Below are 57,671 nucleotides of genomic sequence, written 5' to 3'. Positions count from 1 at the left end.
TTGATGCTGTCATTTTTTGAAGTATAACTTCTAGCTAAATTGGTGTAAACATATGCGCTTAAAGAAGTATTGCCAAGTGTTTTTGAAATTTCAAATGCTTTTTGATAATAAAGCAATGATGAATCGACATTGGTTTCTAAATAAAGTGTACCAATATTATTAAGTATTTGAGCTAACCTGAGTGAATCATTTTCTTTAACTTGATAATTATACACATTTTTAAAATGCTTTAAGGCTTTTTCTTTGTCGTTCAAACGCGCATAAATAATAGATAGGTTGTTTTCAGTTTTGGAAGCTTCCTCACTATTATTGGTTTCATTGTAAATATTGTATGCTTTTTGATAGTAATCTAATGTAACATCTAAGACGTCTTTTGAAGAATACATTTGACCTATCGTAAAATAAATAGGTGCTAAGTGGAGATTCGGATTTTCAGATTTTTTAGCTTCACTTTCAGCCAGTTCTAAATAAGTGATAGCACGTTCCCAATCTGTATCCTTGAGTTGAAAAGCTATCTGCTGACTTAATACTATCTTTTTTTTAGGGCTGTCAGTAAGGTTCAGACTGTCAATTAATTTATCAACTGGAGATTGACAGTAACTTAAACTGCTAATTAATAGGATTATGAGACGTATATATTTTAGCATATAATGTATTACTGTGTTAAAGATAGGTAATTTTATTTCAGATTTTAAAGTACAATTTGATGATTAGATGTTTGGTTGTAGAATCATTTTTCAAAGCCACATAGCGAACCTCTGTTCAATCCATATCCTGAGTTATGAGCAATGACTAAGAAAGATTGGGAAGAAATTACGGAAGATACCTTTAGAAAAGTGTTTAAAAAATCGGCAGTTAAACGCACAAAATTTGAAGGTTTACAGCGGAATATTAAGTTTTTGAAATAATTGATTTAGTAGAATTCCTTTTGACAAGAGCGGTTTCGAGTTCTATGATTTTGGGATGTATTTCTTTTCCTTTTTTTGCAGCTCTTAACTCTTTATATAATTGCTTAAAAGCCATTTTTCCCATTTGATAACCAGGTTGATCAATTGTCGAAAGTGTAGGTGTTATTGCTGAAGACATAAACCAATTACTAAAACCAACAATAGAAATGTCTTCAGGTATTTTTACGCCTCGTTTATTAAATTCTGTTATCGCTCCAATAGCTACCATATCTGTGTTGATGAAAATACCATCAACATCATTGTGATCTTTTAACAATTGTGCAGCATTTGTTTTTCCTTCTTCAAAACTCATATCACTACAATCACAAATGTAGACAAGAGAAGGATCATAAGGTAAATTATTATCTATTAAAGCTTTTTTATACCCAAGAAAACGATCTATTGAATTTTGTGGTAATAACGGACCTCTAAAATGAGCGATGCGTTTACAACCTGTGTCAATAAGATGTTGAGTCGCAATGTAAGCTGCTTTACGGTCGTCGATAATAATTTTAGAACAATTTACAATTTTTGCAATTTTGTCAAACATGACAATAGGCTTATCTTGATCAATAACATCAGTTATATGTTTAAAATCAGATGTTTCATTGGCAAGTGATATTAATATCCCATCAACGTGTTTACTGAGCAATAAATCAATTTGCTTTTTCTCAAGTGTGTAGGATTCATTAGACTGTAATGTTATAACGAGATACCCTTTTTTTTCTGCTTGAGCAATTATTCCTTTTATCACTGAAGAGAAAAAATGATGCACAATTTCAGGAATAATTAAACCAATGGTTTTCGATTCTTTAGTTCTTAAGTTAACAGCAAATGAATTAGGCCTGTAATTTAATTGTGCCGCTGTTTCTCGAACTAATTTTCTTGTTTTTTTGCTAACGTCGGGATAGTCTTTTAAAGCTTTAGAAACTGTAGTTACAGAAATGTCTAAAATTTCTGCAATTTCTTTTAAGGTTATAGGTTTCAAAATGGATAAATTTTGATACAAAATAGTAAAAAAAAGTCAAATCGAAAACGTTTTCGGTAAATCGAAAACGTTTTCGATTATTATTTTATCTTTTTTTGGCCTAATAAATATAGATTAGCCAATAATAAACCAAAATAATTGTCAAATTATTAAAAATAGACTAAAAATGATCACAACTAAAAAATGTTACAGTTTATTGCTTCTATTAATGATGTCTATATCTACCGTTATGGCACAGTCAGATATATCAGGTAAGATATCTGATGAAGCAGGTATGCCTTTGGCAGGAGTTAATATTGTTCTTGATGGAACCACACAGGGTAGCGTTTCAGATTTTGATGGGAATTACACCATTTCAAATGTTGAAAATGGAACATATGTTTTGAATGCTACTTATTTAGGGTATTCAAAATTCACTAAAAATGTTACAGTAGATGGTGAAAACATCACTGTAAATATTACAATGACTGAAGATGCAGAGTCTCTGGATCAAATCATTATTACAGGTGTAACTAATCCAAAATCTAGAATAGAATCTAGTGTGTCTGTAACCACAATGCGACCAAAAGTTATCGAGCAATCTGCTCCTAGAACAACTGCAGAGATTTTTAGAACAATACCAGGTATTCGTTCGGAGTCTTCTGGTGGAGAAGGGAATTCTAATATTGCAGTTAGAGGTGTACCTGTATCTTCTGGAGGATCAAAATATGTACAACTTCAAGAAGATGGTTTACCAGTTTTGTTATTTGGAGATATGTCATTTGCTACCGCAGATATATTTACAAGATATGATGCTAATATTGGAAGAATAGAAGCAATTAGAGGTGGTTCTGCATCTACTTTATCTTCAAATTCACCAGGTGCAATTATAAACTTAATCAGCAAAACAGGGAAAACTGAAGGTGGTTCAATTGCAACATCCTTTGGATTAGATTATGGAAATTTTAGAACAGATTTTGACTATGGCGCTCCTATTGCTGAAGGACTTTATTTTCATATGGGTGGTTTCTATAGAGTTGGTGAAGGTATTAGAGATGCTGGCTACACAGCAAATAATGGTGGACAATTCAAATTTAATTTAACCAAAGAGTTTGAAAAAGGTCATGTAAGAATTTTTGCTAAGTATTTAAATGATAAAGCCATTGCATATTTACCAAACCCAATTCAAGTAACAGGTACAAACGCAGATCCGGATTTTGAAAATATTCCTAATTTTGATGCTAATAATCAAACATTACATACACCGTATTTAGACCAGAATGTTGGTTTGGGTGCTAGTGGTGAATTAAGACGGTCTAATGTAAGTGATGGGATGAATCCAATCTCAACTTCTTTTGGCGTACAAGCTTCATTCGACTTAGGAGATAATTTTAAGATTACAAACAATGGAAGATTCTCATCTAATAAAGGTGGGTTTAACTCTCCATTTCCTGCAAGTGTTTCTACAGCAAGCGATTTTTTAGCTGGTGATTTTGCTACTAATAATGGTTATGATTCATTAGTTTACGCAAATGGTGATGGTGCCGTAAGTGGTTCATCCTTATTAACACCTGTTGTGTTGTTTGATACACAATTAAATAACTTTAATAACTTTATGAATGACATTCGTTTATCGAAAAAGTTTGATAAATTAGATGTTACTGTTGGTTATTTTAAAGGCATTCAAAATGTATCTATGTCTTGGCTCTGGAACTCTTATTTATTAGAAGCTTCTGGTGAAGACGCAAGATTAATTGACGCGCTTGATGCTGGAGGAACGCCTCTTTCTGTGAATGGTCTTGTAGGCTATGGTGCTGCATTTTTTGGTAACTGTTGCCAACGTAGTTATGATACAAGATATAATACTTCAGCACCTTATTTAGCACTTGCTTTTGAAGCATCAGATAAATTAAATATTGATGCGAGTATTCGTTTCGATAAAGGTCAAGTTGATGGGTCATTTGCTGGACCAGCTACATCAGTATATGATGTCAATAATGACGGAGAAATCTCTTTACCAGAACAAACAGTTCAGTCTATAGATCTAACCAATGCCACAACGGTTAATTATGATTACGATTATGTGTCTTTTTCATTAGGTGCAAATTATTTACTCAAAGAAAATGAAGCTGTATTCGCTCGTTATAGTAGAGGTGGTGCTGCAAAAGCAGATCGAATTTTATTTGCAGGTTTAGATTATACCAATAGTGATCGTATTAACGCCTTAGATTTTATTAATCAAGCTGAAATAGGTTACAAAAGAGGATTTGAAAAAGGATCGCTTTATGCAACATTATTCTTTGCTAAAACTATAGAAGAAGGTGGTTTTGAGGCGACTTCTAACAGTATAATCGAAAATGATTATAAGTCAGTTGGTATTGAAATAGAAGGATCTTATAGATTTAGTGAAGATTTTAATGTTCGAGGTGGTTTAACATTTACAGATGCAGAAATTGATTCTGGAGATAACGCAGGAAACAAACCTAGAAGACAACCTGATTTTATATATAATTTCATTCCAACGTATAACTTCGGAAAAACAAATAAAAATGCATTTGGCTTAAGCTTTATTGGTCAAAGTAAAGCCTACGCTCAAGATTCAAATGAGTTAGTGTTACCAGGATTTGTAATCATAAACAGCTTTATAAATATCGGAATAACTGACAATCTTAATGCAAACCTATCAGCTAATAACTTATTTGATTCATTAGGAATAACTGAATCGGAAGAAGGAAGTATTATTGAAGGTCAAACAAATTATTTGAGAGTTAGACCTGTACCAGGACGTTCTATTTCTTTAGGTTTAAATTATAGTTTTTAAATAAATTTTAAGTGTTAGTAAAATTTATTGAGTTTTTTAGATTGATTTGAGTTAGAGAGTCAATGCCCTTAATAGCATTGACTCTTTTTCTAAAAATTAAAGAGTACATTAGATAAGTTAATTCAATACGAGATGGGAACCTTTCTAAATAAACCAAAATTAAGTTTCTGGCAAATTCTAAATATGAATGTTGGATTTTTTGGCATTCAATATAGTTTTGGATTACAACAAAGTGCCGTAACGCCAATTTATGATTTCTTAGGAGCTAGCCCAGATCAAATACCGTTACTTCATTTAGCTGGTCCAGTTACTGGCTTATTGGTTCAGCCTATTGTTGGAGCTTTAAGTGATAAAACATGGAGTCCAAAATTTGGAAGGCGTAAACCCTTTTTCTTAATAGGAGCAATTTTATGCAGTTTGGCACTATTAGCGTTTCCATTTAGTAGTTCTTTATGGATGGCTGCAGGTTTATTGTGGATTTTAGATGCAGGAAACAATACAGCAATGGAACCCTATCGAGCATTAATTGCAGATAAACTAGACGAGGCGCAACAGCCTTTAGGTTTTCAAATGCAAAGTTTTTTTACAGGCTTAGGTCAGGTATTAGCTAACGTGTCATTATTTGTTTTCCCGTTAATTTTTATTGGAACAACAGGAGCTTTACCAACTTGGGTTTATGCTTCTTTTTTTTTAGGAGCAGTATGCTCCATAGGAACTATATTGTGGAGTATTAGTAAAACTAAAGAGATCCCTCCAACAGAAGAAGAATTAGCTAAACTTAGAAGCGAAAAAAGAAGTGTTTTAGGGCCTCTAATTGAAATATTTTCAGCTATAAAGGACATGCCAAAAGTAATGTGGCAATTAGCCTTAGTCTACCTTTTTCAATGGTATGCACTATTTTGTTATTGGCAAAACTCATCAAAGAGTGTGGCGCTTTCAGTATGGAATGTCACGCCAAGCAGTAACCCTGAAGTCTATAGTGAGGCAGTTAGTTGGACAGGTTTAGTAAATGGCTGGTACAATGTTGTAACATTTTTAGTTGCTTTTGCCTTAGTAGGTTTTGCAAAAAAATACAGTCCCAAAAAAGTACATGCTTTTTGTTTAATTATTGCAGCATTAGGTTTTTTAACATTCCCTCATATTGAAAATAAAAACATTTTATTTTTCGCAATAACAGGTTTTGGTATTGGTTGGGCGAGTATGATGGGCATCCCTTACTTAATGGTAGTGTCTAATATCCCTAAAGAACGATATGGAGTTTACATGGGAATAATTAACATGATGATTGTGATTCCTATGATCTTACAAACACTAACTTTTGGATACATTCTAAAGAATTTTTTAGATAATGATCCTCGTCAAGCCATTACATTTGCTGGAGTGTTATTGCTTATTGCTACAGTTTGCACCTTATTAATGACAACAAAAAAACAGTTGTCAGTAACTCCTAAGAGTTAAAGAAAAATCAATCAAATATTTTTAAACAGATAAATTAGAGATTATTTATGATGAATTATATTCCCGATGCTTACAGAAAGAAATTTGTGAATGGTATTCGACATCCATATTTATACTTATGGGATTCATGGTCTTATGTTGAAAATAACATAATACATTTATATTGTTTGGCTATTTCACGTCATAAGCCCAATGGAGAATTGCTTGAACCCACTAATCGTAATGATTTTCCTTTTCATATAAGACATTTCACCTCATTAGATGATGGATTAAGTTGGGAAGATCAAGGTTGTTTTTTAAAACCAGAAGACGTCTCAAAGCATAATTATCGAACTATTTGGAGTGGAAGTGTTGAGCCGATGCCTAATGGTGAAAAATTAGTTGCTTTTACAGGTCTTGAAGCATTAGATTCAACCCATAATTTCAGACAAAATATAGCTATCGGAACATCAAAAGAAGGTTACACGGTTGATACTATTCAAAATCATATCATATCTTCACCTACTAGAGATTGGAAGACTATTACAGGAAAAGGATATTATCTAGATTCAGTAGAAAATTTGGGAAGTAATTTGGGTGAAAAAGATGGGCCAATTATGTCTTGGAGAGATCCCTTTATTTTTTATGATAAAGATGGTGAATTAAATATTTTTTGGGCAGCTAAAATTAGCCCTAGAACTGGTGCATTGGCAAGAGCTACCTTAAAATATAATGATGTGTTTTTTGATATAGCAGAATTACATCCTCCGGTTACCGTACCCGATATAGCCGATTTTACTCAGTTAGAAGTTCCTAAAATAATTTACGATGCAGACAAAGGACGTTATTATATGGTAATCGCTAGCTGCAACCGTTTACATGAAAATCAACCAGACTCAGAAATCAAAAAGGAAGTGAGAGTATATACTTCTAAAGATATTAATGGTCCATGGGAATCCTTAGGAGAAAAACTATTGGGTGAAAAAAATATGTTTGGTCTCACCATACTAAAATCAGATTTTAAAAATAACCGTTTACTCTGTATAGCGCCTTATACCGAAGCTGCAGATCCTGATTTAATGCTCACGTTTGCGCCTGTGTTTTATATTTATTTAGACGAACTAAGAGTCGAATTTTTGAAGGAACTAAAAACAAATGACTAATACTTAGAATTTAAAAAGTATGAAAAAATTAAATATAGTATGTTTTGGGGAAGTACTTTGGGATGTGTTTCCTTCACATAAAACAATTGGAGGAGCACCTTTAAATGTTGCTATAAGGCTTCAATCATTAGATAATAAAGTTGCTATTATTAGTAAAGTTGGAAAAGATGAATTAGGAGATTCATTACTTGAGTTTATTAATGAAAAAGGAGTCAATTCTGATAACGTTCAAATCGATTCAGAATTAAAAACTGGTAAGGTAAATGTAGTTATTAATGAATCGGGTTCTGCGTCCTATGAAATTATGTTTCCTAGTGCTTGGGACGATATTGAAATTACAGATTCAAATACATCTTTAGTAGCATCTTCTGACGCTTTTGTTTATGGAAGTTTAATAGGAAGAAATAAGACTTCTAAACAAACTTTGTTGCATTTACTTAAGTCTGCAACTTACAAAATTTTTGATGTCAATTTAAGACATCCATTTTATAATTATGAACTTTTAATAGAACTCATGCGTCATGCTGATTTTATTAAATTCAATGATGAAGAATTACATGAAATTTGTACATATTTAGACTCTAAATCAAATTCAATTGAGCAAAACATAGCTTATATTTCTAAGAAAACAAATACCTCTCATATATGTGTGACCAAAGGCGAAAAAGGAGCTGTAATGTTATATGATAGTCAGTTATTTGAAAATAATGGTTATCGGGTAGATGTTGTAGATACTGTTGGGGCTGGAGATTCTTTTTTAGCCACTTTAATCAATTATTTATTAAAAAATGAGCATCCACAAAAAGCTATTGATCAAGCTTGTGCTGTAGGTGCGATTGTAGCCCAAAAAGAAGGAGCTAATCCTATAATCAATCGGGAAGATATTGATGCATTGCTTACCTCTAATTAATTATTTAAACAAAACAACGAAGTTTTTTTAAACTAAAAGCATTCATTTGAGTATTTTGGATAGTCATTAATGATTAAACTTTTTCGTATAGACCTTTCTCATAAAACACGTACATTTGTAATTCGGTTTGTCAACAAATTATAACTACAAATTGATTAATTCACGCAGTATATGAGCAAGCAAAGTAAACGCAGAGAAGCTTTAGTTTATCACGCAAAACCAACACCTGGAAAAATTCAGGTGGTTCCAACAAAAAAATATGCCACGCAAAGAGATTTATCTTTAGCCTATTCACCTGGTGTCGCCGAACCTTGTCTCGAAATAGAAAAAGACAAAAACAATGCTTACAAATATACAGCTAAAGGAAATTTAGTTGCAGTGATTTCTAACGGAACAGCCGTTTTAGGCCTCGGAAATATTGGTCCCGAAGCCTCAAAACCGGTTATGGAAGGAAAAGGTTTGCTCTTTAAAATCTTTGCCGATATTGATGTGTTTGATATTGAAGTAGATACTGAAGACATTGAAACGTTTATTCAAACCGTAAAAAATATTGCCCCAACGTTTGGTGGTATTAACCTTGAAGATATCAAAGCACCTGAAGCTTTCGAAATTGAGCGTCGTTTAAAAGAAGAATTAGATATTCCAGTCATGCACGATGACCAACACGGAACTGCCATTATTTCGGCAGCCGCCTTATTGAATGCTTTAGAGCTTGCTGGAAAAAAAATAGAAGCGGTGAAAATTGTGATAAGTGGCGCTGGTGCTGCTGCCATTTCGTGCTCTCGATTATATCAAGCCTGTGGTGCAGAACGTAGCAACATGGTTATGTTAGACAGTAAAGGTGTGATAAGGGATGATCGAGAACAACTTAGTACTGAGAAAGCCGAATTTGCCACACACCGAAAAATAGATACTTTAGAAGAAGCCATGAAAGATGCCGATGTTTTTATTGGTTTATCAATGGCAGATATTGTAGAGCCTGAGATGCTAAAATCAATGGCAAAAGATCCCATAGTGTTTGCAATGGCAAATCCTAATCCAGAGATAAATTACCAGTTGGCATTAGACACACGAGATGATATTATTATGGCAACGGGTCGTAGTGACCACCCTAATCAAGTGAATAATGTTCTTGGGTTTCCATTTATTTTTAGAGGCGCTTTAGATGTTAGAGCAACAAAAATTAATGAAGCGATGAAAATGGCTGCAGTTCGGGCTTTGGCAGATTTAGCAAAAGAGCCTGTCCCAGAACAGGTGAATATTGCTTATGGTGAAACACGGTTGACTTTTGGTAGAGACTATATCATTCCAAAACCTTTTGATCCAAGATTAATTGCCGAAGTACCACCAGCAGTAGCAAAAGCTGCTATGGAAAGCGGTGTAGCTAAAGAGCCCATAGAAGATTGGGAAAAATATAAAGACGAATTATTAGAGCGATTAGGGTCTGATAATAAAATTGTTAGACTCTTATTAAATCGTGCGAAACTGAATCCTAAACGTGTTGTTTTTGCCGAAGCCGATCAATTGGATGTCTTAAAGGCAGCCCAGATTGCACATGATGAAGGTATTGCAATTCCTATTCTGTTAGGGCGAAGAGATAAGATTTTAAATCTGATGGAAGAGATTGAATTTGAAGCCGATTTAGAAATTATTGATCCTAAAACCGATGAAGAAGAAGCGCGAAAAAATGCCTATGCTAAAGTGTATTGGGAACAACGTAAACGAAAAGGGGTTACCTTATATTCTGCAGAAAAATTATTACGCGAACGTAATTACTATGCGGCTATGATGGTAAATCAGGGCGATGCAGATGCTTTGATTTCTGGGTATTCTAGAAGTTACCCTTCGGTGGTAAAACCCATGTTAGAGCTTATTGGTTTAGCTCCAGGATCAACAAGAGTGGCTACTACTAACGTAATGATGACGCAACGTGGCCCTATGTTTTTAAGTGATACTTCTATCAATATAAATCCTTCAGCTGCCGACTTGACAAAAATTGCTCAAATGACAGCTGGTGTGGTTAAAATGTTTGGTATGGAGCCTGTTATGGCGATGATTTCATATTCAAACTTCGGGTCATCAAAAAACCAAACAGCTATAAAAGTTAGAGAAGCGGTAGAATACCTACATAAAAGACATCCTAATTTAGTAGTTGATGGCGAATTGCAAACCGATTTTGCCCTTAACAAAGAAATGTTACAAGATATATTTCCGTTTTCTAAATTAGCAGGACGCAAGGTTAATACACTTATATTTCCAAATTTAGAATCGGCAAATATTACTTACAAACTCCTTAAAGAATTAAATAAAGCCGACTCCATTGGGCCTATTATGATGGGAATGAAAAAACCAATTCATATCCTTCAATTAGGCGCTAGTGTCGATGAAATTGTAAATATGACCGCTATAGCTGTCATTGATGCTCAGCAGAAAGATAAAATGAAGAGCTAAAAGGCGTACTGTTTTAGACGTCTAATCGCCTTTGTAATGTAAATAATTTTATTACATTTGAGTTTTTAACTTAAGCGGGTAAATGATTACGCATATTCAAGGAAAATTGGTAGAAAAGAATCCAACAGATGTAGTTATAGATTGCAATGGTGTTGGATATCTTTTAAATATTTCATTACATACGTTTTCTCAAATTCCTGATAAGGAAGCGCTTAAGCTTTATTCTCATCTCATTGTTCGTGAAGATTCTCATACCTTATTTGGCTTCTCATCGATAGCCGAACGGGAAATTTTCAAACTTTTAATTTCGGTTAGTGGTATTGGTGCTAATACAGCGCGAACCATGTTGTCTTCCTTAACACCACAACAGGTTAAAGAAGGGATTGCGCATGGAGACGTCGCATTAATTCAATCTATCAAAGGAATTGGAGCTAAAACAGCTGCGCGTGTCATACTCGATTTGAAGGATAAAGTGCTAAAAGTATACGATATTGACGAAGTTTCTGTTAATAAAAACAATACCAACAAAGATGAAGCGTTATCTGCTTTAGAAGTTTTAGGATTTGCTAAAAAACAATCCGAACGAGTTGTAGACAAAATTGTGTCCCAGCAACCAGACGCAACAGTAGAAACAATTATTAAAGAAGCTTTAAAAAATTTATAAAATTTGATTTCAACTAACTTTACTTTATCAAAATCATACCGCCTCATATTTTTCCTTGCTATTGTATTGGTTAGTGGCCTTGGCTTTGCCCAAGATAGCACGAGTACAACCTTTTCTTTAGGAAAACTTTCAATACCAAATCCGCAGAGTATTGTTTCAAAATATACGTATGATCCTATTACCGATCGGTATATCTATACAGAAACAGTTGGGAATTTTAATATCAATTATCCTTTAATTTTAACACCTGCCGAATATCAAAAGCTCGTCCTTGCCGAAAGACAACGTATGTATTACAAGCAGAAAATTGATGCTGCTGCAGGACAAAAAGACGGTACCGAAGACGAACAAAGAAATCTTTTGCCCGAATTTTATGTCAATTCTGGGTTTTTTGAAACCATTTTTGGAGGTAATACGATTGAAGTGATTCCTCAGGGTTCTGCCGAAGTCGATCTAGGTGTTTTATTTACCAAACAGGATAACCCCACTTTTTCTCCTAGAAACCGAAGTAATTTTACGTTCGATTTTGATCAACGTATTAGTGTAAGTTTATTAGGTAAGGTTGGTACACGACTTCAGGTGACAGCCAACTATGATACCGAATCTACTTTCGATTTTCAAAATTTGGTAAAACTAGAATATACTCCTACTGAAGATGATATCGTACGAAAAATAGAAGTAGGTAATGTGAGCATGCCACTAAATAGTTCGTTAATTACAGGTGCTCAAAGTTTATTTGGTGTAAAAACCGAATTGCAATTTGGTAAAACAAGGGTGACAGCCATTTTTTCTGAACAACAATCACAATCACAATCTGTTGTCGCTCAAGGTGGAGGAACTGTTGAAGAGTTTGAGTTTTTTGCCAGAGATTATGATGAAAACAGACACTATTTCTTAGCGCAATACTTTAGAGATACTTATGACCAATCGATGCTGCGTTATCCATACATCGCCAATAATATTCAAATTACCCGAATTGAAGTTTGGGTAACTAATAGAAGTAACCAAACCGACAATGTTAGAAATATTGTGGCACTTCAGGATATTGGAGAGTTTAATACCATCGGAATTAATGGCGGTGTTGCTCCTGGCGGATTCATAAATCCTGCCGGTTCACAGTTTCCAGATAATAATAACAACGCTTTCGATCCTAATGATATTGGTCAAGGAGGTTCGTTTTTGTCACCAGCAATTAGAGATATAACCACTGCAGAACAAGGGATATTAACGCCAGCCAACGAAGGTTTTGACTTCGGAAAACTTGAAAATGCAAGAAAATTAGAACAAGGAAGAGACTATACATTGAGTCAGCAATTAGGATATATTTCCTTAAACCAAAGACTGCTTAATGATGAGATTTTAGCCGTTGCCTTTCAATATACTATTGGAGGTGAAGTGTATCAGGTTGGTGAATTTGCTAATGATGGTGTCAATTCTACGGCGACCAATAATGACGATGATGGTGATGGGATACCAAACGTTGCCGATGTCGATGTTAATGGTGATGGTACGGCAGATAACGGAACCGATACCGATGGTGATGGTATTAACGATAACACCGATTCTGATGTTAATGGTGATGGGATTATTGATAACGGACCAGATATAAATGCCGATGGCATCAATGATAGTTTTGTTATTGCTGAAGGTTCTACACAAAGTCTTGTAGTGAAGATGCTTAAGAGTCCAATTACAGATGTCAATCAGCCAATTTGGGACCTGATGATGAAGAACATCTACGATACGGGAGCCTTTCAGTTAGACAGAGACGATTTTAGATTAAATATATTTTATACCGAAGCTTCGCCTTTAAACTATATTGCACCTGTAGAAGGAACCTCATTTCCGGTTTTTGAAAATAACACACCATTTGATACTTCTGATGATGGCGAAATATTAGACACGCCTTTAATTCGTTTATTTCATTTAGACCGACTTAATTTTAATAACGATCCGCAAGCAGGAGGTGATGGGTTTTTTGATTTTGTTGAAGGCATGACTGTATTGTCACAAAACGGAAAAATCATTTTCACGAAGGCTGAACCATTTGGTCGATACCTCTTTGATATTCTTGATGATGATGGAAACCCTAATAATAATGACGTAGATTACGAAGCCGAGACTTATACCAACTTAAACCAGGAAAAGTACGTTTACGATATTCTCTATAAACAGACTAAAACAGCTGCTTTAGATGAAGCTGAAAAGAATAAATTCCAAATCAAAGGACGTTATAAAGCTTCAGGAGGTGATGGGATTCCGTTAGGCGCATTCAATGTGCCAAGAGGATCTGTTATTGTAACGGCTGGTGGACGAACTTTAGTTGAAGGTCAGGACTATACTGTAAATTATCAAATTGGACGTGTTTTTATTATCGATGAAGCTTTAAAATCATCCAACATTCCTATTAATGTTTCTGTAGAAAACAATGCTGTATTTGGTCAGCAAACAAGACGTTTTACAGGTGTTAATGTTGAACATCAGTTTAATGAGAATTTTGTATTAGGAGCTACATTCTTAAATTTAAATGAGCGACCAATAACTCAAAAAGCCAATTATAATACAGAACCTATTAATAACACCATTTTTGGCTTTAATGGAAACTATTCTACCGAAGTTCCTTTCTTTACAAGATTGGTGAACAAATTACCTAATATAGATACCGACGTGCCATCTAATCTTTCGGTTAGAGGTGAATTTGCTTACTTAGCGCCTGGTGCGCCAAAAGGTACCGACTTCAACAACGAGGCGACAGCTTATGTAGATGATTTTGAAGGGACTCAAGGCGCTATTGATTTATTATCACCACAGTCATGGTTTTTATCGAGTAGACCAAGAAGTTTAGGTAAAGTTTATGCAGGTTTTGGAGGTGAAGATGAAAACGGAATTCAGAACGGATTTGATAGAGCCTTTTTAAACTGGTATACTATTGATCCTATTTTTTATAGTAATCAGCGTCCGGGTGATATCAGCGATGAAGATGTTTCAGATTTATATACCAGACGTGTTTTTATTGATGAAGTGTTTCCAGAATTGGATATTGCTCAAGGTCAAAGTACAGTCATCAACACACTGGATTTAGTATACTATCCAACCGAAAGAGGTCCTTACAATTTTGAGCCTGGAGCTACAGATGATAACTTAAATCCTGATGATAGTTGGGCAGGTATCACAAGACAAATTACATCGACAGATTTTGAACAAGCCAATGTGGAATATATTGAATTCTGGTTAATGGATCCGTTTATGGATGATACAGGGAACACTATTCCAGGTTCATCTCCAGGAAAGCTATTTATTAACTTAGGTAATATTTCGGAAGATGTATTAAAAGATGGGAAAAAACAATATGAAAATGGATTGCCAGAAGATGGTGATATCACACCATTATTGCCTGAAACAGTTTACCAAACGGTTGTTCCTCGAAATCAATCATTAATTTATACATTCTCAACTGGAGGCGCTGAGCGTGCAAATCAAGATGTGGGTTACGATGGTTACGACGATGCCGAAGAATTAACACAGTTTGGTGGTGCTTTTGGTGAGGACCCAGCAAAAGATAATTATACATACTACTTAAATACTGAAGGAAATATTTTTGACCGTTATAAAAAATATAATGGACTACAAGGTAACTCGCCAGATGTATTTACAGATACCAATCGTGGCTCTACACCGCAACCAGATGTTGAAGATATCAACAGAGATAACACAATGAATACCATTGATAGTTATTTCCAATATGAAGTAGATATAGATCCTAATACTTTAAATGAAAACAACCCTCAAATTAACGATATAAAAGCAAGATCAGTAACCTTACCTAATGGTCAGTCTGCTACAGTAACCTATTACCAGTTTAGAATTCCAATTTCAGAACCTACCGAAGCTATTGGAGGAATTACCGATATTAGATCGGTTCGTTTTGCCCGCTTATTCTTAACCGATTTTGCTGAACGAACGGTACTTCGTTTTGCGACTTTAGATTTAGTTCGTAGTGATTGGAGACGTTATAAATTAACTCTAGACGATGAGCCAAATAATGATAATGATAATACCGAATTTACAGTTGGTGTTGTTGGTCTTCAGGAGAATGATGGTAATTATGTCTTGCCTCCAGGTGTTGTTTTAGAACAATTAAATAATAACAATAATATCATAAGACAAAACGAACAATCCTTGCAAGTTGAGGCTTGTGGCTTAGAGCCTGAAGATTCTAGAGGTGTCTTTAAAAATATTAATGTAGATATGCGTCAGTATAATAAACTGCGTATGTTTATTCATGCCGAAGATGGTGATGTAGGCTCCTTAAACGATGGCGATCTTGTCGGTTTTATTCGAATGGGTAATGACTTTACTCAAAACTATTATCAAATCGAAGTGCCATTACAGGTGTCTTCCGGACAAGCATCTGCAGAAACCGTTTGGCCAGAAGTAAATGAGATTAATATCGAGTTAGATGTTCTGGAACAAATGAAATCCCTAGGAATTGCTAACGGAACATTAGCCAATGTAGATCCGACTTTTTACGATTTAGTAGGAAGTGAATTATCTGAAACCACAGAATTTGCTCCTTATACAATTGGACAACAACGACTCGCTATTAAAGGTAATCCAAACTTTGGAGATGTAAGAGTATTAATGGTTGGTGTTAAAAACTCTGGTCAAAGTGGTATGGACGTTTGTGGCGAAGTATGGTTTAACGAATTGCGTTTGGCCGATTTAGATAATGAAGGTGGATGGGCCGCTGTTGCAGCTATGGATGCTAATTTTGCCGATTTTGCCGATGTAAGTGCTACAGGACGAAAGAGCACAATTGGATTTGGGTCTGTAGAGCAACGTCCTAATGAACGTAGTCGTGAAGATGTAGAACAATACGATGTTGTTACCAACTTAAATTTAGGACAATTATTGCCTAAAAAATGGGGGATTCAATTGCCATTTAACTATGCGGTTGGAGAACAAATTATCACACCAGAATATGACGAGTTTTACAGAGATATCAAACTACAAACGCAATTAGAGAATACGAACAATAGAGATTCTATTTTAAAAGTCAACGAGAACTATACCAAACGTAAGAGTATTAATTTTATAGGTGTTAGAAAAAATAGAACAACCGATAAAAAACCACGCTTTTATGATGTTGAGAATTTAACATTCAATTATTCTTACAATAAAGAGGAACATAGAGATTTTGAAATTGAACGTTCTTTAAGCCAAAACATTAGAGCAGGAGTTAACTATAATTATAGCTTCGAGCCAATGACAATTGAACCTTTTAAAAAGAATGATTCTTTATTTACAGGTAAATATTGGAAAATCCTCAAAGACTTTAATTTTAATCCTATTCCGACGAGTTTTTCAGTAAATACCGATATCATTCGTCAGTTTAATAAACAAAAATTCAGGGAAGTAGATCTCACTGGAGATAATATCGGGCTCGAAGAATTATTCCGAAGAAATTATAATTTTAACACACAATACGCTATTAATTATAACTTGACCAAAGCGTTGAGTTTAAACTTTACTGCGGCTAATACCAATATTGTAAGAAATTATTTTGTCGATGATGTCCTTAATGGTAGACAAGATCCTAATCTGGATGTTTGGGACGGCTTTTTCGATTTAGGAGATCCTAATATTCAAAATCAGCAACTGCAAGTCAATTATGAATTACCGCTGTATAAAATTCCTACACTGAGTTTTATGCGTGCTACCTATTCGTATACCGGAGATTTCCAATGGCAAAAAGGTTCAGATTTAAATAGTAATCTTCCTATTGAAAATGAAGATAATCCGGGGACGTTTACTACCTATAATTTAGGGAACTCCATTCAAAATGCGAATACGCATAATATCAATTCTACATTCAACTTAGAAACACTGTATAAACATATTGGGTTAACTAAAAAGAATACCAGAGCTTCTGCAAGTAGCCGTAGAGTAGCAACGCCAGGTAGCTTAGATAAAGATGGAAAACCATTAGCTACAAAAGATCAAAATGCTGGAGCTAACAGCAATAAAGGGTCTAAGCTTTTAAATGCTGGTATTGATATTTTGACAGCGGTTAAACGTGTTCAAATTAATTATACCGAAAATAATGGATCTTATTTACCAGGATATTTAAGAACACCAGGATTTATTGGCACATTTAAGCCTACTCTTGGGTATACTTTTGGAAGTCAAAGAGATATTAGAGACTTAGCGGCCAGAAATGGATGGCTAACCGTATTCCCAGATTTTAACCAGCAATATAGTGAGACGACAAACCGTATTTTAGATATTTCGGCAGATGTAGAAATTATCAAAGACCTAAATATTGATTTAACTGGTGGACGTGTCTATTCGGAAAACACCACCCAAAACTTTAATACAACCGATACCGATGGTGATGGCTTTAGTGATACTTATAATGCCTTAATTACGAATTCCTTCGGAAACTTCAATATTTCAACAGCGTTAATCAAAACGGCATTTAGTAAAAGTGACGAAAATGAATCTGCTGCGTTTGAAGATTTTAGAGCCAACCGAATAATTGTCGCTAGACGTTTAGCACGAAACTTTTATGGTAATGATAACTATGCTGTAGATGGCGAAGGTTATCCTTTAGGCTTTGGTAAAAATAGCCAGGCTGTATTATTGCCTTCATTTTTAGCTGCTTATAAAGGTTCTAGTGCCGATAAAATTAGCTTGTCGGCTTTTAGAGACATTCCAATTCCTAACTGGCAATTAAAGTATACCGGTTTTATGAAAATGAAATGGTTTAAAAAGAATTTTAAACGTTTCTCAATTACGCATGGTTACCGTTCAAGTTATACCATAAATCAGTTTAGAACCAATCTTGATTTAGATGCTAGTTTATTACAGCCTGGTGTCGATTATGAAAGTCAAAACCCTGAGGTATTAGATCAATCTGGAAACTTTAAAAATCAAACGATCTTTAGCAATATCAATTTAGAAGAACAATTTAGTCCATTATTCAGGTTAGATTTTGAGATGAAAAATTCAATCAAGATTCTAGCGGAAATGAAAAAGGACCGAATTTTATCAATGAGTTTTGATAACAACTTATTAACCGAGATTAGAGGTAATGAGTACATTCTTGGTTTAGGTTATCGCATCAAAGACTTACGTATTCGCTCTAAATTAGCAGGACCAAAACAAGTCATTAAAAGTGATTTGAACATGAAGGCAGATATTTCGGTACGAAATAATAAAACCATCATTAGATATTTAGATATTGAGAATAATCAAATTACTCAAGGGCAAACCATTTGGGGATTAAAGTATACCGCAGATTATGCTTTTAGTAAAAATCTAACGGCTATTTTCTATTTTGATTACACCTTCTCTGAATATGAAATATCTACAGCGTTTCCGCAAACTACCATCAGATCTGGATTTACATTACGATACAATTTTGGAAATTAAATAGTAATTAAAGTCTAAAAAAATTACATTTGTAGCACACAATAATTTTTAATTTATAAGATGAATATACCATCAGATTTAAAATACACCAAAGACCACGAGTGGGTTAAAATAGAAGGTGATACTGCAACAGTTGGCATAACAGATTTTGCACAAGGTGAACTAGGCGATATCGTTTATGTTGAAGTCGAAACTGTAGATGAAACTTTAGATATTGAAGAAATATTTGGAACGGTTGAAGCTGTAAAAACGGTTTCAGATTTATACTTACCACTATCGGGTGAAATCATTGAGTTTAATGAAGCGCTTGAAGACGAACCAGAAAAAGTAAACACAGATCCTTATGGAGACGGTTGGATGATTAAAGTTAAATTTTCTGATGCTTCAGAATTAGATAATTTACTATCTGCCGATGATTACAAAGCTATTATTGGCGGTTAAAAAATGGGCGCTGCCAATCGTCATTGTTTATACACTGGCATTAACGATTGCAAGTTTAGTTCAGCTAGGTGATATACCAAGCTTAGGGTCGTCATTTGATGATAAAATCTACCATTTTATTGCCTATGCCGTATTTACATTAGTGGTGTATAATTATTGTAGACTCCTACACTTTAAATCTCCCATTATTATAACAACAGTGAGCGTCATAATTTATGGCATCATTATTGAGCTTTTACAAAATACAATAACCGTTTACCGTACTTTAGACGTTTACGATGTATTGGCAAATGCATTAGGCGTATGCTTTGCGGTCATACTGCTTAAGTATGGTGATAAACGATTAGTTAAAAAGAAACAATAGCTTGCTTTTTTAACAAAAAATTGGTTAATTTAGCATTCAGAAAAAACCTTATTAGCACATGGAACCTAAAAAGAATGTAAAATCAGACGTCAGTAGAAATAGTTCGCTCTATTTTGCTGTAGGTATGGTATTGATGCTGGCTTTAACTTATATGGCTATCAATTATAAGACTTATGAGAAAGAAGCCATTGATATCGGACAGTTAAATTTAGATGATTTAGAAGAAGAAGAAATTCCAATTACAAATCAAGAAATAATTCCACCACCTCCACCACCTCCACCACCAGTAGTGCCAGAGGAAATTGAGATTGTGGAAGATGAAAAGGAAATTGAAGAGACCGTCATCGAATCTACTGAAACAGATCAAGAAGAAGAGATTGTTGAAGTCGAAGAAATTGAAGTCGAAGAAGTAGAAGAAGACATCGAGGTCCCTTTCTCAGTGATTGAAAATGTTCCTGTATTTCCAGGTTGCGAAAATGAAAAAGGTAACAATGCTAAAAAGCAATGTATGTCTGATAAAATCAGCAAGTTCGTAAACAAAAAGTTTAATACAGAACTCGCTGGAGATTTAGGATTATCTGGAAGACAACGTATCAATGTGATTTTCAAAATTGATAAATCAGGAAATATTATTGGTGTCCAAGCAAGAGCTCCACATCCAGGATTGGAAAAAGAGGCCAAGCGTGTTATTGGTTTATTACCAAAAATGAAACCAGGTAAACAAAGAGGTAAAGCGGTAATTGTACCGTATTCATTACCTATTTTATTCCAAGTGCAAGACTAGAAATAGATAAGCATATCATAAAATTTCAAAATCCCATCTAAATTAATTAGATGGGATTTTTACTTTGGTATGCTTATTGTGATTTTACCATAATATTAACATTTTTAAAATAGATATTATGAAAGATTTAAACAAATCGCACAACATTGCTGGTCAGAGCAATGATAATGTGCAAAAATCACACAAACATGATGCAAATTTACAAAAAAACTCAACGCTCTATTTCCAAATAGGCTTAATCCTTTGTTTATTGGGGACCTTTGGTATTTTTGAAATGCAGTTTGAAACAAAATCCAATGAATATGCTATCACGTTTTTAGAGCCTGATCCAGATCATACTTTTGATTTGAAAAATTATATTCCTGAACCTGATGCACCAAAGAAGGATCCTGTTAAACAAAAACAGCAACGTATTATTGATAAAGAACCAAACATTATTGATAATGATGTGCCTACGCAAGAAACACCAGACCTCGTTTCAGAATTACCACCATCATCAGATCCAATAGATCCTAGTGATTTTATTGAACCTGTAGAACCTAAACCGACACCTCCCGAAATTTTTAATATGAAAGATGTTGAAATTGTTCCAATTTATCCAGGCTGCGAAAAGAAAACAACCAATAAAGAACGCGTGAAGTGCATGTCTGAGAAACTGACGAGACTCGTTCAGAAAAAATTTAATACAGATATCGCTCAAGATTATGGTTTAGAAGGTGTACAACGTATTTCTGTTCAGTTTAAAATAGATGAAAACGGTGACGTTACCGAAGTTTTAACCAGAGCGCCACACCCAAGTTTAGAAAAAGAAGCAGAACGCTTGGCTAATAGAATCCCTAAAATGAAGCCAGGAGAGCAACGACATAAACCTGTTTCTGTAATTTATAATTTACCAATTGTATTTAAAGTCAATTAATCAAACAATATTACTTTGTAATTAAACGGTTTAAAAGGCATTTTTTAGACCGTTTTTTTTGGGCGACTATTTTGAAAAATAGTATCTTTCGGCATCTAATATGATGCGCTTGCTCTATGAAGAATAGCTTATTATTCATTTTTTTGTTTACCTTAGGTTTACTGTCTGCTCAAGACAACGGGACATTTGAAAAATCACCGATATTCCCCGAATGTGAATCTGAACCCATTTCAGAATTAAAAGCCTGTTTCAATACTAAAATTAACGCTCATATTTTTAAGACGTTTAAAGTCCCTCAAATTGTTAGCGATGATAGTTATGTAGGAAAAATGCAAGTGCTATTTGAAGTGGATAAGGAAGGGCAGATCACTGTACTGTATATTGATGCTGTTTATGATGAACTCAAGCAAGAAACCAAACGTGTTTTTGAGGCCTTGCCTAAAGTTACTCCTGGGACTTATAACGGACGCGCAACTTATTTTCAATATTCACTTGCAATCGATATTCCTTTAGTTAATCCTGCTGATGTTAAAACTCAAAATGAAGAAACAGGTGTAAAGGATATCAAAAAAATAGAAAATCTCAATGTCGATGTAAGTAATGAATACGATGCTGTTAATGATAGTATTGTTCCGTATACTCAAAAAGAGTATACGAGTCAGTTAAACATTCCCTTCACCCATAATTATTACGCTAAATTTGACCAGCAAATGAATGGTCTCGGAACCAACAGTCATACAGCTTCTAAGCCTTTTATGTATGAAGAAGTTTCGGCGTATTATGATTTTAAAGCTGAAAAAGAAGCCTTAGTTAAAGGTAGTGAGAGTTGGTGGAGTAAAAAATTATGGAACGAACATTTAGTCACAGTACAAGGCAAAGATTACTGGTTTACTTTAGATCCAGTTTTTGATTTACAACTTGGTAAAGACACGGAAGCCGATTTTAGTACAACTTACAATAATACACGTGGGATTTTTATTCAAGGTGGTTTAGGAAAAAAATTAAGTTTCTCAGCCTCTATTTATGAAAGTCAAGGGCGTTTTGCGCAATATTTCAATAGTTATGCGTTAAACTTACAAGCCGAAGGTGGAGAGCCTATTGTTCCTGGTCGAGGCTTGTCTAAAATATTTAAAGATGATGGTTTTGACTATCCCGTAGCTGAAGCCTATTTATCGTATTCGCCAGCTAAGTTTTTGAATGTTCAATTCGGACATGGAAAGAATTTCATTGGAGATGGTTACCGGTCTTTATTACAGAGCGATGCAACGAGTCCGTACCCATTTTTAAAACTGAATACTAAGTTTTGGAAAATTAAATATACCAATACCTGGATGTGGCTAAGAGATGTAAGAGCCGAAGTAACTGAAGATGGTGCTTTTTTAAGCAAATACATGGCCAATCATTATCTGAGTTGGAATGTTACCAAACGCTTGAATGTGGGTTTGTTTGAATCGGTATTATGGACCACCAGTAACGATAGAGGATTTGATATCAATTATCTTAATCCTATTATTTTTTATCGCGCTATAGAATTCTCAACAGGTCAAGACGCAGGAAATGCAATTCTGGGTGCTTCAGCTAAATATAAATGGAATAATAAGGTGAACCTTTATGGGCAATTTATTCTAGATGAATTTGCCATAAACGATATCACAGCTGGTGATAAAAGCTGGAGAAATAAGTTTGGTTATCAACTAGGTGTAAAATATTATAATGCTTTTAAAGTCGATAATTTATTATTGCAACTAGAATACAACCGCGTGCGTCCATATACCTATTCGCATAATTCTATTGTGTTAAATTATGCCCATAACAACCAGCCTATGGCTCATCTTTGGGGCGCCAATTTTAGTGAAGCTATTGCGATAGGACGTTACCATTATAAACGCTGGTTTGCTGATGCTAAATTTATCTTCGGAAAACGAGGCTTCGATTTTAATGATGGTGTTGATAATGCCAACTACGGAAGTAATATCTTTAGAAGTGAGGTCGACAGAAATGCCAACACAGGCATCACTGTTGGACAAGGAAATACGACTAATGTTTTTCAAGCTGATTTAGGAGGTGGTTATATCGTGAATCCGGTATCCAACTTAAGACTGTTTACAAATATTACGTTCAGAAATTACAATCCGCAAGCCGTTACTGCAACAGCACTCGATACTAATACCGTTTGGTTTACAGTGGGCGTACGAACCGATTTGTTTAATTGGTATAACGATTTTTAAGAATTGTATTACTGCAAATGTGATAATTTGTGGTTAATATATCTTTAAAGATAGCTGCTTAAACATGAATATGAATTTTTAAAAATACATCCAATTATGAAATATTTTAAAACCCTAGCAATACTTTTACTGAGCTCAGTTCTCTTTTTTTATGGCTGTAATGACAAAAGTAAAACGACTAAAAAAGACAAGGCAAAGCCTGTAGAAGTTTCAAATACAACTAAACCTGAAAACCTGACTACCACTAAAGAGCCTGCTCAAAATGCTACTGGAGTTTGGCATTATACATGTAGATTAGGTTGTGCTGGAGGTGCTGGGGCAGCTGTTAAATGCAAATCTTGTGGTAATGTTTTAGCTCATAATACAGAATATCACTCCAAGACAAATAGTAATTTAGATACTTCTCCTTTTGCAAATCCACCAGCTACGAAGTCTACTACTACTCCTGAGCCTGCTCAAAATGCAGCTGGAGTCTGGCATTATACTTGTGCTAATGGACATCCAGGAGGTGCAGGGTCTGCTGTTGCTTGTAAAACATGCAGTACAAAACTGACTCACAATACGGCTTATCATTAAGCGGTTTTAATGCTATGACATTAGTGTTTTAATTAAAAAATAAACTATAGGAAGTCAAAAAATGTGGCTTCCTTTTTTTATTCTTTTAAGCTCACATGAAATGGTCTACAAATGTTTTCAGAATGGATATAACCTCTTCTGTAATTTAAGTCGTTATACGTTTTTGTTAAGCGTTCATTTTTAGCAACCTCCTCTTCGGTTTTTCTTAATTTAATTTCGGCAAGAATATTAGTTTTAAGTGTTTCAAGCATCTTTAAAAATCAGGTATTTTACCTAATTACCATTTAATTAGGTTTTGAATTGCCCAAAAGCTTTTTTCAGAGTATCTTTGCAAACGCAATAAAAGGACTAGGATTGAGTACTACAAAACCAACAGTTAAACAAGCTTCAATTATTTCCGATTTTAAGGAAATTACTAAGATGAGACTTTCTATAAGTGTTGTGTTTTCGGCACTCGCTGGATACTTGCTTGGTGTGGTTGGCCCTGTTGATTTCTACACATTAATGTTGTTGGCTTTTGGTGGTTATTTTATGGTTGGTGCGTCTAACGCCTTTAATCAAATCATCGAAAAAGACTTAGATGCTTTAATGGATCGTACTAAAAACCGACCAGTTCCAGCCGGACGAATGAGTGTACGTTCAGCATTTATCATTGCAACTATTTTTACGATTTTAGGAATTACAGTACTTTATATTATTAATGAACGTACTGCAATGTATGGTGCGATTTCCATTTTCTTATATACCTGTGTGTATACGCCTTTAAAAACCAAAACGCCTTTAGCCGTATTTGTTGGAGCTATTCCTGGAGCCATTCCGTTTATGTTAGGTTGGGTGGCAGCTCGAAACGATTTCGGCATTGAACCAGGTACCTTGTTTGCCTTACAGTTTTTTTGGCAGTTCCCACATTTTTGGGCGATTGGATGGTTTTTGTATGATGACTATGAAAAAGGTGGATTCTATATGTTACCAACCAAAAAACGAGATAAAGGTACTGCGGTACAAACCATAATGTATACCATCTGGACAATTTTAATATCTATTGTCCCTGTGTTTGGTGTGACTGGTGATTTAAAACTCTCTATAGTTGCCGCAATTATCGTATTAATTCTTGGTTTGGTAATGTTGTATTATGCCTTTGAACTATTTAAAAAGAGAACTGCTAAAGCAGCAAAACAACTTATGCTTTCTAGTGTGTCGTACATCACTTTATTGCAAATAGTATATGTTGTAGATAAATTTATAAGATAAAATGGATTTAACCCAAGGAACATTAGAAGAGAAAAATGACAGAGCCAAACGCATGATGCTTTGGTTTGGTATTATTTCATTAATCATGTCATTCGCTGGATTAACAAGTGCTGTTTTAGTGAGTAGGAAGCGTGAAGACTGGATGCATGACTTTGCATTACCCAAAGCATTTTTAATCAGTTGTATTGTTATCGTTATAAGCAGTATGACTTATATGTTGGCTAAAAAGGCTTTAAAAAGTAGCAATCGAGGACTCACAACGGTATGGTTACTTGTGACATTTATACTTGGTGTCGCCTTTATTATCAGTCAGTTTTATGGTTTTAACCAAATTGTAGATTCTGGATATTATTTTACTGGAGAATCGTCAAATGTGACCATGAGTTTTATTTATGTCATTGCAGCAGTACATATTTTACACGTTGTTGCTGGACTAATTTCAATTATGGTCGTAATTTATAATCATTTTAAACAAAAATATTCTGCTCATCAAATGCTAGGTCTGCAACTCTCTGTAACCTTTTGGCACTTTGTAGATATACTGTGGATATTCTTGTTTTTATTTTTAACATATGTAGTTTAAATTTTTAATCATTTTGACAGGCTCAAACATCCTATGCAGTCTAGTAAACACCTATGTTTTTAATTTTTAGAATCGGATGTTTTTTTAGATAGATAAAATGATTATTTTTGTGCAACTTTTAACAACTAAATGCTTTATATGGATACTACAGTAGCAAATACTGGAACAGAAGGCAAAACTTGGGGTGGCGGAAATCAGCCACTAAAAGCGAGTTATGGTAAAATGATGATGTGGTTTTTTATCGTATCTGATGCCTTAACATTTTCTGGATTTTTAGCAGCTTACGGATTTTCAAGATTTAAGTTTATTGGTTCTTGGCCAATAGCAGATGAGGTATTTACTCACGTTCCGTTTTTTCATGGAAATTACCCAATGATTTATGTGGCTTTTATGACATTTATTTTAATTATGTCATCGGTAACAATGGTATTAGCCGTTGATGCTGGTCATCATATGAATAAAGCTAAAGTAACCTTATACATGTTTTTAACCATTATTGGAGGTTTAATATTCGTTGGTTCACAAGCCTGGGAATGGGGAACTTTTATTAAAGGTGATTATGGTGCAGTTCAAACCAATGGCGGAAATATTCTTCAGTTTGTTGATAAAGAAGGGCATCGTGTAGCGTTGAGAGATTTTGTTGTCGCTGAAGAAAAGGTAAGAGCAGAACACGAGCGTAAAAATGGGTTATGGTTTGTTGAAGAAGCAACATTGCCAGCTTACACTATTGATGAAGTTTACAAAGGATTAGAATCGCATCCAGATGTATTGGTTAGAACACAAATCATTAATGATGAAGGTGAGAAAACAGTACTAACCAGAGAAGAATCATTAAATCAAATAAAAAATAACGGAAAATTAGTTGTTGAAGGGGCTAACCTTCACGTCAACGAATATGGAACCTCGTTATTTGCCGATTTCTTTTTCTTTATTACTGGTTTCCACGGTTTTCACGTATTCTCCGGAGTCGTTATTAATATTATTATTTTCTTTAATGTAATCTTAGGAACCTACGAGCGAAGAGGAAGCTACGAAATGGTTGAAAAGGTTGGTTTATACTGGCACTTTGTCGATTTAGTTTGGGTATTTGTATTTACATTCTTCTACCTAGTTTAAATTTTATATAATAGAACACAGCATGGCACACGAACATAAGTTAGCAATATTTAGAGGTACAGTTAAGTTTAAATCTAACACTCAAAAAATTTGGGGTGTACTTATTTTCTTAACTATAGTAACAGCAATAGAAGTTATTCTTGGTATTTACAAACCAGAATTTTTCATGCACACTTGGATGACTCCTTTTGAAGGTGGTTTTATGGCAACGCTTGGAAATATCTTATTCTCTCCAATCATTTACATGAAGCCTTTAAATCTAATTTTTATTGTTTTAACAATCGTTAAAGCCTATTATATTACTTGGGATTTCATGCACATGAGAGATGAAACAAAGGCTTTAAGACGTATGGTTGTTTGGACAGGTGTATTCTTAATTTGTTATTTAATTTTCATCCTTTTACAAGAAGGTGGATACATTGAAAGCGTTTACACAAACGGATATGTTAAAAGAGATTTTTAACATAGATTCATTGATATAAAGTATACGAAAAGACGGTTTTTTAAACCGTCTTTTTTTATTTTTGCACTATGCAAAATAGCAACATAAAACGGAACTTAGTTTTGGGTATTTTATTCTTTCTACCTGTAGCATTTTTATTGATGCTCTACCCGTCAACACATAACTATAATCCATTAGATATTGTAGATGAAAGCGTTTCTGAATTGAAATTATTTACCTCAAATTCCGATACGAAGATTCAGCTTAAAGATCATATTACCATTGTGGCGTTCTTCGGAAATGAACCCATGAATCATGTCATACCAGCTTCCAATTTAAAAGAACTGGTTTACGATAAATTTAAAGGCTTTAAAAAGTTTCAAATTGTTGTGGTGCTACCTAAAGGTGCTGAAGCAAAAGCAGAACAACTTCAGAAAGAAATAAACAACTATGACGACATGCGCTTTTGGCATTATGTTTTTGGAGAACCTAATGATATAAAAAACGTATTTAATAGTTTGAAAATTGAAGAATCTTTGGATGCGACATTATTTACAGATCATATCTTTGTTGTCGATAAAGACCTCAAGCAACGTGGGCGACTAGACGATAGAGAAGATAAGGAGAAGGAAAAAGAAGAACCCAGTTATCCTTTATACTCTTATGATTGTATAGAAGTGGCCGAAATAAAAAATAAAATGAGTGATGATCTTCGGATTTTATTTACCGAGTATCGTCAAAAGCGCAAAGGCAATTTTGACTCATCATCTCGACGTGCAGAAGATTTAAATGCTAATACGAACTAAATTATTATGAGCACAAAAAAAACAAACTATTCTTACATAGGTATTGCTTTTATCCTTTTGGTTTTCGGAATTATTTTTATTCCAAAAATTGTCAATAGAATCAAAGGAGGCGATGTTACCCGAACCGAAAGTCGATCTAAAGATCTATCTAAAGATGCTGAAGGCTACCTTTCTGATTTGATGTTTCTTGAGATTAATGGCGAACCTAAAAAAGTACCGCCTTTTTCATTTGTAAATCAAGATGGAAAAACCATCACTAATAAAGACTATGAAGGAAAAGTCTATGTCGTCGAATTTTTCTTTACCACCTGTCCAACAATTTGCCCAAGAATGAACAGAAACCTCGTGCAAATACAAAACACCTTTTCAGATTTTGAGGATTTTGGTGTGGCTTCATTTACGATAAATCCCGAATTTGATACCCAAGAGGTTCTTAAAGCCTATGCCAAAAATTACGGAATCACAAATCCTAACTGGCATTTAATGACAGGAGATCAAGAGGCTATCTATGCTTTAGCAAATATTGGGTTTAATATTTATGCTGGTGAAAACCCAAATATCGAAGGCGGTTTTGAGCATTCCGGAAATTTTGCACTTATCGATAAAAACGGATTTATGCGCTCTAGACAAGATAACTTCGGAAACCCTAAAATTTTCTATAAAGGAATCATCAGTGAAGAAGAACAAGAAGATGAAGATGGAGAAACCGAAGAAATTAGCATGTTAAAAGAAGATATTGCTAAACTATTAAAAGAAGATTAAGTTACTATGAGCACTATTGAAAACCCTTCCGAAGAAAAAAAATATAACAAATGGATTGTTATACTGTCTATAGCCATACCTGTTGTTGTTGCGGTCTTATTTACAGTTAAAATACCTAATGTAGAACCGCTGTCGTTTCTGCCTCCAATCTATGCGACTATTAATGCTATTACAGCATTAGTATTGGCTACGGCATTATGGGCTGTAAAAAATAGAAAACTCAAGCTTCATGAAAATTTAATGAAGTTTGCTATTGCATTGTCTGTTGCTTTTTTAGGCATGTATGTCGCCTATCATATGACAAGTGAGTCTACTAAATTTGGTGGTGAAGGAGCGATTAAATATGTTTACTACTTTATATTATTGACGCATATTTTATTATCAATAGTCGTAATCCCTTTTGTGCTTATTACTTACGTAAGAGCCATTACCAATAACTTCGAACGTCATAAAAAGATAGCAAGAATCACCTTTCCTATTTGGTTGTATGTAGCAATTACAGGAGTGATTGTATACATAATGATCTCACCTTACTATGCTTAATCTATGAAACCCAAGTTTGTCATTTCGCTTTTTACTTTTCTTTTAGCACTGCAATCAAACGCACAATGTGCAATGTGTAGAGCAGTCTTAGAAAGCGAAGAAGGACAATCTACAGCTCAAGGTGTTAATGATGGGATTATGTATTTAATGGCCATTCCTTACATTTTAATCGCTGGTGTTGGATTTTTAATTTACTGGAATTTTTTCCGCAGAAAAAAAGAAACCGATTAAAAACGAGTTATAGTGTAACAATTTTGGTATTTAGACGTCTTATAAATATCAATCAAAAAGATAATTCTTAACAAATACTTAGCATAAATCCTATCGGGTTTTACTTAGTTTTGTTAGAATTAACCATCCATACTATGATTCAAATCAAAGATTTGCATAAATCTTATCATATGGGAAGCAATTCGCTTCACGTATTAAAAGGAATTAACTTTGAGGTTAACGAAGGCGAACTCGTCTCAATTATGGGTTCTTCAGGATCGGGAAAATCAACATTACTCAATATCTTAGGAATGTTAGATGAAGCCGATCAAGGGCAATACATTCTTGATAATGTCCCTATCAAAAACCTAAACGAAAAAATTGCAGCTAAATATAGAAATGAATTTCTCGGATTCATTTTTCAATCCTTTAATCTTATCAATTATAAAACGGCTTTAGATAATGTATCAATGCCGCTATACTACAAAGGGATTAAACGTAAAGAGCGTACCGAAAAAGCAATGCACTATTTGGAGAAAGTGGGACTTGCAGATTGGTCTCACCATTTACCAAGCGAATTGTCTGGTGGACAAAAACAACGTGTTGCAATAGCACGAGCTTTGGCAAGCGACCCTAAAGTACTCATGGCAGATGAGCCAACAGGAGCTTTAGACACAAAAACATCTTATGAAGTCATGGAGCTTATTCAAGGTATTAATGATGAAGGTAAAACCATATTAGTTGTGACTCATGAGCATGATATTGCGCAAATGACCAAACGTATCGTGAATCTAAAAGACGGATTAATTATTGACGATAAACCAGTAGAACAAGTAAGAGCATCTCAATATGTTTGATATTGAACGTTGGCAAGAAATATTTGAAACGTTAAGCAAAAATAAATTGCGCACGTTTTTAACAGGGCTTTCAGTAGCTTCTGGGATATTTATATTGGTTGTACTTCTGGGGTTTAGTAAAGGTATTGAAAACGGCGTAAAATCACAGTTTGAACGCGATGCAACTAATTTAATTACGGTGTGGACAGGTGTTACTACCAAAGGTTATAAAGGATTAAATCCGGGACGTTATATCCAGATGAAAAATGAGAACTTCGATATGATTTCTCAAAAATATGAAGATCATATTGAATACCAAACCTCGCTATTTCCTATTTGGGGTGCCGAAATTGCTTATAAAAATGAAACTGGAAATTACCGTGTAAGAGGAGCAATGCCTGATCAACAGTTTATTGAAAATGCCGATATGGAGTCTGGACGTTTTGTGAATCTGGCTGACTTAGAAGACAACCGAAAAGTAGCAGTCATTGGCCGCCGATTAAAACAAGATTTGTTTAAAGACGAAGACCCTATTGATAAAAGTATTCAAATCTTCGGAATGAGTTTTAAAGTTATTGGTGTTTTTATAGATCCAGGAGGGGAACGTGAAGAACAACAAGCTTACATTCCTTTGTCAACATCTCAAAAGGTTTTTAATGCTGGTGATAATATCAGAAACATGTTATTTACCGTAAAAATGTCTGATAATTTTGATGATGCCGTTGCATTGTCTACAGGAATGGCCAATGCTATTGAAAATGAATTAAAATTAATGCATACGGTCTCACCTGATGACACGAGTGCTGTAAGAGTGTTTAATACTTTGGAAGAAGCCAAACAAATTTATGGCTTAATCGCCACCATACAAGCGGTGTTTTGGTTTGTTGGTATTGGAACTATCATTGCAGGAATCGTAGGTGTTGGTAATATCATGCTTATTATTGTTAAAGAGCGTACCAAAGAAATAGGTATCCGAAAAGCCTTAGGTGCTTTACCAATGTCTATCGTAGGAATGATATTGCAAGAGGCTGTTTTTGTAACCATGTTTGCAGGTTTATTCGGATTAATTTTCGGACTTGGTTTACTGGAACTCGTTGGGCCTCAAATTGAAAGTGATTTTATAAAATATCCGCAAGTCGATTTTAATATTGCATTAACCACTGTGTTTTTACTAGTGTTTGCTGGTGCTTTAGCCGGATTTATTCCAGCCTATCGTGCAGCGAAAATCAAACCTATTGTAGCACTTAGAGACGAATAATATGTTTAGTAGAGATCGTTGGGACGAAATATTGGAAGCCTTAAATGCTAATAAAGTTAGAACTTTTTTAACGGCATTTGGCGTGTTTTGGGGAATCACCATTTTGGTGCTATTGTTGGCGTTGACTAACGGACTTAAAAACGGCGTGCTAAAAGATTTTGGTGACTTTGCAACTAATTCAATGTTTATGTGGACGCAAGGTACGTCAAAGCCTTATAAAGGGTTGCCTAAAGGGCGCTATTTTAATTATAAAATTGATGATGTTGCCGCCATAAAATCCCAAGTTCCAAATTTAAAATATGTGTCTCCTAGAAATCAATTAGGCGGATTTAGAGGTGCAAATAATGTGATTAGAGGTACCAAAACAGGGGCTTTTGAAATCTATGGTGATTATCCAGAATATATCAATCAGCAACCTATGGATATTCTACAAGGACGCTTTATAAGTTATTCCGATATTCAAGCCAAACGTAAAATTTGCGTTATAGGTACAGGTGTTGTCAAAGGCCTCTACGATAAAGGAGAAGATGCCATAGGAACCTATATCAAGATTAATGGTGTCAACTTTTTAGTCGTTGGAACCTTTAAAATGAGCAATAGTCAAGGCGATAGTGAAGAAGAAGCCAGTACGATTTATATTCCATTTACCACATTTGGCCAAGCGTTTAACAGAGGTGATAGAGTAGGTTGGATGGCAATAACAGCTATTGATAATGTGCCTATCACAACAGTGAAACAACAGGTTTTTGATTTAATGAAATCGAGACATAAAGTGCATCCAGAAGATGATCGTGCGATTGGGCATTTTGATTTAGCTGAAGAGTTTGGCCGAATTAGCGGCTTGTTTTCCATATTGTCATTTGTAGGTTATTTTGTTGGAATTCTAGTTTTAGCGTCTGGGATCATAGGAATTAATAATATCATGCTCATCGTCGTCAAAGAACGCACTAAAGAAATTGGTATACGCAGAGCATTAGGTGCAACACCTTGGATGGTTAAAGGACAAATATTACAGGAGAGTTTAGTATTAACAATTTTATCAGGTATGGTTGGTGTGTCCTTTGCAGCATTTGTCATTTGGATCATGAATACAATATTAGATAGTGTAGGTCCAGTTGAAAATTTTGCAAACCCAAGCGTAAGCATGCAAGTGGTGTTTACAGCATTAATTATTTTAGTTATATCTGGTTTATTAGCAGGATTAATTCCAGCCAATAGAGCGACTAAAATGAAACCTGTTGACGCATTAAGAATCGAATAATTATATAAATCATTAATCAATTTATGAAACTTTAGTTTCGTAGCATCATTAGAAAATAATAACAATCAGCACATGAAAAGAACGAGAACCATAATTATATTAGTTTTAATAGTTGTCATATTTGGAGGCGCATTATACTACTTATGGAAAAAAAATCAAGAAGACCCAGAAACCTATACATCTGAAGCGCCATCTGAGCAAACTATTGTTGTAAAAACAGTGGCAACAGGAAGTATTGTGCCTAAAGAAGAAATTTTAATAAAGCCCAATATCTCGGGAGTTGTAGAGGAAGTTTTTGTTGAAGCAGGAGAATACGTAAAACAAGGAGATTTGATTGCGCAAATTAGAGTCATTCCTAATGTGTCTAATTTAACAAGCGCTAAAAATAGTATTGCTTCTAACCAAAATGCTTTACAAACTGCTGAAATTAATTATCAAACCCAAAAAACAATTTTTGATCGTCAAAAAGAATTGTTTGAAAAAGGCGTGATTGCAGCGAATGAATTTGATCAAGTCAATAATACATATCTACAAGCCAAACAGCGTGTTGAGCAAGCTAGAATCGATGTCAATCAATCCCGTCAAAATTATGATATTATTAAAACAGGGACTACTTCTGGATTAGGCAACGTGGCTCAAACACAAGTAAGAGCCACAGTAGCAGGAATGGTATTAGATGTTCCTGTTAAAGCTGGTAACCAGGTTATTGAAGCTAATAATTTTAATGAAGGCACTTCTATTGCATCCTTAGCCGATGTAAAACAAATGATTTTTGAAGGAAAAGTTGATGAAAGTGAAGTCGGAAAAATAAAAGAAGGCTTACCACTAGAGATTACTGTTGGTGCCATTGAAGATGAAAAATTTGATGCTATTCTAGACTATATTGCTCCTAAAGGTGTTGCTGAAAATGGTGCCATTCAATTTGCGATTAAAGGCTCACTTAAAAGTGTCGATTCAACTTTTATTAGAGCAGGTTTAAGTGCCAATGCTTCTATTATCTTAGAAAAAGCAGAAAATGTTTTGGCTATTAAAGAGGCATTAGTGCAATATGATAAAGAGACTAATGAGCCTTTTGTTGAAATCGAAATTGGGAATCAACAATTTGAAAGAAAAGAAGTTCAGTTAGGTATCAGTGATGGTATTTATGTTGAAGTAAAAAGTGGCATCACCAAAGACGATAAAATCAAGGTTTGGAACCAAATACAAGGCGCTCCGCAATTTGCCCAACAATAATTTTAACATTTAGTGTAACACTTTAACATTTAAAGAGACATATAGATAATTATGAAAAAAATAGTTAGCATATTTATCGTTTTAGTGACGATAAGCCTACAAGCCCAAAATAAAAAGTGGACGCTTATAGAATGTGTAGAATACGCATTAGAAAATAATATCTCAGTGAAACAAAGTGAACTGGATGTGGAGTCGGCAGATATTGACAGACTTACAGCTATAGGGAATTTTCTTCCAAGTTTGTCTGCAGGTGCTGGTGTTTCCGAAAATACAGGTCTTAGTTTTAACCCGGTTACCAACAATGCGCAAACGACCACTTTTTTATCCGCTAATGGAAGTATTAATATTGGATACACTTTATTTGACGGATTGAGAAATATTAGAACGGTACAACGTGCTAAAATTTCAAAGTTAGCAAGTCAGTATCGTTTAGATAAAATGAAAGATGATATTTCATTGTTTGTTGCTAACGGTTACCTTCAGGTAATACTAAATAAAGCGAATCTAGAAGTCTTAAAATCTCAAAATGAAGTCACGCTTGAACAAATAGAAAGAACGCAGCAATTGGTTGATGCAGGCTCCTTACCAAGAGGTGATTTGCTCGAAATAAAAGCGACTGATGCTAGTGAAAAACAAGCCATTATTAATGCTGAAAATAGTGTCACTATTTCCTTAATCAGTTTGGCGCAATTACTACTCATTAAAGATTACGAAAATTTCGATATTGAAGACGAAGGTTATGATATTGTAGATGCAGGTATTGCCAGTAAAGACATCTCCGAAATTTTAGCAAAAGCGAAAGAAACGCGTTCTGAAATTAAAATAGCAGAGCAAAATGTAGCGCTCGCTCAAAAAGACTTACAAATTGCTAAAGGAGCAAACCTTCCAACGCTTTCCGCATTTTTCGGTTACAATACACGATATGCCAATACGACATCATTTATTCAGCAAGTAGATCCAGATAACCCAACTGTAACAGAGCAAATTGGTGTGGTTGAAGCTACTGGACAAGCGGTAGTTGGTCAATTTCCAAATACGTTTTTACAGGAAGTTGGTGCCGATCCTTTTGTAGATCAGTTATATCAAAATGATGGTATTGGTTACGGACTTAGCTTAAACATTCCTATATTTAATGGGTTTGCGACCAAAGGGAATATTAAACGTAGTAAAATAAATTTAATGCGTTCTGAATTTCAGCTAGAACAAGCCGAATTGGATTTAGAGTCTACAGTGTACCAAGCTTACGTTGATGCCAAAGGCTCGCTTAAGTCTTATGAAGCAGCTCAGTCTGCTTTAGAGTCTCAGCAATTAGCTTACGATTATGCTAAAGAGCGCTATGATGTTGGATTAACTAATGCTTTCGATTTTAGTCAGTCAAAATTAAGATTTGATAATGCTAAAATTGAAGTCAATCGTGCTAAATACGATTATATATTTAAGTTGAAGGTTCTTGAGTTGTACTTCGGAATTCCTGCAACAGAATTAAAGTTTTAAACCATGACCAAAAGAACAAAAATTATTATCGGTGTTTTTATCTTGCTTATTGTAGCATTACTTGCAGGATCTAAAATGGGATTGTTTGGAAAAAAAGGCAATTTCAAAGAAGTAAATGCAAAAAAAGTTGCTTTGGTTGATATTGTTGAAACCGTATCAGCAACTGGTAAAATTCAGCCTGAAGTTGAAGTGAAGATTTCAAGTGAGGTTTCTGGAGAGATTATTGAGCTCCCATTTAAAGAAGGTCAACAAGTCAAAAAAGGCGAGCTTTTGGTAAAAGTAAATCCAGATTTAATTCAATCTGCTGTAAGTCGTTCACAAGCGTCATACCAAAATGTAAGAGCAGGATTAGATCAAGCAGAAGCCTCATTAAGAGAGGCCAAAGCTAATTATGATAGAAATAAATCACTTTTCGAAAGAGGAGTGATTTCTAAAGCAGATTGGGATCGTTCGGTTGCCAGTTACGAAACCGCTCAGGCTTCAAGAAATTCAGCTTACTATAGTGTACAAAGTGCAGCTGCTACTGTTAATGAAGCTCAGGATAACTTGAGTCGAACAACAATTTATGCGCCAATGAGCGGAACCATCTCATTACTGAGTGTAGAATTGGGCGAACGTGTTGTTGGAACACAACAAATGGCGGGTACAGAAATTCTAAGAGTCGCCAATCTCAATAATATGGAAGTTGAGGTAGATGTTAACGAAAATGATATTGTTAAGGTGCAAATTGGCGATTCAACAATTGTTGAAGTCGATGCGTATTTAAAAAAGGAATTTAAAGGAATTGTAACTGAAATCGCCAACTCGGCAGCAGGCGCTTTAACTGCAGATCAAGTCACTAATTTTAAAGTAAAGGTTAGAATTTTAGAAGAGTCGTATGCTGATATCATGGAAGGTAAACCTGAAAATTTTTCACCTTTTAGACCAGGTATGACGGCAACTGTTGATATTATAACCGATAAGAGAGATAAGTCTGTAGCTGTTCCAATCAGCTCAATAGTTATTAAAACAGATACCTCTTCAGCTAAGAAAGACTATACAAAAGTTGGTGCAGAAGAGATTAAGCCTGAAAATGAAGAAAAATTTGAATGTGTATTTGTAAATGCTAATGGTGTTGCCAAATTACGTGTCGTAACCACTGGTATTCAGGATGATACTAATATTGAAATTATTTCAGGCTTGAGTGAAGGTGACGAAATTATCACAGGACCATATAATGTGGTTTCAAAGACTTTAAAATCAGGTGATAAAATTGAACTTAAAAGTACCAGTACAACTAAAACCAGCACAAATGAAGACTAAGTTCCTCCTCCTTTTTAGTGTGGCATTTTTGACTTGTACTTTAGGCTTTTCACAAAAAAAGCAACTGTGGGCTAAGTCCTATATTAATAAGAAAGCACCAAGTATTTCTGCAGTTAAATGGCTTACTGAACAACCAGAATTAAAAGGAAAATTTATACTACTAGACTTTTGGGCAACCTGGTGTAAGCCCTGTAAAGATGGTATTCCGCATATGAATGAATTTAGCAAAGAATTTAAAGACGCTTTGGTTGTTGTTGGTATTAGTGCCGAAACCGAAGCCAAAGTAAAAAGCATGAAGACGCCTGTTATGGATTACTACAGTGCTTTAGATACAAGTTCTGCTTTAAATACAGCCTATGGCATTCAAGGGATTCCACATGTGGTGCTTATTGATCCTAATGGTATTGTGCGTTGGGAAGGCTTTCCTAGTTTACCAGGTCACGAACTAACATCTGAAGTTATCAAAGCTATTGTAGAAAAATATAATCAGTAATAGTTATGGCTTTTATACTAAGTATAGAAACATCTACAACGAATTGCTCAGTCTCTCTTTCAAAACAAGGAGAGACTTTAGTTTTAAAGGAAGTTAATAATGTCAATTATTCGCATGCAGAATCCTTACATGTTTTTATTGCGGAGATATTACAAACAGCAGGTATCGAAAAAACCGATTTAAGTGCTGTTGCAGTAAGTAAAGGTCCTGGGTCTTATACAGGATTACGTATTGGTGTTTCGGCAGCAAAAGGCTTGAGTTACGCACTTGAAATTCCTTTAATAGCTGTATCAACACTTGAAGCTTTGGCGCATCAGCTAGGCATCGAAGCAGGAGTGATTGTTTCAATGCTCGATGCTCGACGTTTGGAAGTCTATTCGGCAATTTATGATAAGAACCATGAGCTTATTAGAGGCATTGAAGCACAAATTTTAAATACACAGTCGTTTGAAGCTTATTTAGAGAAAGGAAAGGTGCATTTTATTGGAAATGGTGTTGAAAAAACCAAGCAACTTATTCAACATTCTAATGCGGTCTTTGTAGATGGTAAACTACCATCAGCTAATGAAATGAGTGCTTTGGCTTATGCTAAGTATAAAAAAAGCGACATCGAAGATGTCGCCTATTTTGAACCTTTTTATTTAAAAGATTTTATTGCGTTAAAACCAAAGTCTTAACCTTCTTTTTGTATTTCGACAGCATGCGGATAAGGAATCTCAATACCAGCAGCATCAAGCGCTTCTTTAGTTTGCTCAGTAACATCAAAATAAACAGCCCAATAGTCTTCTGCATTACACCAAGGTCTAACCACAAAATTTATAGAACTATCTGCTAATTCAGAAACAGCAATGGTTGGTGCAGGATCTTTCAAAACTTTTGGATGCGCAGCCAAGACTTGACTAAAAACTTCTTTTGTTTGTTTGATGTCAGAGTCATAACCAACACCAAATACTAAATCGACTCTTCGCGTTCCTTCAGTCGTATAATTGATAATGTTTCCATTAGAAAGAGCGGCGTTTGGTATAATAATTTCTCTGTTTGAAAGCCCCGTAAGTTTAGTAGTAAAGATTTCAATTTCTTTAACAACACCAACTTCACCTTGAGCTTCAATAAGATCTCCAATTTTTATCGGTTTAAAAATCATTAACAAGACGCCTCCGGCAAAATTGGCTAAAGAGCCTTGTAGAGCTAAGCCAACTGCTAAACCAGCAGCAGCTAATATAGCTGCAAAAGACGTAGTTTCAACACCAACAGTCCCTAACACAACAATAATTAAAACAATTTTTAATGTCCAGCCTAAGAGGTTTAGCAAGAATTTTTTAAGACTGGGATCGTAGTCCCGTTTATCCATGGTCTTTCTTAGTCCTTTGATTAAAGATTTAATAATCCATGAACCAATAATCCAAATAGCAATCGCAGCCAATACTTTTGGTCCAAAATCAATAATAAGGTCATAGCCTTTGTCAATCCATTTTTGTAAATCCATAATGTGGTTTTTAATTAGAGTATAATATTAATAAAAAAAACCCGAATGATTTACTGGAAATCATTCGGGTTTTAGTGATAAAGTCGTCTTTTATAAGGTACTCATGTAATTAAGTAACTGGACTAAATCTTCTTGTTTTGATGTTTTAATTTTATTGGATTTAATAAAATTTAAAATGTCTTTTGAGTGTTCTGGAAATAAATTAGCCACATCTTTTTTATTGCTTGGTATTTCAACCGCAACACCACTACTGTTTAGAGTAAAGTATAAATCGCTTTTTCTTTTATATTGAGCAGGCTTAGTTTTATCGTAGCTACTCTTAGCTTGTTTTTTTTCAGTAAAAACAATTCTTTCTTTTACCAATAGTGGTTTTTTATTATCAGAAACCACAACAAAATAACCTTTCATGTTGTTATTAGTGTCTGGGTCTATGTAATTATAAGCTCTATACGATTTATTATCTTTAGTAAATGTGATAGTGACATTTGATAAATCTTTATTGAGAGCTTCTAGATCACCATTGCTTCTTTCTATTTCAATAACATCATTAAAGGCGTTATACCTTAAGTTGTATATTTTACTTTGTTCATCAATAGATATCTTCCCTGGCATAAACTCATTAACGATATAAGGTGTTCCTTTTATAGAGTTATCATTCATATCGAATGAATAAATCATTCCCGGAGAAGTTAAATTTTGTCTCGCTGCATCTTGTGCAAATACATTAAACGACATTAGTGTTATAATAGCCGTAAAAAAAATTGATTTCATCATAATTAGTGTTTTTTTAACAAATACTTCAATAAACATGCCAATATTAAAGTGATTTGGGATTGTTTTGCATTTATTTTATTTCAAAAGTTAATTTCAAATTCACTCTAAATTCTGTAACTGCATTATCCTTTACAATTGCACTTTGATCTTTTACATAAACAGAGCGTATGTTTTTTACAGTTTTTGATGCTTCTTTAACTGCTTTTTTTGTTGCGTCTTCCCAGCTTTTATCAGAATTAGACAAGACTTCTATTACTTTTAATACTGCCATTTTAAATGTTTTTTTTTAGTTCCTATAAATATATGAAATTCTTAATCAGCATTATGATATTGTTGAATATTAATAAAAATTTAAGAATTGCCTTACTTTTTTTTGTTTTTTAACTTTTTATTTAGTTATTTCATACTAATAATCACTAACCTCAACATTTATGCTAAACCTCTACAAGTGGAAAGCTGTTTTCTCATTGGCTTTCATGTTCCTGTTCTTTTCATTTAGTTATTCTCAAGACAACTTATTATTAGATAAATACCATATTTGGATTAAGGGTAATAATGATACGAAAGAAATATTTAATAACAACCCTGTTGTGGAACTCGATGAAGATTTGAGTTTTACAAATAAGTTAGCTAAAAAGTCGACATTCTTTTTTGTTTATAAAAATGATTCTGTCAATTCAAGTAATATCGCGCGTTTAAAATATGGAAATCATAATGTGGAAATCACTACTGAAGGGCTTGTGAAAAATGGCAAAAAAGTGCTTGAGGTCAAAAACAAACCTCATGGGCAAATAGTCACGTATAGTTTTCATGACCCAAGAGTTAATCTGTCTTCTAAAAATGAAATTATAATTTATAAGCCAAAAGCAATGGACAATAATTTTCAATTTTTAGAAATTATTGTTGTACCAGAACGCTTATCTAATAGAGAGATTAGGAAAATAGAAACCTATTTGTCTATAAAATTTGGAATCTCCCTTACACAAGAACAAGATTATTTAGGACGTCATAATGATACTATATGGAATGTTTCTAAGTCTGAAAAATTCACTAATAGAGTTACAGGTATTGGCTTTAATATAGACAATGGGACCAACCAAAAGTATTCAGGTAATTCGCAAGGAGATGGATTGGTTATTGGATTTTCTAATGATCAAAATAAATCAAACACCACAATCGAATATTTACTTTGGGGTGATGATAACGGGACGGTAAAAATAGATGGAGATCAAAAAGGGTCTAATTTTATAGAGAGATCTTGGAAATATGCTTATACAATTGTTAATGATGAGGTTTCGGTTGAATCTCCATCTGTAGATATAAGTTTTGATTTGTCGTCATCAAATCTAAAGTCACTACAAGGAAATGAGAAGTTATATTTGGCACTTTCAGATCGCATAGAAGCTTTTGATGTAGATAATTTAGATGCGATAGAATTACATGAACCGTCACAAAGAGACTCTTTGTTTATAAACTTTAAAGGAATTAAACTTCAAAAAAACGGCTATTTTAAGCTGCTAAAAATTGATGATTTAAATATGAAATTTACAGAAGCTATCGTCTGTAATTCATCATCAGAATTTAAGTTTGATATTTCAGGAGGTGTAGAGCCGTATAGGATTCAATTGATTAATCTTGAGACAAATGCTGAAGAAAATTATAGTGTGACAGATAAGGTTTTTACTAAAACATTTGAAAATTTTGGAGATTTTGAGGTTGTAGTAAAAGATAAGTTTAATCAATTAATTTCTGATGTCATCAACGTTAAAAATTCACAAATTAAAGTAGATATGCTCTCACAAATTGAAATTAACAAAGATGAATATAGGATGTTATCGCCTACAATTACGTCTACTACAGATTTATCAAACTTGAATTATAAATGGTATTTTGAAGAGCACTTAATTGCTGAAACTAAAGATGTTATAGTTGCCGAAGAAGGAACATACAATTTGAATATATCTTCTGAGAGTTTTAATTGTGATTTCCCGGTGATTGTAGAATACAAAAAAATCGATACTACTACCAGCTCAGAAATTAATTTGACGCCTAACCCAATAAATGCAGGGGAAAATCTAAACATCAATTTTAGTTTTAACAATGCTCAAAATTTAAAAATTACACTGTTTGATGTCAATGGTAAGTTAATTCACAATGAAAATTTGCAAAATGTAAAAACATCAACCTTTCGAAAACAGATTGTAAATAGCGGAATTTATTTCATAAACGTAGAATATTCTCAACAAACCCAAACCTTTAAACTTATCGTAAAATAAAACTACATGAAAATAATTACTTCAAGCTCCGACTTAAACAATAAGAATTTTTACAAAGGTTTCAAAAAAGTTTTTATTTGCCTATTTATCACATTCGGTCTTTACCTTTCTTATATCCAGGAAAGTGAAGTTGTTTATAATGATGAAAAAGTCTTGTCACTTTATAAGGCCCCACCGATAAGTAACGAAAATAAAGTTAATGTATTAATGGCTGATACATTATTAAAAAGTGCTTATAAAGCTGTAAAGAAAAAACCATCTCCAGTTGTAAAACCTTACAAGCGAACTATAAGTTCTGAAAATAATTTTAAAATTGAAACTGTTTTTAGTGCCGACTTACCGATTGGAAACATAGAAGTTGACACAATTACAAAAATTGATAACCCCAAAGACAATTATTTTAATGTAATTATTCCCGATAATTTTGGTTTAAGAGATAAGAAAATAGTTTTGGAATATGAGATGTATGGTTTAGATGAGAACTCGACGCCTTCAAAAAGTATTAATCACCAATGGGTTTATGGCGGTTATATGGTTAAAACATCAAACCAATGGGTGAAAAAAAGAGAAGAAATTGATTGTAAATGGATGCGTACAGGAGACAACTCTATATTTTTTACGCTTCCACCCAATGCAGATTATCACTATAAAATTAGGAATGTAAAAATAAAAACCGAAGCCTCTAGTATTACTAAAAATGATTTTACCGACATTGTTCTTACTAATAAAAATTATGATTTAACTAAATCTGGGAAACGCTATGTTGTTGGCTTTTTACGAGGCTTTGCAAAAGATTTTAAAGTGTTTGCTAATAAGCAAGAATTGAAATTGCATGAAAATGTATTTGAAGGCTTTATTGATGTAGATCACAATTCAAACATAACTATAGAATTATTTGGTGATAACGGCCTAAGAAAAATTAAGGAAAAGCAAATTAGAGTAGAAAGCATTGAAGCTGATAATTTTAGTACAATTGAGTTAGAAAAACGTTCTTTAATTCAGAAATTTGAAGCGTATAAAAAATCCTCTCTACAAATAGGGAATGCAACATTGACTTTAAATGATAGCTCGATTATTCAACCCAAAACATTAACTGCAAAAATTTTAAGAGCTATCGATTTACCAGATCTAACACCAGGTTTAATTAATGTAACCGCTGGTGGTCGTGCTTATCGATTTTTACCAGATGGTACTCAGTTTGTCAATCCTGTAACTTTGAAAATACCTTATGATTCAACAGCAATCCCTAAAGGCTACACTGAAAAAGATATTAAAACCTATTTTTTTGATACAAAAAGTAAAAGATGGCTTGTTTTAGAAAAAGAGGCTATTAACTACAATGAAAAAGTAGTCGTTTCTAAAACAACACATTTTACGGATTATATTAATGGGATTATTCAAGCTCCTGAAAGTCCTCAAACAAATGCGTTTACTTCTACTATAATGAGTAATGTCAAGCCTGCTAATCCTAGTAGCGAAATAACTATGATTTCTCCTCCAAAAGTGTCTCAAAAAGGAGATGCAAATGTTTCATTTCCTATTAAAATTCCTTCAGGTCGAAAAGGAATGCAACCGCAACTGGGCTTGCAATACAATAGTGAAAGCAGTAATGGTTGGTTAGGCATTGGCTGGAATTTAAACACTCCTGCTATTACAATCGATACACGATGGGGTGTACCATTATTTAATACCTCAAAGGAATCAGAGTTATATATGCTCAATGGGGAACAATTAATGTATCCTAAGATAGAAAATAGTGAAGGCGCTAAAGTAGATTGGATGCCTAATAGACATTATGATGCATCATCACAGTCTGGGATTTATTCAACGGTTGAAAGAGATAGAATTGCTAATGCAATTTTTACTCCGAGAAAACAAGGAAGTTTTTCTAAAATAGAGCGTTTAGGAAACAACCCTAGTAACTATTACTGGAAAGTAACCACATCTGATGGAACAATTTTTTGGTATGGTGGAAAATCTAATGTCGTGAATAACAGTGTTATTAAAGACGATAGCGGAAATATTGTTCATTGGGGATTATTTATGGTTGAAGATGTATATAAAAATAATGTCAAATATGAATATAGTAATTATGTTGCTTTTGGTTATAACGGAGCTAATGCCAATCTAAATGGAGGAAGAGTTTTTAGAATAGCAAATATTTATTATACAGGTTATGCCGAAAATAATGGCCTATATAGAGTAGAATTTGTTTCTAATAGTTCAACAGGAAATTTACGTCAAGATCCAATCATTGATGCACGATTAGGTGTAAAACGTGTTGTTCCAGGTGTTTTAAGTGAAATTAGAGTCTATGACGATGGAGACTTGATTAGATACTATGCTCTAAAATATGGCTCAAGCGTATTTTTTAAATCTAGATTAAATAGCATAGCCGAACGGGATGCAAATAATGTTGAGTTCTATGAATATGAATTTGACTATTACAACGATATTGGTAGAAACAAATTTATGTTTAATCCACCCAAATCTATCAATGTTCCTAATTTTTCAGCAAACTATACACTTGGTTTTGGGAATGCTTTAGGTACTTCAAGAATAAATTCTAGTGAAAGCACCGAGTTGAGCTGGGATGCTAGAATAGCTGCAGGAATAAGTTTGTTTTATGTTGGAAATAACCCAGGGTGGGTTTTTACAGCTGGAGCAGTTTTTGGAGAAAATTATACCAATAGTAAAGGTAAGATTGCCATGGTTGATATGGATGGAAACGGATTGGATGATATTCTATATCGATCGGGTAATAAACTTAAATACCTACCTCATATTGTCGACCAAAATGGCGATCATATCATTATTGACGAAGAAAAAACAGTGCTAAACATTAATAATTATCAAAAAACAAAAGGCAAAACAGTAACTGTCGCTGGTGATTCTTACGATATGCACTTTTTAAAGTTTTATGCAGGTACTAAACGTTTTAAAACTAAAAACGAAACAGATATTTATATTACAGATGGTAATGGCGATTTATTACCAGATATAGTCAATAATAATAGTGTTTATTTCAATACAGGTCTAAATGGTGAAGGGAATAATGTTTTTGAAACCTCTAGTACCAATACACCTAACATGTTAATCACTGCAGACCCAAGTTTAATAAGCCCAGATGATGTGGAGGATATTGATCCAATTTCTGAAGAAGTTTCTACACATTATGACATAGTTAGAACTTGGATAGCACCTAGAAGCGGGTATATAAGAATTACAGATAGTGTACAATTTATGCCACAAAGTTCTAACAGTACACTAACCTATAGTATTGAATCTGAATGGTGGAGAACCAATGATAATTATAGATTGTACTTAAGAGAGTTTAATTCTTCTTTTCAGAGTGAAAATATTCTTATTACTCATGTTGATTCCTATAACCCATCTCTTGATATTTCAGATATACATGGACATGATAGTTATAATGGGCTTACAATGCAAATCAATAAAGGAGAGAAAATTTATTTTAGAGTTCATAAAAATATCGAAGGTGAAAATGATGTACTCTTAACCAATCCTACTATAAAATATGTAGCTTCTGATGGCACAGACATGACGGTTTCTAACTTTGACCAAAATAATTTGAATAGAGATAGATTTAATTACGGAGAAGATTTCCTTTTAGGAGATAATCGCGAATTAGAGCTTGAGGGGACAGGTAATATCCAAATTACATGGCCAAGTTTCACAGTCTCTAATCAATCAGACGATGTAGAATATAAAATAATTCAAAGTACAAGAGACTTGGTTTCAGGCGATGTTACTGAGAATGATATTTTTTATAAATTTTGCCCGAAAAACAGTACAACTTTCGTGTCTCAAACTGGAAGTGTGAGTAATTTTAATATCAATAGTATACCGGTTAACTCGCAAATATCATTTAGGTTTGAGGTTAATTCTGATTCTAATGTAAGATGGGAAGATACCGAATGGAAACCAAAGTTCGTTTACACGCCTGATGCAAATGCCAGTAATGATGGTATTATGGAATTTGAAAAAGAGATAGCACCAATATACTCCATCTATTATGAATATAATCCAAAAGAATATCAATTAGAGTCATATAGCAATGGGTCTGGTACTTTTGTGTATAATTTACCAAATACAAGTACAACCTACAGTGTATTACCAAATACCATATATCCAACTAATTCATCTCAAGCGCTTACAACAGAAGATTCAGGTGAGTTTTTATTCGTTGCAAAAAAGAATGGAGTTGTTATTGGTAAACGAACGGTGATGATTGATGAAGGTGTTATCAGTTTAGATAACGATACTCCTATTTCTTTTTATACGGGTAATGCGACTACAGACCCTAATGATATACTCGTAGATTTTGCATTTTATATCAAAGGAAGAAATAACCATTTACTATTTGAAAGGTATAATAATGCACTATTGGCATATACGAGTATGAACCAACATAATAAAGGGAATATCATCATTGGTCATACAGATGAATGGAATAATTTTCCAATATCTGATAACAGCCACTTTTTGAGAAGGACGGTATATTCGTGTAATGACGATTATCAACATTTAGGAAGCCTAAACAGGTCTTGGGGGCAATTCCTTTATAACGATGAATTAGATGATGACGATTCTGTACCTAATGATGCTTTTGGAAAACTTATCAATAGAGATATTGTTAATTTGCCTTCAAGTAATTCATCAGATGATATTTTGGATATTTTAGGTGTTGATTCTAATTACTGTTCAGACACCTATACTGATCAGCAAGATATAGAAGATTGTTTAATTGCTCAATTGGAAGAGTTATATGATATTCCAGATGAAGGTTCCGTAGATGAGAATACAGATTTAGAGTCACTTGTAAATACAATTTTTACCAATGTTGATATATCTGCGCTTTCAAATCTTTCCGCTTTAATGTCTATGAAGCCTTTTAGGTACGAAGAAGATAATGCTCTGAAAGAAAAATGGATAGGGTTTTCTGACAAACAATACACGACTAGAAATTCAGTGAAAAATGGCGATTTTACATTTAGTGAATTTGATGAGGTTTTTGAAAATCCAGATGATGAAGAGAGTCCGTATCTGGAAGCAGATCAAAGTACAGGTATGTACGCAATGACTCTTGTGCATAAGAGTTCTGCAAGAAGTTATTCGGCAGGTTTTGGCAGCTTGACATTTTCAGAAAGTGAATCGAGTTATAGTAATAGAATTTCTGGATTCATGGATATTAATGGTGACAGATATCCAGATTTGTTAACGTCTATTAGTGCACAGCCTACCAATATGACTGGAGGTCACACTGCAGCTGTGAATAATTATAATATTGACCCAATAAGTTCTACCGATAGTGATAATTCATCGCTATCTGTAAAACGTAGTTATCCTATTGCAGGTCGTCATAAAGCAAAAGAGTCTAAGTCTGATACGGGTGATCCTAAGTATCATGCAGGTATAGGACTAAGTGCAAATTTGGGCGGAGAGAATAAAGAAAAAAGCTCATTTATTGATCTTAATGGAGATGGTCTTTTAGATAGAGTTACACATAATGGTAGTACATTTAAATACAGACTTAATACGGGAAGTGGATTCTCCAATACTCAGGATGATTTTGCATTGTATAATTCTATAGAAACACACCCAAATTCACTTAGTGCTAGTGCAAGTATTTCTGCTAATTTAAACCTAGGGAATGTGCCTTTTTCTGTATCATTAGGCTATTCTTCTACGGGATCTAATACCGATATATCGCTTCAAGATATGAACGGCGATGGCTTAATTGATCTATTGGTTTTTAATAACAGTAATAACGCCAAAGTTTATTTTAACGTAGGTAATAAGTTCTTAAATTCTCCAGTATCACTTACCTATGCAAATAATAGTTATGTTAGTCTGTTTGATGATGGAAAAACAACGAGCGCATCATTAGCTGGAAGCTTAAGTTATTTCTATGGTTGGTCTGTTTGTTGTCCATTACCATTCCCTCCATTTTATTGGCCAATTATTTTTGTTAAGGTTGGTGGAAGCGCTGGCGGAAGTGCAAGTTTATCTGTCTCTGAAACGGAAAGACAATTTAGTGACTTTAACAATGATGGTTATGCCGATTATGTTAAAAAAGACGGAAGAGACTTAAAAGTTTATTATTCTAAAATAGGTAGAACAGACAAATTAAAGACGGTGTCTAATCCATTAGGAGGACTATTTACCATAGACTACAAAAATAAAAGTGTAGATTACAATAATCCAACATCAAAATGGGTGATGAGTAGTGTTCTTGTTGATGATGGGCGAGATATTGCATTAGATGGTAAAGATATTTACAGAATGGATTTTGAATATGATAATGGATACTATGACCGAAGGGAACGCACTTTTTATGGCTACGAAACTGTAAAAACAAAAGAGTTTATTAATGGCGATACAGACTATCCGACCTTATATCGAACGTCTATTTCTAAGTATCACAATAAGAGTTACTTCCTTCAAGGGTTGGCAATAGAGTCAAGAATGGAAAGAGCAGATGGTGGTTCAAGCAATACCTATTCCATTACGCAAAACACCTATGAACTTTACAAGGTTAATCCAGATGGAACTATAGATCTGGATAGTCCTGTTGATTTAGATTATGATATTGGTGGTACTGAAGGAAGACGTCAAGCGGCTCCATTGTTAACAGAAGCTTTAACAGAGCTTAAAGAGTTTGCTACGTCTTCAATTATAAGTAAGGTTAATATGCAATATGATGAATATGGACGTGTTATTAATTTTATTGATCATGGTGATTTAGCGATTGAAGACGACGATTATCATACAACTATAAGCTATCACGATTTGAATAATAATATTTTAAACGTGCCACGAGAGATGATTATTTATAAGGGTAATAATGGCACTTCTAATGTAATTAGAAGAAGATCAACTCAAGTTGAAAATTCAAATACCGGAAATATCACAAGTGTTAGAGCTTGGCTAAATGACTCTGATTATTCTGAATCTAAAATGGAGTATAATGATTATGGTAATTTAGTTGTTATGACTTATCCAAAAAATTATAATGGTCAGTCACTGAGTTATAAATACACCTACGATGATTTATATAATAAATATATTGTTAATACCTTAGATGCATTTGGATACAGTTCAAAAAATACCTACGACTCCAAATTTGATGTAGTACTAAAATCAATAGATATAACAGGTAATAAAATTGATTATAATTATGATTCCTTTGGAAGATTGGTGTCTATTGTAGCACCCAAAGAATCTGCAAATTCAAATGCATATACGGTAGGGTTTCAATATATGCCAACTTATAGTCATTTAGTAAATAATGGTTACAGTGGTTGCGTGAGTGAAGAAGATTTTGTTCCTGTAGCTGTTACAAAGAGATATGATGCGTTACACCCAACTAATCCTTTAGAGACTATTACTATTGTAGATGGTCTGTCTAGACCTATACAAATTAAAAAAGATGTCGTGCTAAATGTAGGTACACCAAATGCTCCCGAATATAAAGAGTTTATGTCGGTTTCTGGAATGGTAACATATGATGACTTTGGGAGAGTCATTAAGCAATACCATCCTAAAAAAGAAGTGAAAAATTGTTTGACTAATTTCTTAGTTAATGAAATAGATGATCCTCTATCAAACTATTATATCTTAACTCAACTTGACGAATTAGATAGACCAATTTCCTTGACAGATCAAGCAGGATTTACTAGCGATTTTCTATACGCAATTGAAAATGACGCTAACGGAAATTTAACTCAATTAACGACTTCAACTGTAGATCAAGGAACTCAAAATGTAGTTACGCACACCTACAGAGATGTAAGAGGAAGAACAACTTCAGTCAATAACCTTGGGTCAAATGGTGATATATGGACTAAGTATTCTTACAATCCAATTGGAGAATTAATTTCATATACAGATAATCAAAATATACAGGTATACATGTCTTATGATAAACTAGGAAGAAGAATATCATTAAAACATCCTGATAATGGGAATTCATTTTATAATTATGATCTTTCAGGAAACTTATTAAGATATCAAACTGCAAATTTAGGTAATACAGGCAACTTTATAGAGTATGAATATGAATTCAATAGATTAACAAAAATAGTCTTTCCTGAAATAGCTTCAGGAAATATCAGTGATGTCACATATGGCTATGGTGGACCAGATTCTGGAAATAAAACAGGGAAATTAATATATCAACAGGATGCAACTGGTACTCAGGAATTTGATTATGGTAATATGGGAGAACTTACGTATAATAAGCGAACTATTGTGGCTCCTAATTTGCCGACTAGAACGTTTGAAACCTATCACGAGTATGATAGTTTTAATAGATTGATGAAATTGGTTTATCCAGATGGAGAAAAAGTTGCCTATCGTTATGATTTAGGAGGCAATCTTAACAGTGTGGTTGGTGAGTATCAAGGTTCAGAATATCCGTATGTAAAACAAGTAGATTATGATTATTTTGGACAAAAAACATTTATATTATATGGTAATGGAACTAACAATACCTATACTTATCAACCAGAACTGAGACGATTAGATAATTTGGTCTCAAAAACAGCCGATAATAATGTAATGTTTAATAATACATATAAGTATGACAACATCGGTAATATTAAATATTTAGAAAATAATTCAGCTTATAACCCAAACAATAAACTAGGAGGCGCCTATATGCATAAATATTCATATGATAATTTAAACCGACTTGTTGATGCTGAAGGAGGGTTTAAAGGCTTTGAAGATAATACTGCAGATTATAGATTGAAAATGGAATATAATACGACGCATGGAATCACTGTAAAAAAACAGGCCCATACTCAGTCTGGTAGTACTAATGAAGATAATTCTTATGCAAATACCTATAAATATAATGAAGGGACTCATCAAGTTATAGAAATCAATAATGGGTCTAGTAATACGAAATACTTTAAGTATGACCTAAATGGTAATTTGATAAATGAACTAGACTTTGATAGCAATGAACGTCGTTTTTATTGGGATGAAAGTAATAGATTGAGGGTCGTTGCAGGCAAAGAAACAATGCATCATTATATTTACGATGCCACAGGTGAACGTACTTTAAAATCGTCATCTTCTCTCGAAGAAGTGTATAACAATGGTCAGCCAGTCAACACAAATAGTACAAACTTTGATAATTATACCACCTATGCGAGTCCCTATTTAGTTATTGATGCTAATCAGAGATATAGTAAACATTATTTTATGGGATCTCAACGTATTGTAAGCAAACTTGGTGAACAAGATATCGAGATCTTCAATAGTGAAAACCCACGATTGGCTTTAGCAGGGAAAAGAAATGATTCTGAGTCAAGAGTATCAATGGATGAAATTCGACAGCGACAAATTTCAGATTTACGTTTGATATTAGAAAAAGCTGATTTAGGTACTCCAAACTTTAAAGACTATGAAGTCCATTCAGATAGTTTATCTAAGAATGAAGCCCGAGCACCACAAAATTATGGCATGTATTTCTTTCATCCTGATCACTTAGGAACAGGGACCTATCTTACTGATATGTCTGGAAATCCATACCAGTTTTTCATTAACTTGCCTTTTGGAGAAACCATGTATGAACAACATAGTTATGCCGAAGATTATATTAATTCTTATAAATTTAATGGTAAGGAATTAGATGATGAAACAAATTTATATTACTATGGTGCACGTTACTATGATCCATCTACTAGCATTTGGTTAAGTGTTGATCCTATTGCCTTATGGAACCCAATACAAGAAGTTGAGCACTACATAGAAGGTCAACATAATCAAGGTGTTTATAATAGTAAAAACTTAAATGTTTATGGTTATACTTATCAAAATCCAATAAAATATATAGATCCAAATGGTAAGCAGGTTGATGTCGTATTGTTGAAACCTGGAACAGATGATACAATTATTAGTGGTGCATCTAATATTACTAGTCTACCAAACACATTGCAAATAGTTGCTCATGGAACCCCTAATTATTTTAGAAACGTAGATGATAAAGGCAACAAAACAAACAAGATTGATGGGCCAATTACGTTTAATAAAGCTATGAAAAATAATGATGAATGGAATAATAATAAAGATAAAAAAGGGTTTACAGTTATAATTTATTCTTGTAGAACAGGAAGTTTAATTGCATCGAAAACAGGTAAAAGTTCAGTTGTTAAGAGGATTTCCGAAGCATACCCTAATGTGTCCTTTATTGCTCCATCATTATATGGTTGGTTTAGTCCTAGTGGATTAAGCGGTTCTTATGGTAAAAAGAAAGGGAAAGACGGAAAAGATATTATTGATAAAGATAACCCAGGGTATTGGTTTGTTTATAAAGCAGGTGAAATAGTTGAGGTATATGATGCAACTTGGACACCTGGTACTGATCCTGTAATAACAAAGTGGTTTGGTCTATGGGTTGAACATGATCATACTGTGGATAAGTCAGAACTTACTAAAGAAGAATTAGGTGGTAGCGAGAAAACTGAAACTGATAGTGAAGAAAAAGATGATAAGAAAAAGTCATAGCTTGTTATTAATTGTAATATTATTAATTACTGGCTGTGACAAAAGAAAGCCAGATGTAATCGATGATAGTGAAACGAATATGTATAATTTAAACGAATTAAGGCAGGAAGTTTATTTAAAGGGTAACATAGAATCCTATAATTCTTTAAAAGAAATTTATTTAAATAATGTAGAATCTGATTTTTTGCCTTATGCCATGATTATGGCAAATAAATTTAATAATACAAATGCGTCTTATGATACGTTTGAATTATTGATTAGTATAGATGGCTGTTCAATAGACTATAATTTATCATGTGTTGATGAAAGTACTCGGGATTTAGCATTATCCTATTTAGTAAATGCCATTAACAAAGGACACAAAGTCGCTTCAGAGATACTTATAGAGTTCTATTCCAAAGATAAATCTTATCCAATAGGTAATTTATATTTAGACAAAAATTTAATGAATAAAGCTAAATCAAATATTATTGATAAATAAGGTTGTTGTGATACTACCCATTTATAGCCTCAACCGTCTCAACATGACCTTTAAGCATTTCCTTAAGCATGTTTTCTATACCGTTTTTAAGGGTAAATGTTGAAGACGGGCAACCACTACAGGCGCCTTGTAAGATTACTTTTACCTTTTTTTCTTGGGCATCATAAGATTGAAATTCAATATTACCACCATCACTCGCTACTGCGGGTTTTACGTATTCTTCTAAAATATTGATGATTTCTTTTGAAATGTCATCTCTTTGCTCAAATTCACTGTCAATATAAGCTTCCGTTTTAGCTACTTGTTTTGGTGCATTGGCACTAATGATGTCTTTACCATTTTCAATATAAATTCTGATAAATTCTCTAAGCTCCATGGTAATGTCATTCCATTCAGCAATATCAAACTTGGTTATAGACACAAAGTTTTCATCAATAAATACACTTTTAACAAAAGGAAAATGGAATAATTCTGCAGCTAAAGGCGCATATTTTGTGTCATCAATCGACGTAAATTCATGTGAATGAGTGACGAGTTTTTTATTCGCTACAAATTTTAAAACCGAAGGGTTCGGCGTGCTTTCGGCATACACCGTCACAGGAACTTTCTTCCTGTCTTCTGAAGACGTTACAACGAGTCCGCCAGAATTTAAATAGTCTTCAATTTGTTTAGACACCTCTTCCTGAACATCTTTCCATTCAACAATATTATAACGTTCAATGGCAACAAAATTATTGGAAATATATACCTTCTTTACAAAAGGTAAATAAAATAGCTGTTGTGCTAAAGGAGATGATTTAGCCTCATCGATGTTGTTAAACTCAAAACTTTCATGTTTGGTAATAAAACTATCGGCTTCAAATTTTAAAATCGTCGGATTTGAAGTTTCTATAATTGAGATGGAATATGTCATTATATTTCTTTTTGCAAAAATAAGTAACTCAAAACTCAAAACATATCTTTTAAGAATTTCATAACTATTAAAATTTTTAAAGCATCATAAAATAAGCCAAAAACTGAAATGTTTTGCAAAATCATGCTAGGGGTTTTAAGTGTTAAACTGTTATTTTTAAAACGATTTAGAAGTCGTAATTATTTAATTTTTACTAAATTTCGCACTTATTATAAAAAACCTCTACTTATAACTAAATTTCTAACTGCTTTTTATAATAATAAAAGCTTATAAGGTTATTATCCTTAGTTAAATAGATTTTTGTTCAAGAAGGTAAGTTTAATAATAAGTTTAAAACTATTTTAAACGCTATGAAGAAGCTCTACATTCTTTTATTGACACTAGTATCTTTTAATGCCTTAGCGCAGGATTTAAACATGCAGGATGGTACGTTTAACAGATGTGCACCCGATAAATTCTACGATTCAGGAGGACCAAGTGGCGATTATTCAGATGGTGAAAACCTTGTCACAACCATTTGTCCACAAAATGCAGACGAGTTTATTATTTTAGAATTCCTTTCATTTAGTACACAACTTAATGTTGATGTAATGACTATTTATGATGGAGATGATACAACTGCTCCAGTCATAGGTACTTATAATGGTGCAAATAATCCAGGAACTGTAATCGCTTCAGATCCTACTATAAATCCAAGTGGCTGTATTACCATACAATTTGTAACCGATGCTGCTGCAGGAACAGCAACAACAGGATGGGAAGCTGATATTATTTGTGCAGTACCTTGTCAAAATATTTTTCCAACAATCGATAGCACCACTCCCGAAACTAATTCGGCGGGCACCATTTTAGTTAATGCTGGAGAACAGGTTGATTTTAATGGTAGTGCCACATTTTCTACAGATGGAACAGGCGCTACTTACGAATGGAATTTTGGTGATACTAATACAGCTTTAGGGCAATCTGTATCTCATACATATGCAGCTCCAGGAACTTATCAAGTGACATTCACCGTCACCGATACTAATCCAATTGGTTGTTCATTTGGAAGGGTAATAACCGTAATTGTACTTGGTGAAAATATTGTTGTAGATCAAGATACTTATACCGTAGAACAATTGGTGTTAGATGTGTTGATTGATAGTCCTTGTGCTGAGATTAGCAATATTTCATGGTCTACGGGAACTGATTTTAACGATGACAACGGAATTGGGTACTTTGCTAACGACGGAAGTCTGTTCCCATTTACAGACGGTTTGTTACTAACGTCTGGTGATGCAAGTCGAGCAAGAGGGCCAAATGATAATGCTTTGAGTGATGGTGGATTTGGTTGGCCAGGAGATGCCGAACTAGATGCTGAAGTTGGTATTAATTCAAATAATGCTACCATCATACAATTTGACTTTGTGCCTTTGGCCGATAGTATTAGTTTTGATTTTTTAATGGCTTCGGAAGAATATAATGGAAGCACTGGCGGAACTTTTGAATGTACCTTTTCTGATGCTTTTGCTTTTTTATTAACAGACTCTAATAATAATACAACGAACCTTGCTGTATTACCAGGAACGACGACTCCAATCTTGGTGACTAATATTCATCCTCAAAACCCTGGATGTGCTGCCATTAATGAAGAATATTTTGGGGGTTACACTAATAATGACTTAGATGGAGATCCAAATGATATAGACCCTCCAATGAGTTTTGATGGTAGAACAACTGTTTTTACAGCTCAGTCTCCAGTGATTCCAGGAGAAACCTATACGATTAAACTCGTTATTGCGGATGCTTCAGATACATCATTAGATTCTGGTGTTTTTATTGAAGCAGGAAGTTTTAATTTAGGAGGTGATTTAGGAGATGACATCACAATTGCTGCAGGAACAGCAGAGTGTGGTGGTGAAACTATTGTTTTAGATACTCAAGCACCAGCTGCAAATCATGTATGGTATCTCGACGGAACTGTGATTCCAGGAGAAACAGGATCTACTCTAAATGTTACTGAAGAAGGTGTTTATTCTGTGGATGTTGTATTCTCAGGGTCATGCCAAGCTTCCGATTCTGTTTTTGTTGAATTTAAACCTAATGCTGAAGCAAATACACCTCCAGATTTATCAATTTGTAGTTTTTCAGGTGTAGGCGATTTTACGTTAACAGATAATGACGATGCTATTTTAGGAACTCAGGATCCAGCAGATTATATTATTTCTTATCACTTAACAGAACAAGATGCCATAGACAATGTTAATCCATTGCTTAGTCCGTATACCAATGTGTCAAACCCGCAAACTATTCATGTACGTATTGCCGAAAACACCCAGGAATGTTTTGATTTAACGTCATTCGATCTGGTTTTTACTGATCTTACCATCAATACAGCTGTAACTCCAATCAACGAATGTGATGATAATAATGACGGTATTGCATCGTTTATGCTAAGCGATAGAAACGCCGAAGCTATTGGCGCTCTTGATGCATCTACTGTTACCGTGACGTATCATTTCTCTCAGGGCGATGCTGATAATGGTGTTAATCCATTACCAATTCCGTATACAAATGCTTTAGCCAACAACCAAACAGTGTATATTCGTGTTGAAGCTAATACTGATTCTGGTTGTTATAATACCACAACTTTAGATTTAATTGTTACACCTGTTCCGGTTCCGGTAACCCCAACAGCAATTGAAGTTTGTGATGACGATAATGATGGTTTTGCGATGTTCGATTTAACATCTCGTGATGCTGAAATATTAAACGGGCAAACTAATATGACCGTAACCTATCATGAAACTCAAGCTGATGCTGATAATGGTGTAAACGCTCAATCAAGTCCTTACAGTAATATCTCTCCTAATACACAAACACTTTTTGTGCGATTAGAGGCTGATGATTCAGACTGCTATGATACTGTTGAATTGGTTTTATTGGTTCACCCTATTCCGGCTGTTGGTACAATTTCTAATTATGAATTGTGTGATTATAATAATTCAGGTGACGACATAGAAACCTTTGATTTATCAACCAGAGATATCGAAGCTATAAATGGACAAACAGGTGTCACTGTATCCTATCACGAAACCCAAGCAGATGCCGAAAATGGGACCAATTCATTATTAAACCTTTACAATAATACAAGTAACCCACAAACCATATTTGTTAATATAACTAACACCACAACAAATTGTACCAATGTTGGTAGTTTCCAACTCATAGTCAATCCATTACCAGCTCTAGTTGTTCCAACGGCCTTAGAAGTTTGTGATGACGCTACTCCAGATGGCATTACCAGTATTGATTTAAGTTTAAAAAACGTAGAGGTTACAGGAAACAATCCGGATTATTCGGTGAGTTATCATTTAACTCAGGGTGATGCAGATTCAAATACAAACCCATTACCAATTCCGTATACTAATACCTCTAATGGCCAAATCGTCATTGTACGTGTTCAGGATATCAACACGGGATGTTATGATACTACGACTTTAGAATTAGTTGTAGAGCAGGCACCAATA

At 34.0% G+C, this 57,671-nt stretch carries 40 protein-coding genes and 1 pseudogene (1 of these 41 running past the window's edge); 34 read left to right on the top strand and 7 right to left on the bottom strand.

Annotation, left to right across the window (positions count from 1 at the left end):
- A protein-coding gene (locus N4270_RS04150) for a tetratricopeptide repeat protein (RefSeq protein ID WP_260095626.1) crosses the window boundary here: on the bottom strand, positions 1-647 show its beginning. 970 nt of this gene lie to the left of the window's left edge; only the first 647 of its 1,617 coding nucleotides appear in the window; the start codon lies at positions 645-647; the stop codon falls past the left edge of the window.
- Positions 648-684: 37 nt separating this feature from the next.
- On the opposite strand from N4270_RS04150, the pseudogene N4270_RS04145 reads away from it, so the two are divergent.
- Positions 685-908, top strand: a pseudogene (locus N4270_RS04145) (tRNA epoxyqueuosine(34) reductase QueG); the annotation flags it as partial.
- On the opposite strand, the gene N4270_RS04140 reads toward N4270_RS04145, so the two are convergent.
- Complete coding sequence (locus tag N4270_RS04140) at positions 892-1,935, bottom strand: LacI family DNA-binding transcriptional regulator (protein WP_260095625.1); 1,044 nt, start codon at positions 1,933-1,935, stop codon at positions 892-894. The pseudogene N4270_RS04145 and the gene N4270_RS04140 sit on opposite strands and share 17 nt — an antisense overlap.
- A gap of 229 nt (positions 1,936-2,164) precedes the next feature.
- On the opposite strand from N4270_RS04140, the gene N4270_RS04135 reads away from it, so the two are divergent.
- From N4270_RS04135 to N4270_RS04075, 13 genes are all read left to right on the top strand, one after another.
- Positions 2,165-4,735, top strand: a complete 2,571-nt coding sequence (locus N4270_RS04135; RefSeq protein ID WP_260095624.1) for a TonB-dependent receptor — start codon at positions 2,165-2,167, stop codon at positions 4,733-4,735.
- Between the two features lie 132 nt (positions 4,736-4,867).
- Complete coding sequence (locus N4270_RS04130; RefSeq protein ID WP_260095623.1) at positions 4,868-6,193, top strand: MFS transporter; 1,326 nt, start codon at positions 4,868-4,870, stop codon at positions 6,191-6,193.
- Between the two features lie 47 nt (positions 6,194-6,240).
- Positions 6,241-7,335, top strand: a complete 1,095-nt coding sequence (locus tag N4270_RS04125; RefSeq protein ID WP_260095622.1) for a hypothetical protein — start codon at positions 6,241-6,243, stop codon at positions 7,333-7,335.
- A 19-nt stretch (positions 7,336-7,354) separates the two neighbouring features.
- Positions 7,355-8,245 carry a carbohydrate kinase gene (locus tag N4270_RS04120; RefSeq protein WP_260095621.1) on the top strand — a complete coding sequence of 297 codons (891 nt, stop codon included), beginning with the start codon at positions 7,355-7,357 and terminating at the stop codon, positions 8,243-8,245.
- 171 nt (positions 8,246-8,416) lie between these two features.
- Positions 8,417-10,696 carry an NADP-dependent malic enzyme gene (locus N4270_RS04115; RefSeq protein ID WP_260095620.1) on the top strand — a complete coding sequence of 760 codons (2,280 nt, stop codon included), beginning with the start codon at positions 8,417-8,419 and terminating at the stop codon, positions 10,694-10,696.
- A gap of 82 nt (positions 10,697-10,778) precedes the next feature.
- Positions 10,779-11,360, top strand: a complete 582-nt coding sequence (ruvA, locus tag N4270_RS04110; protein ID WP_260095619.1) for a Holliday junction branch migration protein RuvA — start codon at positions 10,779-10,781, stop codon at positions 11,358-11,360.
- Between the two features lie 45 nt (positions 11,361-11,405).
- A complete protein-coding gene (sprA, locus tag N4270_RS04105; protein WP_260096124.1) occupies positions 11,406-18,794 on the top strand; it encodes a cell surface protein SprA in 7,389 nt (2,462 codons plus the stop codon).
- A 60-nt stretch (positions 18,795-18,854) separates the two neighbouring features.
- Positions 18,855-19,235 carry a glycine cleavage system protein GcvH gene (gcvH, locus tag N4270_RS04100; protein WP_260095618.1) on the top strand — a complete coding sequence of 127 codons (381 nt, stop codon included), beginning with the start codon at positions 18,855-18,857 and terminating at the stop codon, positions 19,233-19,235.
- A complete protein-coding gene (locus tag N4270_RS04095) occupies positions 19,207-19,599 on the top strand; it encodes a VanZ family protein (RefSeq protein WP_260095616.1) in 393 nt (130 codons plus the stop codon). Before gcvH ends, N4270_RS04095 begins: the two co-directional genes overlap by 29 nt.
- A gap of 58 nt (positions 19,600-19,657) precedes the next feature.
- Complete coding sequence (locus tag N4270_RS04090) at positions 19,658-20,383, top strand: energy transducer TonB (RefSeq protein WP_260095614.1); 726 nt, start codon at positions 19,658-19,660, stop codon at positions 20,381-20,383.
- A gap of 118 nt (positions 20,384-20,501) precedes the next feature.
- On the top strand, positions 20,502-21,299 hold the full coding sequence (locus N4270_RS04085; protein ID WP_260095612.1) for an energy transducer TonB: 798 nt from the start codon (positions 20,502-20,504) through the stop codon (positions 21,297-21,299).
- A gap of 116 nt (positions 21,300-21,415) precedes the next feature.
- Entirely contained in the window at positions 21,416-23,527 is a 2,112-nt protein-coding gene (locus tag N4270_RS04080; protein WP_260095610.1) for a gliding motility protein RemB, read from the top strand.
- Between the two features lie 96 nt (positions 23,528-23,623).
- Positions 23,624-24,103: a hypothetical protein gene (locus tag N4270_RS04075; protein ID WP_260095608.1), complete on the top strand. Its 480-nt coding sequence runs from the start codon at positions 23,624-23,626 to the stop codon at positions 24,101-24,103.
- Between the two features lie 77 nt (positions 24,104-24,180).
- On the opposite strand, the gene N4270_RS04070 is transcribed toward N4270_RS04075, so the two are convergent.
- Positions 24,181-24,354, bottom strand: a complete 174-nt coding sequence (locus tag N4270_RS04070; protein WP_260095605.1) for a hypothetical protein — start codon at positions 24,352-24,354, stop codon at positions 24,181-24,183.
- Between the two features lie 103 nt (positions 24,355-24,457).
- On the opposite strand from N4270_RS04070, the gene cyoE reads away from it, so the two are divergent.
- From cyoE to tsaB, 16 genes are all read left to right on the top strand, one after another.
- Positions 24,458-25,354 carry a heme o synthase gene (cyoE, locus tag N4270_RS04065; protein ID WP_260095604.1) on the top strand — a complete coding sequence of 299 codons (897 nt, stop codon included), beginning with the start codon at positions 24,458-24,460 and terminating at the stop codon, positions 25,352-25,354.
- Between the two features lies 1 nt (position 25,355).
- The gene (locus N4270_RS04060; RefSeq protein WP_260095602.1) at positions 25,356-25,937 is read left to right on the top strand and encodes a cytochrome c oxidase subunit 3; all 582 of its coding nucleotides are present in this window, start codon (positions 25,356-25,358) and stop codon (positions 25,935-25,937) included.
- A gap of 138 nt (positions 25,938-26,075) precedes the next feature.
- Positions 26,076-27,053: a cytochrome c oxidase subunit 3 gene (locus tag N4270_RS04055; protein WP_260095600.1), complete on the top strand. Its 978-nt coding sequence runs from the start codon at positions 26,076-26,078 to the stop codon at positions 27,051-27,053.
- Between the two features lie 22 nt (positions 27,054-27,075).
- Positions 27,076-27,516 (top strand): cytochrome C oxidase subunit IV family protein, encoded by a 441-nt coding sequence (locus tag N4270_RS04050; protein ID WP_260095598.1) that lies wholly within the window; start codon positions 27,076-27,078, stop codon positions 27,514-27,516.
- 68 nt (positions 27,517-27,584) lie between these two features.
- Positions 27,585-28,301: a hypothetical protein gene (locus N4270_RS04045; RefSeq protein WP_260095596.1), complete on the top strand. Its 717-nt coding sequence runs from the start codon at positions 27,585-27,587 to the stop codon at positions 28,299-28,301.
- Between the two features lie 6 nt (positions 28,302-28,307).
- Positions 28,308-29,063 carry an SCO family protein gene (locus N4270_RS04040; RefSeq protein WP_260095595.1) on the top strand — a complete coding sequence of 252 codons (756 nt, stop codon included), beginning with the start codon at positions 28,308-28,310 and terminating at the stop codon, positions 29,061-29,063.
- 6 nt (positions 29,064-29,069) lie between these two features.
- A complete protein-coding gene (locus N4270_RS04035) occupies positions 29,070-29,606 on the top strand; it encodes a DUF420 domain-containing protein (protein ID WP_260095593.1) in 537 nt (178 codons plus the stop codon).
- 3 nt (positions 29,607-29,609) lie between these two features.
- Positions 29,610-29,837, top strand: a complete 228-nt coding sequence (locus N4270_RS04030; protein WP_260095591.1) for a hypothetical protein — start codon at positions 29,610-29,612, stop codon at positions 29,835-29,837.
- 134 nt (positions 29,838-29,971) lie between these two features.
- On the top strand, positions 29,972-30,673 hold the full coding sequence (locus tag N4270_RS04025) for an ABC transporter ATP-binding protein (protein ID WP_260095590.1): 702 nt from the start codon (positions 29,972-29,974) through the stop codon (positions 30,671-30,673).
- A complete protein-coding gene (locus tag N4270_RS04020; RefSeq protein WP_260095588.1) occupies positions 30,666-31,910 on the top strand; it encodes an ABC transporter permease in 1,245 nt (414 codons plus the stop codon). The genes N4270_RS04025 and N4270_RS04020 overlap by 8 nt, the downstream gene beginning before the upstream one ends.
- A 1-nt stretch (position 31,911) precedes the next feature.
- Positions 31,912-33,171, top strand: a complete 1,260-nt coding sequence (locus tag N4270_RS04015) for an ABC transporter permease (RefSeq protein ID WP_260095586.1) — start codon at positions 31,912-31,914, stop codon at positions 33,169-33,171.
- Between the two features lie 72 nt (positions 33,172-33,243).
- Entirely contained in the window at positions 33,244-34,404 is a 1,161-nt protein-coding gene (locus N4270_RS04010; protein ID WP_260095585.1) for an efflux RND transporter periplasmic adaptor subunit, read from the top strand.
- Between the two features lie 51 nt (positions 34,405-34,455).
- The gene (locus N4270_RS04005) at positions 34,456-35,898 is read left to right on the top strand and encodes a TolC family protein (RefSeq protein ID WP_260095584.1); all 1,443 of its coding nucleotides are present in this window, start codon (positions 34,456-34,458) and stop codon (positions 35,896-35,898) included.
- A 3-nt stretch (positions 35,899-35,901) separates the two neighbouring features.
- Entirely contained in the window at positions 35,902-37,200 is a 1,299-nt protein-coding gene (locus N4270_RS04000; protein ID WP_260095583.1) for an efflux RND transporter periplasmic adaptor subunit, read from the top strand.
- Positions 37,190-37,693 carry a TlpA disulfide reductase family protein gene (locus tag N4270_RS03995; protein WP_260095582.1) on the top strand — a complete coding sequence of 168 codons (504 nt, stop codon included), beginning with the start codon at positions 37,190-37,192 and terminating at the stop codon, positions 37,691-37,693. The genes N4270_RS04000 and N4270_RS03995 overlap by 11 nt, the downstream gene beginning before the upstream one ends.
- A gap of 5 nt (positions 37,694-37,698) precedes the next feature.
- Entirely contained in the window at positions 37,699-38,370 is a 672-nt protein-coding gene (gene tsaB, locus N4270_RS03990) for a tRNA (adenosine(37)-N6)-threonylcarbamoyltransferase complex dimerization subunit type 1 TsaB (protein WP_260095580.1), read from the top strand.
- On the opposite strand, the gene N4270_RS03985 is transcribed toward tsaB, so the two are convergent.
- The 3 genes from N4270_RS03985 to N4270_RS03975 all read right to left on the bottom strand — a co-directional run bounded on the left by N4270_RS03985 (position 38,367) and on the right by N4270_RS03975 (position 40,224).
- Positions 38,367-39,179: a mechanosensitive ion channel family protein gene (locus tag N4270_RS03985; RefSeq protein WP_260095579.1), complete on the bottom strand. Its 813-nt coding sequence runs from the start codon at positions 39,177-39,179 to the stop codon at positions 38,367-38,369. The two genes, tsaB and N4270_RS03985, sit on opposite strands and share 4 nt — an antisense overlap.
- Before the next feature lie 90 nt (positions 39,180-39,269).
- Positions 39,270-39,953, bottom strand: coding sequence for a hypothetical protein (locus N4270_RS03980; RefSeq protein ID WP_260095578.1), 684 nt, complete (start codon positions 39,951-39,953; stop codon positions 39,270-39,272).
- Between the two features lie 70 nt (positions 39,954-40,023).
- Positions 40,024-40,224: a dodecin family protein gene (locus tag N4270_RS03975; protein WP_260095577.1), complete on the bottom strand. Its 201-nt coding sequence runs from the start codon at positions 40,222-40,224 to the stop codon at positions 40,024-40,026.
- A 160-nt stretch (positions 40,225-40,384) separates the two neighbouring features.
- Between N4270_RS03975 and N4270_RS03970 the strand changes: the two genes are divergently transcribed.
- The 3 genes from N4270_RS03970 (at position 40,385) to N4270_RS03960 (ending at position 53,249) form a co-directional block, all read left to right on the top strand.
- Positions 40,385-42,229 (top strand): T9SS type A sorting domain-containing protein, encoded by a 1,845-nt coding sequence (locus N4270_RS03970; RefSeq protein ID WP_260095576.1) that lies wholly within the window; start codon positions 40,385-40,387, stop codon positions 42,227-42,229.
- A 207-nt stretch (positions 42,230-42,436) separates the two neighbouring features.
- Complete coding sequence (locus N4270_RS03965; protein WP_260095574.1) at positions 42,437-52,768, top strand: SpvB/TcaC N-terminal domain-containing protein; 10,332 nt, start codon at positions 42,437-42,439, stop codon at positions 52,766-52,768.
- A complete protein-coding gene (locus tag N4270_RS03960; RefSeq protein WP_260095572.1) occupies positions 52,749-53,249 on the top strand; it encodes a hypothetical protein in 501 nt (166 codons plus the stop codon). Before N4270_RS03965 ends, N4270_RS03960 begins: the two co-directional genes overlap by 20 nt.
- 13 nt (positions 53,250-53,262) lie before the next feature.
- Here N4270_RS03960 and N4270_RS03955 read toward each other — a convergent pair whose 3' ends face one another.
- Complete coding sequence (locus tag N4270_RS03955; protein WP_260096123.1) at positions 53,263-54,165, bottom strand: NifU family protein; 903 nt, start codon at positions 54,163-54,165, stop codon at positions 53,263-53,265.
- A gap of 347 nt (positions 54,166-54,512) precedes the next feature.
- On the opposite strand from N4270_RS03955, the gene N4270_RS03950 reads away from it, so the two are divergent.
- The coding region (locus N4270_RS03950; protein WP_260095571.1) for a choice-of-anchor L domain-containing protein at positions 54,513-57,671 on the top strand (3,159 nt) is incomplete at its 3' end.

Source organism: Psychroserpens sp. SPM9, from assembly GCF_025153525.1.
In the GTDB taxonomy this organism is placed as follows: Bacteria; Bacteroidota; Bacteroidia; order Flavobacteriales; family Flavobacteriaceae; genus Psychroserpens.
This window is presented reverse-complemented; position numbering and strand designations above follow the sequence as displayed.

Excerpts from the sequence above, each read along its gene's own strand:
- N4270_RS04075 (WP_260095608.1), top strand. The coding sequence starts at position 23,624 with ATGAAATATTTTAAAACCCTAGCAATACTTTTACTGAGCTCAGTTCTC.
- N4270_RS04005 (WP_260095584.1), top strand. The coding sequence starts at position 34,456 with ATGAAAAAAATAGTTAGCATATTTATCGTTTTAGTGACGATAAGCCTA.
- N4270_RS04010 (WP_260095585.1), top strand. The coding sequence starts at position 33,244 with ATGAAAAGAACGAGAACCATAATTATATTAGTTTTAATAGTTGTCATA.
- N4270_RS03995 (WP_260095582.1), top strand. The coding sequence starts at position 37,190 with ATGAAGACTAAGTTCCTCCTCCTTTTTAGTGTGGCATTTTTGACTTGT.
- N4270_RS04045 (WP_260095596.1), top strand. The coding sequence starts at position 27,585 with ATGCAAAATAGCAACATAAAACGGAACTTAGTTTTGGGTATTTTATTC.
- N4270_RS04070 (WP_260095605.1), bottom strand. The coding sequence starts at position 24,354 with ATGCTTGAAACACTTAAAACTAATATTCTTGCCGAAATTAAATTAAGA.
- N4270_RS04085 (WP_260095612.1), top strand. The coding sequence starts at position 20,502 with ATGAAAGATTTAAACAAATCGCACAACATTGCTGGTCAGAGCAATGAT.
- N4270_RS04020 (WP_260095588.1), top strand. The coding sequence starts at position 30,666 with ATGTTTGATATTGAACGTTGGCAAGAAATATTTGAAACGTTAAGCAAA.
- N4270_RS04050 (WP_260095598.1), top strand. The coding sequence starts at position 27,076 with ATGGCACACGAACATAAGTTAGCAATATTTAGAGGTACAGTTAAGTTT.
- N4270_RS03960 (WP_260095572.1), top strand. The coding sequence starts at position 52,749 with ATGATAAGAAAAAGTCATAGCTTGTTATTAATTGTAATATTATTAATT.
- N4270_RS04030 (WP_260095591.1), top strand. The coding sequence starts at position 29,610 with ATGAAACCCAAGTTTGTCATTTCGCTTTTTACTTTTCTTTTAGCACTG.
- N4270_RS04115 (WP_260095620.1), top strand. The coding sequence starts at position 8,417 with ATGAGCAAGCAAAGTAAACGCAGAGAAGCTTTAGTTTATCACGCAAAA.
- N4270_RS03970 (WP_260095576.1), top strand. The coding sequence starts at position 40,385 with ATGCTAAACCTCTACAAGTGGAAAGCTGTTTTCTCATTGGCTTTCATG.
- N4270_RS03985 (WP_260095579.1), bottom strand. The coding sequence starts at position 39,179 with ATGGATTTACAAAAATGGATTGACAAAGGCTATGACCTTATTATTGAT.
- N4270_RS03980 (WP_260095578.1), bottom strand. The coding sequence starts at position 39,953 with ATGATGAAATCAATTTTTTTTACGGCTATTATAACACTAATGTCGTTT.
- N4270_RS04130 (WP_260095623.1), top strand. The coding sequence starts at position 4,868 with ATGGGAACCTTTCTAAATAAACCAAAATTAAGTTTCTGGCAAATTCTA.
- N4270_RS04080 (WP_260095610.1), top strand. The coding sequence starts at position 21,416 with ATGAAGAATAGCTTATTATTCATTTTTTTGTTTACCTTAGGTTTACTG.
- gcvH (WP_260095618.1), top strand. The coding sequence starts at position 18,855 with ATGAATATACCATCAGATTTAAAATACACCAAAGACCACGAGTGGGTT.
- N4270_RS04120 (WP_260095621.1), top strand. The coding sequence starts at position 7,355 with ATGAAAAAATTAAATATAGTATGTTTTGGGGAAGTACTTTGGGATGTG.
- N4270_RS04090 (WP_260095614.1), top strand. The coding sequence starts at position 19,658 with ATGGAACCTAAAAAGAATGTAAAATCAGACGTCAGTAGAAATAGTTCG.
- N4270_RS04135 (WP_260095624.1), top strand. The coding sequence starts at position 2,165 with ATGGCACAGTCAGATATATCAGGTAAGATATCTGATGAAGCAGGTATG.
- N4270_RS04025 (WP_260095590.1), top strand. The coding sequence starts at position 29,972 with ATGATTCAAATCAAAGATTTGCATAAATCTTATCATATGGGAAGCAAT.
- N4270_RS04035 (WP_260095593.1), top strand. The coding sequence starts at position 29,070 with ATGAGCACTATTGAAAACCCTTCCGAAGAAAAAAAATATAACAAATGG.
- N4270_RS04095 (WP_260095616.1), top strand. The coding sequence starts at position 19,207 with ATGATTACAAAGCTATTATTGGCGGTTAAAAAATGGGCGCTGCCAATC.
- ruvA (WP_260095619.1), top strand. The coding sequence starts at position 10,779 with ATGATTACGCATATTCAAGGAAAATTGGTAGAAAAGAATCCAACAGAT.
- N4270_RS03965 (WP_260095574.1), top strand. The coding sequence starts at position 42,437 with ATGGCTGATACATTATTAAAAAGTGCTTATAAAGCTGTAAAGAAAAAA.
- N4270_RS04000 (WP_260095583.1), top strand. The coding sequence starts at position 35,902 with ATGACCAAAAGAACAAAAATTATTATCGGTGTTTTTATCTTGCTTATT.
- N4270_RS03975 (WP_260095577.1), bottom strand. The coding sequence starts at position 40,224 with ATGGCAGTATTAAAAGTAATAGAAGTCTTGTCTAATTCTGATAAAAGC.
- N4270_RS04015 (WP_260095586.1), top strand. The coding sequence starts at position 31,912 with ATGTTTAGTAGAGATCGTTGGGACGAAATATTGGAAGCCTTAAATGCT.
- N4270_RS04055 (WP_260095600.1), top strand. The coding sequence starts at position 26,076 with ATGGATACTACAGTAGCAAATACTGGAACAGAAGGCAAAACTTGGGGT.
- N4270_RS04125 (WP_260095622.1), top strand. The coding sequence starts at position 6,241 with ATGATGAATTATATTCCCGATGCTTACAGAAAGAAATTTGTGAATGGT.
- tsaB (WP_260095580.1), top strand. The coding sequence starts at position 37,699 with ATGGCTTTTATACTAAGTATAGAAACATCTACAACGAATTGCTCAGTC.
- N4270_RS04060 (WP_260095602.1), top strand. The coding sequence starts at position 25,356 with ATGGATTTAACCCAAGGAACATTAGAAGAGAAAAATGACAGAGCCAAA.
- N4270_RS04040 (WP_260095595.1), top strand. The coding sequence starts at position 28,308 with ATGAGCACAAAAAAAACAAACTATTCTTACATAGGTATTGCTTTTATC.